This is a genomic window from Arthrobacter sp. Edens01 (genome assembly GCF_001307035.1).
Taxonomy (GTDB): domain Bacteria; phylum Actinomycetota; class Actinomycetes; order Actinomycetales; family Micrococcaceae; genus Arthrobacter_B.
This window is the reverse complement of record NZ_LKIU01000005.1, coordinates 1310206-1367876: the sequence shown is the minus strand read 5'-3', so window position 1 is coordinate 1367876 and position 57671 is coordinate 1310206. Positions and strand designations below refer to the sequence as shown.

The 57671-nt window shown below is 64.5% G+C and carries 53 protein-coding genes (2 of these 53 only partly in view); 31 read left to right on the top strand and 22 right to left on the bottom strand.

The genetic code is table 11. The features are described 5' to 3' along the window. From AO716_RS12525 to secG, 14 genes are all read left to right on the top strand, one after another. A protein-coding gene (locus AO716_RS12525) for an ABC transporter ATP-binding protein (RefSeq protein WP_055241203.1) crosses the window boundary here: on the top strand, positions 1-992 show its 3' portion. It extends 922 nt beyond the left edge of the window; the window shows 992 of its 1914 coding nt (coding positions 923-1914); the start codon falls outside the window, past its left edge; its stop codon occupies positions 990-992. Between the two features lie 94 nt (positions 993-1086). Further along, positions 1087-1464, top strand: a complete 378-nt coding sequence (locus AO716_RS12520) for a GntR family transcriptional regulator (protein WP_055241201.1) — start codon at positions 1087-1089, stop codon at positions 1462-1464. A gap of 54 nt (positions 1465-1518) precedes the next feature. Continuing rightward, positions 1519-4410 carry an excinuclease ABC subunit UvrA gene (uvrA, locus tag AO716_RS12515; protein WP_200907620.1) on the top strand — a complete coding sequence of 964 codons (2892 nt, stop codon included), beginning with the start codon at positions 1519-1521 and terminating at the stop codon, positions 4408-4410. 156 nt (positions 4411-4566) lie between these two features. Beyond that, complete coding sequence (locus tag AO716_RS12510; protein WP_055241199.1) at positions 4567-5262, top strand: HAD hydrolase-like protein; 696 nt, start codon at positions 4567-4569, stop codon at positions 5260-5262. After that, on the top strand, positions 5249-5917 hold the full coding sequence (locus AO716_RS12505; RefSeq protein ID WP_055241197.1) for a lysophospholipid acyltransferase family protein: 669 nt from the start codon (positions 5249-5251) through the stop codon (positions 5915-5917). The genes AO716_RS12510 and AO716_RS12505 overlap by 14 nt, the downstream gene beginning before the upstream one ends. A 67-nt stretch (positions 5918-5984) precedes the next feature. Beyond that, complete coding sequence (gene uvrC / locus AO716_RS12500; RefSeq protein WP_055241195.1) at positions 5985-7985, top strand: excinuclease ABC subunit UvrC; 2001 nt, start codon at positions 5985-5987, stop codon at positions 7983-7985. 83 nt (positions 7986-8068) lie between these two features. After that, the gene (rapZ, locus tag AO716_RS12495) at positions 8069-8968 is read left to right on the top strand and encodes an RNase adapter RapZ (protein ID WP_055241193.1); all 900 of its coding nucleotides are present in this window, start codon (positions 8069-8071) and stop codon (positions 8966-8968) included. Continuing rightward, the gene (locus AO716_RS12490) at positions 8969-9994 is read left to right on the top strand and encodes a gluconeogenesis factor YvcK family protein (RefSeq protein ID WP_055241191.1); all 1026 of its coding nucleotides are present in this window, start codon (positions 8969-8971) and stop codon (positions 9992-9994) included. A 10-nt stretch (positions 9995-10004) separates the two neighbouring features. Next, on the top strand, positions 10005-10985 hold the full coding sequence (gene whiA / locus AO716_RS12485) for a DNA-binding protein WhiA (RefSeq protein ID WP_055241190.1): 981 nt from the start codon (positions 10005-10007) through the stop codon (positions 10983-10985). Between the two features lie 107 nt (positions 10986-11092). Then, entirely contained in the window at positions 11093-11719 is a 627-nt protein-coding gene (locus AO716_RS12480; protein ID WP_055241188.1) for a superoxide dismutase, read from the top strand. Positions 11720-11941: 222 nt separating this feature from the next. Then, entirely contained in the window at positions 11942-12946 is a 1005-nt protein-coding gene (gene gap / locus AO716_RS12475; protein ID WP_055241186.1) for a type I glyceraldehyde-3-phosphate dehydrogenase, read from the top strand. Positions 12947-12982: 36 nt separating this feature from the next. Next, on the top strand, positions 12983-14209 hold the full coding sequence (locus tag AO716_RS12470) for a phosphoglycerate kinase (protein ID WP_055241184.1): 1227 nt from the start codon (positions 12983-12985) through the stop codon (positions 14207-14209). Between the two features lie 90 nt (positions 14210-14299). Continuing rightward, positions 14300-15115, top strand: a complete 816-nt coding sequence (gene tpiA, locus AO716_RS12465) for a triose-phosphate isomerase (RefSeq protein ID WP_055241182.1) — start codon at positions 14300-14302, stop codon at positions 15113-15115. A 53-nt stretch (positions 15116-15168) separates the two neighbouring features. Next, on the top strand, positions 15169-15420 hold the full coding sequence (gene secG / locus AO716_RS12460; protein WP_055241180.1) for a preprotein translocase subunit SecG: 252 nt from the start codon (positions 15169-15171) through the stop codon (positions 15418-15420). A 101-nt stretch (positions 15421-15521) separates the two neighbouring features. On the opposite strand, the gene pgl is transcribed toward secG, so the two are convergent. Genes pgl through tkt form a run of 6 tightly spaced genes read right to left on the bottom strand, consistent with a single transcriptional unit; the run spans position 15522 to position 23761 of the window. Beyond that, complete coding sequence (pgl, locus tag AO716_RS12455; protein ID WP_055241178.1) at positions 15522-16334, bottom strand: 6-phosphogluconolactonase; 813 nt, start codon at positions 16332-16334, stop codon at positions 15522-15524. Next, the gene (locus tag AO716_RS12450; RefSeq protein ID WP_055241176.1) at positions 16331-17266 is read right to left on the bottom strand and encodes a glucose-6-phosphate dehydrogenase assembly protein OpcA; all 936 of its coding nucleotides are present in this window, start codon (positions 17264-17266) and stop codon (positions 16331-16333) included. Before AO716_RS12450 ends, pgl begins: the two co-directional genes overlap by 4 nt. Beyond that, positions 17263-18807, bottom strand: a complete 1545-nt coding sequence (gene zwf / locus AO716_RS12445) for a glucose-6-phosphate dehydrogenase (RefSeq protein WP_055241175.1) — start codon at positions 18805-18807, stop codon at positions 17263-17265. The genes AO716_RS12450 and zwf overlap by 4 nt, the downstream gene beginning before the upstream one ends. Positions 18808-18810: 3 nt before the next feature. Then, on the bottom strand, positions 18811-20427 hold the full coding sequence (locus AO716_RS12440) for a hypothetical protein (protein ID WP_055241173.1): 1617 nt from the start codon (positions 20425-20427) through the stop codon (positions 18811-18813). Positions 20428-20432: 5 nt separating this feature from the next. Beyond that, a complete protein-coding gene (gene tal, locus AO716_RS12435) occupies positions 20433-21548 on the bottom strand; it encodes a transaldolase (protein ID WP_055241171.1) in 1116 nt (371 codons plus the stop codon). A gap of 23 nt (positions 21549-21571) precedes the next feature. Further along, on the bottom strand, positions 21572-23761 hold the full coding sequence (tkt, locus tag AO716_RS12430) for a transketolase (RefSeq protein WP_082413538.1): 2190 nt from the start codon (positions 23759-23761) through the stop codon (positions 21572-21574). Positions 23762-24230: 469 nt separating this feature from the next. Between tkt and AO716_RS12425 the strand changes: the two genes are divergently transcribed. Next, complete coding sequence (locus AO716_RS12425; protein ID WP_055241167.1) at positions 24231-25127, top strand: heme o synthase; 897 nt, start codon at positions 24231-24233, stop codon at positions 25125-25127. A gap of 8 nt (positions 25128-25135) precedes the next feature. Here AO716_RS12425 and AO716_RS12420 read toward each other — a convergent pair whose 3' ends face one another. From AO716_RS12420 to AO716_RS12405, 4 genes are all read right to left on the bottom strand, one after another. Further along, on the bottom strand, positions 25136-26149 hold the full coding sequence (locus AO716_RS12420; protein ID WP_082413537.1) for a S41 family peptidase: 1014 nt from the start codon (positions 26147-26149) through the stop codon (positions 25136-25138). Between the two features lie 108 nt (positions 26150-26257). Next, positions 26258-27235, bottom strand: a complete 978-nt coding sequence (locus tag AO716_RS12415) for a COX15/CtaA family protein (protein WP_055241163.1) — start codon at positions 27233-27235, stop codon at positions 26258-26260. A 5-nt stretch (positions 27236-27240) separates the two neighbouring features. Beyond that, the gene (locus tag AO716_RS12410) at positions 27241-27984 is read right to left on the bottom strand and encodes an ABC transporter permease (protein WP_055241161.1); all 744 of its coding nucleotides are present in this window, start codon (positions 27982-27984) and stop codon (positions 27241-27243) included. Next, entirely contained in the window at positions 27981-28934 is a 954-nt protein-coding gene (locus AO716_RS12405; protein ID WP_055241159.1) for an ABC transporter ATP-binding protein, read from the bottom strand. Before AO716_RS12405 ends, AO716_RS12410 begins: the two co-directional genes overlap by 4 nt. A gap of 168 nt (positions 28935-29102) precedes the next feature. Here AO716_RS12405 and AO716_RS12400 point away from each other — a divergent pair, with 168 nt between their 5' ends. The 5 genes from AO716_RS12400 (at position 29103) to AO716_RS12380 (ending at position 33899) form a co-directional block, all read left to right on the top strand. Next, positions 29103-29867: a helix-turn-helix transcriptional regulator gene (locus AO716_RS12400; protein WP_055241157.1), complete on the top strand. Its 765-nt coding sequence runs from the start codon at positions 29103-29105 to the stop codon at positions 29865-29867. After that, positions 29867-31339, top strand: coding sequence for a Fe-S cluster assembly protein SufB (gene sufB, locus AO716_RS12395; protein ID WP_055241155.1), 1473 nt, complete (start codon positions 29867-29869; stop codon positions 31337-31339). Before AO716_RS12400 ends, sufB begins: the two co-directional genes overlap by 1 nt. Continuing rightward, positions 31339-32694, top strand: a complete 1356-nt coding sequence (sufD, locus tag AO716_RS12390; protein WP_082413533.1) for a Fe-S cluster assembly protein SufD — start codon at positions 31339-31341, stop codon at positions 32692-32694. Before sufB ends, sufD begins: the two co-directional genes overlap by 1 nt. A 66-nt stretch (positions 32695-32760) precedes the next feature. Then, complete coding sequence (gene sufC, locus AO716_RS12385) at positions 32761-33531, top strand: Fe-S cluster assembly ATPase SufC (protein ID WP_055241153.1); 771 nt, start codon at positions 32761-32763, stop codon at positions 33529-33531. Between the two features lie 38 nt (positions 33532-33569). Beyond that, positions 33570-33899 carry a metal-sulfur cluster assembly factor gene (locus AO716_RS12380; RefSeq protein ID WP_055241151.1) on the top strand — a complete coding sequence of 110 codons (330 nt, stop codon included), beginning with the start codon at positions 33570-33572 and terminating at the stop codon, positions 33897-33899. Between the two features lie 70 nt (positions 33900-33969). Here AO716_RS12380 and AO716_RS12375 read toward each other — a convergent pair whose 3' ends face one another. Genes AO716_RS12375 through AO716_RS12365 form a run of 3 tightly spaced genes read right to left on the bottom strand, consistent with a single transcriptional unit; the run spans position 33970 to position 35877 of the window. After that, positions 33970-34599, bottom strand: coding sequence for an energy-coupling factor transporter transmembrane component T (locus tag AO716_RS12375; RefSeq protein ID WP_055241149.1), 630 nt, complete (start codon positions 34597-34599; stop codon positions 33970-33972). Positions 34600-34603: 4 nt separating this feature from the next. Next, positions 34604-35320 (bottom strand): energy-coupling factor ABC transporter ATP-binding protein, encoded by a 717-nt coding sequence (locus AO716_RS12370; protein ID WP_414826586.1) that lies wholly within the window; start codon positions 35318-35320, stop codon positions 34604-34606. Then, positions 35317-35877: a biotin transporter BioY gene (locus AO716_RS12365; protein ID WP_055242239.1), complete on the bottom strand. Its 561-nt coding sequence runs from the start codon at positions 35875-35877 to the stop codon at positions 35317-35319. Before AO716_RS12365 ends, AO716_RS12370 begins: the two co-directional genes overlap by 4 nt. A gap of 329 nt (positions 35878-36206) precedes the next feature. Here AO716_RS12365 and AO716_RS12360 point away from each other — a divergent pair, with 329 nt between their 5' ends. Next, positions 36207-37805 (top strand): ABC-F family ATP-binding cassette domain-containing protein, encoded by a 1599-nt coding sequence (locus AO716_RS12360; protein WP_055241144.1) that lies wholly within the window; start codon positions 36207-36209, stop codon positions 37803-37805. 68 nt (positions 37806-37873) lie between these two features. On the opposite strand, the gene AO716_RS12355 is transcribed toward AO716_RS12360, so the two are convergent. Genes AO716_RS12355 through AO716_RS12345 form a run of 3 tightly spaced genes read right to left on the bottom strand, consistent with a single transcriptional unit; the run spans position 37874 to position 39402 of the window. Continuing rightward, positions 37874-38752, bottom strand: coding sequence for an SURF1 family protein (locus AO716_RS12355; protein WP_055241143.1), 879 nt, complete (start codon positions 38750-38752; stop codon positions 37874-37876). After that, positions 38753-39010, bottom strand: coding sequence for a hypothetical protein (locus tag AO716_RS12350; RefSeq protein WP_055241141.1), 258 nt, complete (start codon positions 39008-39010; stop codon positions 38753-38755). After that, positions 39007-39402, bottom strand: a complete 396-nt coding sequence (locus AO716_RS12345; RefSeq protein WP_055241138.1) for a DUF3099 domain-containing protein — start codon at positions 39400-39402, stop codon at positions 39007-39009. Before AO716_RS12345 ends, AO716_RS12350 begins: the two co-directional genes overlap by 4 nt. A 156-nt stretch (positions 39403-39558) precedes the next feature. Between AO716_RS12345 and AO716_RS12340 the strand changes: the two genes are divergently transcribed. Next, a complete protein-coding gene (locus tag AO716_RS12340; protein ID WP_055241136.1) occupies positions 39559-40287 on the top strand; it encodes a beta-ketoacyl-ACP reductase in 729 nt (242 codons plus the stop codon). A 119-nt stretch (positions 40288-40406) separates the two neighbouring features. Beyond that, positions 40407-41150, top strand: coding sequence for an SDR family oxidoreductase (locus tag AO716_RS12335; protein ID WP_055241133.1), 744 nt, complete (start codon positions 40407-40409; stop codon positions 41148-41150). A gap of 3 nt (positions 41151-41153) precedes the next feature. Here AO716_RS12335 and serB read toward each other — a convergent pair whose 3' ends face one another. Further along, positions 41154-42068 (bottom strand): phosphoserine phosphatase SerB, encoded by a 915-nt coding sequence (gene serB / locus AO716_RS12330; protein WP_055241131.1) that lies wholly within the window; start codon positions 42066-42068, stop codon positions 41154-41156. 114 nt (positions 42069-42182) lie between these two features. On the opposite strand from serB, the gene AO716_RS12325 reads away from it, so the two are divergent. From AO716_RS12325 to AO716_RS12295, 7 genes are all read left to right on the top strand, one after another. Then, complete coding sequence (locus tag AO716_RS12325; protein WP_055241130.1) at positions 42183-42971, top strand: ABC transporter ATP-binding protein; 789 nt, start codon at positions 42183-42185, stop codon at positions 42969-42971. Positions 42972-42985: 14 nt separating this feature from the next. Next, complete coding sequence (locus AO716_RS12320) at positions 42986-43786, top strand: sulfite exporter TauE/SafE family protein (protein WP_055241128.1); 801 nt, start codon at positions 42986-42988, stop codon at positions 43784-43786. Continuing rightward, positions 43787-44593, top strand: coding sequence for a TrmH family RNA methyltransferase (locus AO716_RS12315; protein ID WP_055241125.1), 807 nt, complete (start codon positions 43787-43789; stop codon positions 44591-44593). Between the two features lie 87 nt (positions 44594-44680). Next, entirely contained in the window at positions 44681-45553 is an 873-nt protein-coding gene (locus AO716_RS12310) for a hypothetical protein (RefSeq protein WP_152969958.1), read from the top strand. 136 nt (positions 45554-45689) lie between these two features. Beyond that, positions 45690-45947 carry a type B 50S ribosomal protein L31 gene (locus AO716_RS12305; protein ID WP_055241121.1) on the top strand — a complete coding sequence of 86 codons (258 nt, stop codon included), beginning with the start codon at positions 45690-45692 and terminating at the stop codon, positions 45945-45947. Positions 45948-46071: 124 nt separating this feature from the next. Beyond that, positions 46072-47145 (top strand): biotin/lipoate A/B protein ligase family protein, encoded by a 1074-nt coding sequence (locus tag AO716_RS12300; protein ID WP_055241119.1) that lies wholly within the window; start codon positions 46072-46074, stop codon positions 47143-47145. A gap of 43 nt (positions 47146-47188) precedes the next feature. Further along, the gene (locus AO716_RS12295) at positions 47189-47521 is read left to right on the top strand and encodes a cupin domain-containing protein (RefSeq protein ID WP_055241117.1); all 333 of its coding nucleotides are present in this window, start codon (positions 47189-47191) and stop codon (positions 47519-47521) included. Between the two features lie 69 nt (positions 47522-47590). Here AO716_RS12295 and pepN read toward each other — a convergent pair whose 3' ends face one another. From pepN to AO716_RS12280, 3 genes are read right to left on the bottom strand one after another with little or no spacing between them, the layout of a single operon-like run. Beyond that, complete coding sequence (gene pepN / locus AO716_RS12290; protein WP_055242237.1) at positions 47591-50203, bottom strand: aminopeptidase N; 2613 nt, start codon at positions 50201-50203, stop codon at positions 47591-47593. A gap of 4 nt (positions 50204-50207) precedes the next feature. Further along, on the bottom strand, positions 50208-51902 hold the full coding sequence (locus AO716_RS12285; protein ID WP_152969957.1) for a hypothetical protein: 1695 nt from the start codon (positions 51900-51902) through the stop codon (positions 50208-50210). 51 nt (positions 51903-51953) lie between these two features. Further along, entirely contained in the window at positions 51954-52961 is a 1008-nt protein-coding gene (locus AO716_RS12280) for a YeiH family protein (RefSeq protein WP_055241113.1), read from the bottom strand. Between the two features lie 165 nt (positions 52962-53126). Here AO716_RS12280 and AO716_RS12275 point away from each other — a divergent pair, with 165 nt between their 5' ends. Beyond that, entirely contained in the window at positions 53127-55910 is a 2784-nt protein-coding gene (locus tag AO716_RS12275; RefSeq protein WP_082413531.1) for a cation-translocating P-type ATPase, read from the top strand. On the opposite strand, the gene AO716_RS12270 is transcribed toward AO716_RS12275, so the two are convergent. Both AO716_RS12270 and glgC read right to left on the bottom strand, forming a co-directional pair. After that, positions 55882-57321: an SDR family NAD(P)-dependent oxidoreductase gene (locus tag AO716_RS12270; protein ID WP_055241111.1), complete on the bottom strand. Its 1440-nt coding sequence runs from the start codon at positions 57319-57321 to the stop codon at positions 55882-55884. The two genes, AO716_RS12275 and AO716_RS12270, sit on opposite strands and share 29 nt — an antisense overlap. Before the next feature lie 109 nt (positions 57322-57430). Continuing rightward, a protein-coding gene (gene glgC / locus AO716_RS12265) for a glucose-1-phosphate adenylyltransferase (RefSeq protein ID WP_055241109.1) crosses the window boundary here: on the bottom strand, positions 57431-57671 show its 3' end. 1004 nt of this gene lie beyond the right edge of the window; 241 of the gene's 1245 nt are visible here — the last part of the coding sequence; its start codon lies beyond the right edge, outside the window; it ends in the stop codon at positions 57431-57433.

Below are 57671 nucleotides of genomic sequence, written 5' to 3'. Positions count from 1 at the left end.
ACTATGTGCTGGTAGCGGTGGTCGGCGGCATCCAGGTTGCCGGCGGCACTCTTTCGATTGGCGGAGTGCAGGCATTCGTCCAGTACAGCCGGCAGTTCAGCCAGCCCCTGGGCCAGCTTGGCGGGCTGATCAACATGCTCCAGTCCGGACTCGCTTCGGCGGAACGGGTCTTCGCCCTGCTTGATGCGAAGGAGATCGCGCCCGACCCCAAGGACCCGGTACGGCTTGGCCGGGTCCGCGGCGACGTGGCGTTCCGGCACGTCTCGTTCTCGTACACCCCCGAGGCGCCGCTGATCCGGGACCTCTCATTCGAAGCGAAGCCCGGCCAGACGGTTGCCATCGTGGGCCCAACGGGTGCCGGCAAGACCACACTGGTGAATCTGCTGATGCGCTTCTACGACGTTGATTCCGGCGAAATCACAATCGACGGCGTGAACACCATGTCCATGACGCGCGACGACGTCCGCCGCAGCATCGGCATGGTCCTCCAGGACGCGTGGCTCTTCGAAGGCACGATCCGGGAGAATCTGGCTTACGGGGCGCCGGACGCCACCGAGGAACAGATCATCGACGCCGCCAAGGCAACACACGTGGACCACTTTGTCCGGTCACTGCCGGATGGCTATGACACGGTGCTGGCTTCCGACGGCGGATCGCTGAGCCAGGGCCAGCGCCAGCTCATCACCATCGCCCGTGCCTGGCTTGCCAACCCGGCCATCCTCATCCTGGACGAGGCAACCAGCTCCGTGGACACACGCACTGAAGTCTCCATCCGCCTTGCCCTTGGAGCTCTCCGCGAAGCGCGCACCAGCTTCGTCATTGCCCACCGCCTTTCCACCATCCGGGACGCGGACGTCATCCTGGCGGTCCGGGACGGGCAGATCGTTGAGCAGGGAACCCACACCGCACTCCTGGAGGCAGGCGGGTTCTACGCCCAGCTGTACCAGTCCCAGTTCAGCGAACCTGCTGCCGCCGCGGACGCACCGGAATAGCCCCGCCTCCCGCACCGGCCCTGGAGTGCCATGGCAAGATGGAACCGGACCCGGCCGCAGCGGCGGACGGGCAGGCGGACAAGAAAGCGGTGGCATGAACGACGGCGTGCTCTCCTGGGTGCGGATCGATACCGCGAGTTCGGTGCCCCCGTTTGAACAGATCCGGCTGCAGATCCTCGATGCGGCAAACGACGGCAGCCTTCCGGTAGGGACCCGACTCCCGCCGGTGCGTACCCTGGCCGCCCAGCTTGGCCTGGCGGTCAACACGGTAGCGCGTGCCTACCGGGAACTTGAACACGCCGAGGTGGTCACCACCCGTTCCAGGGCCGGCACTGTTGTGGCAGCGGCGGGGGACAACGGCCGCCGCCGTGTCGCGGAAGCCGCACGGGTTTTCGCCGAAACCGTCAGCGCCAATGGCGTGAGCCACAAGGATGCCCTGGCCTTCGTGGAAGCAGCCCTACGCCAGCGGTGAACACACCGGCTCTCGAATACGTCTTCGAATCCGGATTGATCTAGAGTGGAAAGCGTGTCTACCGCGACTTCACTGACTTCTGGCCACAATCCGCACCACGCCGGCGATCTCTCACGCCTGGTAGTGAAAGGTGCGCGCGAGCACAACCTGCAGAACGTGGACCTTGATCTCCCGCGTGACGCGATGATCGTGTTTACGGGCCTGTCCGGCTCGGGGAAGTCCTCACTTGCCTTCGACACGATCTTTGCCGAGGGCCAGCGCCGCTACGTTGAATCCCTTTCCTCCTATGCCCGGATGTTCCTGGGCCAGGTGGACAAGCCGGACGTGGACTTCATTGAAGGACTGTCTCCGGCGGTCTCGATCGACCAGAAGTCCACGAGCCGCAACCCGCGCTCAACGGTTGGCACCATCACGGAAATCCACGACTACATGCGCCTGCTCTGGGCGCGCGTGGGTACCCCGTTCTGCCCGGTATGCGGCGAGCCCGTCAGCCGGCAGACCCCGCAGCAAATCACTGACCAGCTGCTGGAACTCGAAGAGGGCACCCGCTACCAGATCCTGGCGCCGGTGGTCCGGGGCCGCAAGGGCGAGTTCGTAGACCTGTTCAAGGACCTGGCCGCAAAGGGCTATTCCCGCGCCAAGGTGGACGGCAATCTGGTCCAGCTCTCCGATCCGCCCAAGCTGGGCAAGCAGTACAAGCACACCATTGAGGTGGTCATCGACCGCCTGGTGGCCAAGGAAGGCATCCGCCAGCGCCTCACGGATTCCGTGGAAACCGCACTTTCGCTGGCTGAGGGCAGGGTCCTGGCCGACTTCGTGGACCTGCCGGAGGACAGCCCCGAGCGCACCCGGGCCTTCTCTGAACACCTGGCCTGCCCCAACGAGCATCCGCTGGCCATCGATGAGATCGAGCCGCGTTCCTTCTCCTTCAACAACCCGTTCGGGGCCTGCCCCGTGTGCACCGGCATCGGGTCCCGGCTGGAAGTCGACGAGGAACTCGTAGTCCCCAACCCCAACCTGAGCCTGGCCGCCGGTGCCATCGCCCCGTGGTCCATGGGCACCGCCACCACCGAATACTGGAACCGGCTCCTGGCCGGCCTTGCCAAGGACATGGGATTCTCCATGGACGTGCCGTGGAAGAAACTCCCCGCCAAGGCACGCGAAGCCGTGCTGCACGGCAAGGACCACAAAGTCGTAGTCCAGTACCGCAACCGCTTCGGCCGTGAACGCAAGTACACCACCGGCTTCGAGGGCGTGATTGGGTACATCAAGCGCAAGCACACCGAAACCGAGTCGGAGAGTTCACGCGACCGGTACGAAGAGTACATGCGCGAAATTGCCTGCCCGGAGTGCGGCGGCGCACGGCTCAACCCGGCGTCCCTGTCCGTCCTGATCAACAAGCGCAACATCGCCGAGGCCAGCGCCATGCCGCTGCGCGAGGCGGCTGACTTCTTTGAGCACCTTGAACTCACGGACCGCGAAACCAAGATCGGCGAGCAGGTTCTCAAGGAAATCAATGCACGCCTGACGTTCCTGCTCGACGTGGGACTTGAATACCTCTCGCTGGACCGGCCCGCCGCGACGCTGTCCGGCGGTGAGGCACAGCGCATCCGCCTGGCAACGCAGATCGGTTCCGGCCTGGTCGGTGTCCTCTACGTCCTGGACGAACCGTCGATCGGCCTGCATCAGCGGGACAACCGGCGGCTGATCGAGACGCTGGCCCGGCTCCGGAACCTCGGCAACACCCTGATTGTGGTGGAGCACGACGAAGACACGATCCATGAAGCGGACTGGGTTGTCGACGTCGGACCCGGCGCCGGGGAAAAGGGCGGCGAGATCGTCCACTCCGGACCGCTGTCCGAGCTGCTCACCAACACCCGGTCCATCACCGGCGACTACCTCTCCGGGCGACGGAAGATCGAGATTCCCGCCAAGCGCCGGAAGGTGGACAAGTCCAGGCAGCTCAAGATTGTGGGCGCCCGGGAGAACAACCTGCGCAACATCGACGTGAACGTGCCGCTGGGCGTATTCACCGCAGTCACGGGTGTCTCCGGGTCCGGCAAGTCCACTCTGATCAATGACATCCTCTACCGGGTCCTGGCCAGCAAGCTCAACGGCGCCAAGCATGTTGCCGGCCGGCACACCCGAGTGGACGGACTGGAGCACCTGGACAAGGTAATCCACGTGGACCAGAGCCCGATTGGACGCACCCCGCGCTCCAACGCGGCCACGTACACCGGCGTTTTCGACCACATCCGCAAGCTTTTCGCTGAGACCACCGAGGCCAAGGTACGCGGCTACCTGCCGGGACGGTTCTCCTTCAACGTCAAGGGCGGCCGCTGCGAGGCCTGCCACGGCGACGGCACCCTCAAGATCGAAATGAACTTCCTACCGGACGTCTACGTTCCGTGCGAGGTCTGCCACGGAGCCCGCTTCAACCGCGAAACCCTGGAGGTCCATTACAAGGGCAAGAACATTGCCGAGGTGCTGAACATGCCGATTGCTGAGGCGGCGGAGTTCTTCGCAGCCTTTGCACCCATCGCACGGCACCTCAACACACTCGTTGACGTCGGACTCGGGTACGTACGGCTGGGACAGCCTGCCACCACCCTCTCCGGCGGCGAAGCGCAGCGCGTAAAGCTTGCTGCCGAGCTGCAGAAGCGCTCCAACGGGCGCAGCGTCTATGTGCTGGATGAGCCCACGACCGGACTGCACTTCGAGGACGTGCGCAAGCTGCTCCTCGTGCTGCAGGGACTCGTGGACAAGGGCAATACCGTGATCACGATCGAGCACAATCTTGATGTCATCAAGAGTGCGGACTGGATCATTGACCTGGGACCCGACGGCGGCACGGGCGGCGGCATGGTTGTGGCTTCGGGCACGCCGGAGAAGGTGGCGAAGTCCCCGGACAGCCACACCGGCAGGTTCCTGGCAGAGATCCTCTAGGGCGCCAAATCCGGCATCGGTGCCCTGACCGAACCACGGCAACTGCCCGTCTGGAGAACCAGGCGGGCAGTTGCCGTGCCCGGGAGGATTCAAACATATTCCGAGCCGGTAATACGTTTTTACGCCCGTGCGGCTTCTCTGTGCGAAACTTGGCCGGTGACTGATTCCCGGCTCCTGGTCCTCTTCGATCTCGACGGCACCCTTGTGGATCCTGCAGGCAGCATTACCGGAGGCATAGCCTCGGCGCTGGCAGCCACAGGTCTCCCGGTTCCCGCGGAGGCGGAACTGCAGCGGATGGTCGGGCCGGCACTTAAAGAATCCCTCATATCGATCGCCGGGGTCCCGGAGAACCTGCTCGACGCCGTCATCACCAGGTACCGCGCGGGCTACCGGGAGACCGGCATGGCCGAGAGCCGGCCGTATCCGGGTATTGCAGAGGTTGTCAGCGAACTCAGGGATGCCGGAGCACTGGTGGCTGTAGCCACCCAAAAGCCCGAACCGATCGCGCGGCAGCTCCTGGCTGTCCAGCAGCTGGACAGCCTTTTCGACTCCATCCACGGCTCACCTGCCGACGAGCGGCTGGCTGCCCCGGACGGGAAGGTTTCGATCATCCGCGCTGCCCTTGACGCGCACGCGGGGGAATACTCTGCCGCGGTCATGGTGGGAGACCGTTCCCACGACGTGCATGGAAGCACTGCGAACGGCGTGCCCTGCATCGGTGTGGCCTGGGGCTTCGCACCCGACGGAGAGCTCGAAGCTGCCGGTGCCGCCGCCGTCGTGCATTCGGCGCACGAGCTGCCCCAAGCCGTCTACGCGGCCGCAGACCGGGCAGGTGCCCATGGGACTGTATAACCTCACCCGGTCCAGCACACGCGGACTGATCAAAATGTGCCGGCCGAAGATCACCGGCCTGGAGAACGTTCCCACCACCGGCCCCTTCATTGTCGCCGCAAACCACCTGTCCTTCCTGGACAGTGTCCTCATCCAGGCACTTATGCCGCGCCGGGTTGGGTTCTTTGCCAAGGCAGAGTACTTCACCACGCCGGGGCTCAAAGGCGCCGCCATGCGGAACTTCTTTGAGAGCGTTGGATCAATCCCGGTGGAGCGGGACCAGCAGGCAGCCAGCGTCGCAGCACTGAAGTCCCTCCTGGACGTCCTGGAGTCCGGCGGCGGAATCGGCATCTATCCGGAAGGAACCCGTTCCCGTGACGGTCTGCTCTACCGCGGCCGCACCGGCGTCGGCTGGCTGGCCCTGACCTCAGGTGCGCCGGTGGTCCCGGTGGGACTGATCGGGACGGAACGGCTGCAGCCGGCCGGCAGGAAGTGGGTCAAACCGCATTCCTTCACCATGTCGGTGGGACGTCCGCTCTACTTCTCCAAGACCGGGCCCCGGCATGCCCTCCCCGAACGGCGCCGGGTGACCGACCAGGTCATGGACGCCATCGCTGAACTCTCCGGCCAGGAGCGCGCTTCCAGCTACAACCAAAACAAGCCCGACGGAGCCTAGGCACCGCGTTTGCGCGTGCGGCGAAACTCCGCAGCCTGGTGCAGGGACTGCGCCGTAGGATGGAAAAGTGGCAGATCCAGCAACTTACCGGCCCCGGACGGGGGAGATCCCGACCGAACCCGGGGTGTACCGTTTCCGCGATGAGCACCGCCGGGTCATTTACGTAGGCAAGGCGAAGAACCTCCGGTCCCGGCTGAACTCCTACTTTGCAAGTCCGGGCCAGCTGCTCCCCAAGACCCGGGCCATGGTCTTCACCGCTACCAGCGTTGAATGGACCGTGGTTGGCACTGAACTCGAAGCGCTGCAGCTCGAGTACACCTGGATCAAGGAGTTCAATCCCCGGTTCAACATCATGTTCCGGGATGATAAGAGCTACCCGTATCTGGCGGTCACCATGGGGGAGAAGTACCCGCGCGCCCAGGTGATGCGTGGAGACCGGCGGAAGGACACCCGCTACTTCGGCCCGTTCTATCCCGCCAAGGCCATTCGGGAGACGCTGGATACCCTGCTGCGCGTCTTCCCGGTCCGCACCTGCAGTGCGGGTGTCTTCAAACGCGCTGAACGCACCGGCCGTCCCTGCCTGCTCGGCTACATCGACAAGTGTTCAGCGCCGTGCGTAGGACGGATCAGCGCCGAAGACCACCGTGCGCTGGCGGCAGAGCTGTGTTCCTTTATGTCCGGGGAAGGCAAGCGCTTCATCCATGACCTGGAGAAGCAGATGCAGGCCGCCGTCGCGGAACTGGACTACGAATCCGCTGCCCGGCTGCGCGATGACATTGCCGCACTGAAGAAGGTCTTCGAACGCAACACCGTGGTTCTCTCCGAGGACACCGACGCGGACATCTTCGGCATGGTCCAGGACGAGCTGGAAGCATCGATCCAGGTCTTCCACGTCCGCGGCGGCCGGATCCGGGGACAGCGCGGCTGGGTTGTGGAGAAGGTGGAGGACATGGACACCGGGGAGATCGTGGAGCATCTCCTCCAGCAGGTCTACGGCGAAGCAGCCATGTCCGACCGCATTCCACGCCGGGTCCTGGTGCCCGTCCTGCCGGACAACGCCGAAGAGCTGCAGGTGTGGCTCCGCGGACTGCGCGGATCCAAGGTCAAGATCTCGGTTCCGCAGCGCGGTGACAAGAAATCCCTGCTGGAGACCGTGACCCGCAATGCCGAAGATGCCATGCGGCTGCACAAGAGCCGCCGGGCCGGAGACCTAACCACCCGCTCCGCAGCGCTCTCTGAGCTGCAGGAGGCGCTGGACCTGCCGGTGCCGCTGCTGCGCATCGAGTGCTATGACATCTCCCACGTTCAGGGCACCAACGTGGTGGCGTCCATGGTGGTTGCCGAAGACGGGCTGATGAAGAAGTCCGACTACCGGCGCTTCTCCATCACCGGCGAAGCTGCCCGGGACGACACCGCCTCGATGTACGACGTCATCTCCCGCAGGTTCAAGCACTACCTTGCCGAGAACTTCGATCCTGCCGCCGCGGTTCCCGATGCCGAGCCGAAGACCGAAGCGGACGGCGGGAACCCGGAGAACCCGCTGGCGGACACACTCACGGCACCGCCCAAGGCAAAGTTCGCCTATCCGCCCAATCTCGTAGTGGTCGACGGCGGCAAACCCCAGGTCACCGCGGCGTCCCGCGCACTGGCAGACCTCGGTATCACCGACGTCTACGTTGTGGGCCTGGCCAAACGGCTTGAAGAAGTGTGGGTTCCGGAGAGTGACTTCCCCGTGATCCTGCCGAGGTCCTCCCAGGCCCTGTTCCTGCTGCAGCGGATCCGGGACGAAGCGCACCGGTTCGCCATCACGTTCCACCGGCAGAAGCGCGGCAAATCCATGACGGCGTCCATCCTGGACTCTGTCCCGGGACTGGGCCCCGCCAAGCAGAAGGCGCTTCTGAAGCACTTCGGGTCGGTGCGCAGGCTCAAGCAGGCCGACACGGCGCAGCTGCTTGAAGTCCCCGGTATCGGTCCTTCAATGGCCGCTGCCGTGCAGGCAGCACTGGCCAATGCGGCTGAAGCGGCTCCCGCCGTGAACATGGCCACCGGCGAAATAGTTGAATCTTAGTTAGGCTGGGAAGGCCGGACTCCGGCGGAAGCAGGCGGCCCCCGGCACCGGGAGCCAGGCGAGCGACAGGAACAAACAAAAACATGACTGAAGTGGACGGGCTGCAAAGCGTCAAGCCGGCCGAGTCCGAACTGCTTGTTGTCACCGGTATGTCCGGTGCCGGCCGCAGCACAGCTGCCAACGCGCTGGAGGACCACGGCTGGTATGTGGTGGAGAACCTGCCCCCGCTGATGCTCGGCACACTGACCGAACTCGTGTCCCGCATGCCGCACTCAATTCCGAAGCTCGCCGTCGTCATCGACGTGCGGAGCAAGGGACTGTTCCAGGACATCCGCGAAGCCCTGAACAACCTTCGTGCCGCCGGTGTCTCTTACCGTGTCCTGTTCCTGGAAGCCTCAGACCAGACGCTGGTCCAGCGCTTTGAATCCGGCCGCCGGCCGCACCCGCTTCAGGGGGACGGGCGGATCCTGGACGGCATTGCCGCCGAACGGGACGTGGTCAAGGAGCTGCGCGATGCGTCGGACATCATCATCGACACCTCCAAGCTCAACGTGCATGCTTTGGCCACCACAATCACGGAGCTTTTCACCGAGCAGGGTCCGATTGTGCTGCGAATCAACGTTATGAGCTTCGGTTTCAAGTACGGGCTCCCCGTTGACGCCAACTACGTTGCCGACGTCCGCTTCATTCCCAACCCGCACTGGGTTCCGCAGCTTCGCCCGCACACCGGCCAGGATGCCGATGTCCGTGACTTCGTCCTGGGCGCACACGGTACTTCGGAGTTCCTCGACAGATACGTCGAAGCCCTGGAGCCGGTTATCGACGGATACCGGCGCGAGAACAAGCACTACGCGACGATCGCCGTTGGCTGCACCGGGGGCAAGCACCGTTCGGTAGCCGTTACCGAGGAGCTGGCCAAGCGCCTCGCGAAGCTTCCCCACGTCACCGTCAGCGCACACCACCGAGATCTGGGACGGGAATAGATGGGGTTCCTGACCGGCCCCATCCCGGTCCTTCCGGAAGGAACCACCCTCAAGGCTCCGAACGGCGCCAAGTCACCTGCCGTGGTGGCACTGGGGGGAGGGCACGGGCTTTCCGCTTCGCTGTCTGCCCTGCGGCTGCTCACCACCGACCTGACCGCGGTTGTCACCGTTGCCGACAACGGAGGGTCCTCGGGCAGGCTGCGGAATGAGCTGGATGTGCTGCCGCCGGGCGATCTCCGGATGGCACTGGCTGCGCTCTGTGACGATACCGACTGGGGACGGACCTGGCGTGACGTCATGCAGCACCGCTTCCGTTCCCGCCCCGGCGTGGAAGGCTCCCTGGACAACCACGCCCTGGGAAACCTGCTGATCGTTACCCTGTGGGAACTCCTCGGCGACCCGGTTGCCGGGCTGCAGTGGGCAGGTGCCCTTTTGGGTGCCCGCGGGCAGGTGCTGCCTATGTCCACGCACCCGCTGACAATCCAGGGGGATGTTCTCCACCAGACTGACACTGGCCTGCGCCACGAGACCGTAACGGGGCAGGCGGAACTGGCGGCGGCCGGAACGCACTCGAACGTTCTCAACGTCCGCCTGCTGCCCTCGGACGCGCCCGCGTGCGCCGAAGCCATCAGCGCTATTGAACGGGCAGACTGGGTGATCCTGGGTCCGGGTTCGTGGTACACGTCCGTGCTGCCGCATCTGCTGCTGCCCCAGATGCGTGACGCGCTGTGCGCCACGAAGGCCCGGCGCTGCCTGACCATGAACCTGCGCAACGAGACGAAGGAAACGGCGGGGATGTCCGCCGTCGACCATCTGCAGGCCATCCGGCGCTATGCCCCGGGGTTCAAGGTCGACGCGGTGCTGGCCGATCCTGCGGTCGTCGAAGACCAGGACGCATTCGGCGAGGCGGCAGCGGAGATGGGGGCGAAGGCGGTCTTCGGTAAGGTAGGGGCAGCGGCCCGGCGGCCGATCCATGATCCGCTGAGGCTGGCCGCCGCGTATCACGATATTTTCGGGGAAAACTAGGAGTGTTTTTGTGGCGCTGACTGCTGCAGTCAAAGAGGAACTTTCGCGCCTGAGCGTAAAGAAATCCTCGGTTCGTAAAGCCGAAGTCTCAGCGATGCTGCGCTTTGCAGGAGGCCTGCACATCATCTCGGGCCGGATCGTGATCGAAGCTGAGGTGGATCTTGCCTCCACTGCACGCCGGCTCCGCGCCGCCATCGCCGAGGTCTACGGGCACAGCAGTGACATTGTGGTGGTGTCCGGGACGGGCCTGCGCCGCGGAAACCGCTACATTGTGCGCGTGGTCAAGGACGGGGAGTCACTCGCCCGCCAGACCGGGCTCCTGGATGCACGGGGACGGCCGGTCCGCGGCCTGCCTTCGGTAGTCGTCAACGGTTCGGCAGCTGACGCAGAGGCAGTCTGGCGCGGCGCGTTCCTGGTTCATGGCTCCCTGACCGAGCCCGGGCGTTCCTCCTCGCTGGAGGTTACCTGCCCCGGCCCCGAAGCCGCACTGGCGCTCGTTGGTGCTGCCCGGCGGATCGGAATCCAGGCCAAGGCACGGGAAGTCCGCGGAGTGGACCGCGTGGTCATCCGTGACGGAGACACCATCGCAGCGCTCCTGACCCGGATGGGAGCACACGATGCCCTTATGGTTTGGGAAGAGCGCCGGATGCGCAAGGAAGTCCGTGCCACGGCCAACCGCCTGGCGAACTTCGACGACGCCAACCTCCGCCGTTCCGCACAGGCAGCGGTTGCGGCCGGCGCACGGGTTGAGCGTGCCCTGGAAATCCTGGGGGAAGACGTCCCCGAGCATCTGCGGTATGCCGGGGAACTGCGGGTGGCGCACAAGCAGGCCAGCCTGGATGAGCTGGGCCGCCTCGCCGACCCGCCTATGACCAAGGACGCCATTGCCGGCCGGATCCGGCGCCTGCTGGCCATGGCGGACAAGCGCGCCGTTGAGCTCGGTATCCCCGGCACTGAAGCCAATGTGACCCCTGAAATGCTAGACCAGTAACGTCTTGCATAGGATGGACTAAGTGTGCTGACTTACTCAGCACAAGACAGCTTCCGGATGGACACGCCACCCGGAGTTATGGATCCGACAATCAACGGAGGATTTTCGTGAACGAATACACACTGCCGGAACTGCCGTACGACTACGCAGCCCTCGAGCCCCACATCTCGGCACGCATCATGGAACTCCACCATGACAAGCACCACGCCACCTACGTAGCCGGCGCCAACACCGCACTGGCACAGATGGCCGAAGCCCGGGAAAAGGGCGAGTTCGGGAACATCCCCAAGCTCTCCAAGGACCTCGCGTTCCACCTCGGCGGACACACGAACCACTCCATTTTCTGGAACAACCTCTCTCCTGAGGGCGGCGACAAGCCCGTAGGCGAGCTCGCAGCAGCCATCGACGACTTCTTCGGATCCTTCGATGCCTTCCGCGGCCAGTTCACCGCAGCAGCCAACTCCCTCCAGGGATCGGGCTGGGCAATCCTGGCCTACGAGCCGCTGGGCGGCAACCTTGTCATCGAGCAGCTCTACGATCAGCAGGGCAACATCCCCGTAGGCACCATCCCGCTGCTGATGCTGGACATGTGGGAGCACGCCTTCTACCTGGACTACGTCAACGTGAAGGCTGACTACGTGAAGGCGTTCTGGAACATCGTCAACTGGGCCGACGTCGCGGCCCGCTTCGACGCTGCACGCGCCGGCGCCACGCAGCTGGTGCTGCCCGCCTAACGCGTCTTAATTGCGTCCAGCACAGCAATTATCAGGTGCCGCCGGTCACACTCCGGCGGCACCTGCGCGTAAGATGAAGCAACGGCTCACGCGGTGCCCGACCGGCAATCCGTGCGCTGAAGCAGGTCCGGGACGCGCCGCTCCTGCGAAGTCAACTGAAGTGGCCTTTCCCCACTGAGGTCACTGATTCTCGAACGACCCGCTATCAAGGAGAGAACAAAAGTGACTACTCGTGTTGGAATCAACGGATTCGGGCGTATCGGACGCAACTACTTCCGGGCAGCACTCGAGCAGAACGCGGATTTGGACATTGTTGCGGTTAACGACCTGACAAGCCCTGAGACCCTTGCCCACCTGCTGAAGTATGACTCGGTTACCGGCCGCATCGGCGCCAGCGTGGAGGTCCAGGACGGCAACCTGGTGGTCGGCGGCAAAACGATCCGCGTCCTGGCAGAACGCGATCCGGCCCAGCTTCCCTGGAAGGATCTGGGAGTCGACATTGTTATTGAGTCGACCGGGTTCTTCACCAAGGCCGACGACGCCCGCAAGCACATCGATGCCGGAGCGAAGAAGGTGCTCATCTCGGCACCCGGCAAGGGCGCGGACCGCACGATCGTCATGGGTGTCAACGACAGCGAATACGATCCGGCCAATGACACCATCATTTCGAACGCCTCCTGCACCACCAACTGCCTGGCGCCCCTGGCTAAGGTCATCAACGATGCATTCGGTATCGAACGCGGCCTGATGACTACGGTGCACGCCTACACGGCAGACCAGAACCTGCAGGACGGACCGCACCGCGATTTGCGCCGGGCCCGCGCCGCTGCACTGAACATTGTTCCCACCACCACCGGCGCAGCCAAGGCAATCGGTCTGGTAATCCCCGAACTTGACGGCAAGCTCGACGGGTTCGCCCTCCGCGTCCCGGTACCCACGGGCTCCGTTACCGACCTGACGGTCACCCTCACGAAGGAAGCGAGCGTGGAACAGATCCAGGAAGCCTACAAGGCCGCGGCCGAAGGCAACCTGAACGGTTACCTTCGCTACTCCGACGAACCGATCGTCTCCTCTGACATCGTGACGGACCCCGCATCCTGCATCTTTGATGCCCCGCTGACCAGGGTCATGGGCAACGAGGTCAAGGTAGTCGGCTGGTACGACAACGAATGGGGCTACTCCTGCCGTCTGGTGGACCTCACCTCGCTGGTAGCTTCCAAGCTCTAGGACCCCCGCCCGTACGGCAACGAAACAAAGGTTGACATGACAATTAAGACACTTGACGAACTGATCAGCGACGGCGTTGACAACAGGTACGTTCTGGTCCGCTCCGACCTCAACGTTCCGCTGGACGACGGAAAGGTTGCCGACGACGGCCGGATCCGCGCCTCGATTCCGACGCTGCAGCTGCTGGTGGAGCATGGCGCCAAGGTAATCGTCATGGCACACCTGGGCCGGCCCAAGGGCCAGCCGGACGAGAAGTACAACCTCCGCCCCGCTGCGGACCGGCTGGACGAGCTCGCCCCCTTTGCCGTGGAGTTCGCCGAGGACGTTGTGGGCACCAGCGCCAAGGAACTGGCGGGATCGCTGGCGTCCGGCAGTGTGCTGGTCCTGCAGAACATCCGGTTTGATCCGAGGGAGACGTCCAAGGACGATTCCCAGCGAATGGAACTCGCGCGGGAACTTGCCGGCCTTACCGGCGGCAGCGGCGCGTTCGTTGACGATGCATTCGGCGCAGTGCACCGCAGGCACGCCAGCGTTTACGACATCGCCGAAGTCCTGCCGGCCTACGAAGGCAACCTTGTCCGCAGCGAACTCGAGGTCCTTTCCCGGCTCACAAAGGATCCTGCCAAGCCGTACGTGGTGGTCCTGGGCGGTTCGAAGGTCTCGGACAAGCTGGCAGTAATCGAGAACCTCATGACGCGGGCAGACTACCTCCTGGTCGGCGGCGGGATGGTCTTCACCTTCCTCGCAGCGCAGGGCCACAAGGTGGGTGCTTCCCTGCTTGAGGAAGACCAGATCGACACCGTCAAGGACTACCTGTCCCGGGCCAGGGAAGCCGGCTGCGAGTTCATCCTCCCGACGGACATTGTGGTGGCGGACAAATTCGCGGCCGACGCGGACCATGAAGTGGTTTCGGCGGACGCCATGGAGGACAGCCGGTTTGGTGCCTCAGGCATTGGCCTGGACATTGGTCCGGCCTCGGGGGCAGCTTTTGCGGACCGTATCCGCTCCGGCGCCACGGTCTTCTGGAACGGGCCCATGGGTGTCTTTGAGTTCGATGCCTTTGCCGGCGGCACGCGGGCAGTTGCAGAGGGCCTGAAGGAGTGCTCCGGCCTGACGGTGGTGGGTGGAGGCGACTCTGCTGCAGCCGTACGCAAGCTGGGTTTCTCCGACAGCGACTTCTCGCACATCTCCACGGGCGGCGGGGCCAGCCTGGAGTACCTTGAAGGCAAGGAACTTCCGGGAATCGCCGTCCTCGACAAGTAGGCTGCGCACGGGCCCGCCGGACTACCTCCGGCGGGCCCGTTCCCGTGTCCGCAGCACCGAATACAAAACCACAACGAAACCGGAGCAGAGATGACCAGCTCGACCAACGGCAAGTACGACCGCACACCGCTGATCGCGGGCAACTGGAAAATGAACATGGACCACGTCCAGGGCATCACGCTGCTGCAGAAGCTGGCGTGGACCCTCAGCGACGCCCGGCATGATTACGGCCGTGTCGAGGTTGTCGTGTTCCCGCCGTTCACTGACCTGCGCAGCACCCAGACCCTCGTCCAGGGCGACAAGCTCAAGATCGGCTACGGCGCCCAGGACCTTTCCCCGGAAGACTCCGGAGCGTACACGGGCGACATTTCCGGACAGTTCCTTTCCAAGCTCGGCTGCAGCTATGTCCTGGTTGGGCACAGTGAGCGCCGCAGCGTGCACGGAGAGTCCGACGAACTCCTCAACGCAAAGCTGAAGGCCGCCCTCCGCAACGGTCTTGTGCCGGTTCTCTGCGTGGGCGAGGGCCTGGCTGAACGGCAGGCAGGGAACCACCTGCTTCACACCCTGGAACAGGTCCGGAACGATCTGGTGGGCCTCTCCGCCGAGGAAGTGTCCAAGATCGTGATCGCCTACGAGCCGGTCTGGGCCATCGGCACCGGTGAGGTCGCCGGACCGGAGGATGCACAGGAAATGTGCAGCACCATCAGGGATGAGCTTGCGGATCTTTACGACGACGCCGTGGCGGCGAAGGTGCGCCTGCTGTACGGCGGTTCGGTGAAAGCCGCGAATGCCGCCAGCATCCTCAAGGAGCGGGACGTCGATGGCGTGCTGGTCGGCGGGGCGAGTTTGGATGTAGCCGAATTTGCTAATATTGTCAGGTTTGAAGAACATCTGGTGACCGACTGACCTGCTCAGCGGCAAGGTCTCCAATCTGATGTGTCACCCGTGAAAGGCCGTAAGTGGAAATTCTGAAGATCATCCTGCTTGTCCTGCTTGGGATCAGCAGTCTGCTGCTAACCCTCCTGATTCTCCTGCACAAGGGACGTGGCGGCGGCATGTCAGATATGTTCGGCGGCGGCATGAGCACGAGCATGGGTTCTTCCGGCGTCGCTGAAAAGAACCTCAACCGCTTCACCGTGATCCTCGGCGTCTCCTGGGGCCTGATCATTGTCGCCCTGGGCCTGATCCAGCGTTTCTCCGGCGAATCGTAGGATCCCCGGGCAGACAAAACGCTTACAACATAAAAGGATGGCCCCGGACTTTTGTCCGGGGCCATCCTTTTATGTTGTAAGCCTTGAATTAGACCGCGGTCCTAGGACTCGTGGTCCCCGGCTTCGAGCAGCCGGTCAGGCAGCTGCGAGGCAGCGGCCTGATCGATGAGCCAGCGGGTCTTTTGCTGTCCGCGCGGCCCCGCTGCAGGAACCTGAACGGGACCGGCACCGGCCAGTGCCAGGCCAACAGCGCCGGCCTTGTCTTCCCCGGCAACCGTCAGCCAGACTTCCTCGGCCGAGTTGATGGCTTCGAGCGTCAGCGAGACCCGCTCAGGCGGAGGCTTGGGGGAGTTGCGAACCGCTACCGTTGTCTGTCCCGTAGTGCGGATGCCCGCCATCTCCGGGAAGAGTGAGGCAACATGGGCATCAGGACCGACGCCAAGCAGCAGAACATCAAAGCGGGGCAAACGGGGATCCGCTTCAGTAAATCCGTCGGCCAGTACCTCGCTCTGCGCTGCCCGCTCCAGCTCAGCGGCATAGATTTCAGCAGCCTCTTCGACCGTGGCAGCTTCTGCCGTCGAGGGCACCTCGTGCACACGGTCCTGGTCCGCGCCCAGGGGCAGGAGAAAGGCTTTCTGCGCCGCCAGTGCGTTCCGGTCGGGCGAATCGGGAGCTACGAAACGCTCGTCTCCCCACCAGAAGTTGACTCGCTTCCAGTCAACTGCCGTCCGCGCCGGTGCAGCGGCGACCGATGCAAGGACAGCCTCCCCGGCGCTGCCTCCGGTGAGCACAACCGTTGCCTCGCCCCGACGGCTCTGTACGTCGATGAGTTTCGTGATCAGCCGTCCCGCGGTGGCCGAAACCAGCGCATCAAAATCCGGGTGGATGGTCACGCCTTTGGGGGAGTGCCTCATGCGGTGGTCCCTTCCGGAGCCAGGCACGCGGCCAGCCCCTGGGTTAGTACTTCTCCGAATACTTCGTCAGGGTCCAGCCGCCGCAGCTCTTCTGCAAGGCACTCGTGCAGGCCACGCAGCGGCAGGGCGATCCGCTGTTCAGGCTGGCCCGGCTGGGTCAGGTATGCAGTACTGCCCTCTGGGCGGCGAAGTTCAAGAGCTCCGCCGTCCCGCTCTATGCGGACCCTGCGGATCCCGGCGCCTGCCGGATCTTCAATAATCTCGACGGGCACCTTGAGGGCATGCTTAAGCCACGCAGCGAGCAGGAACGTGCTGGCGGAATCAGAGGCACCCTCCACCACGATCGACTGGATACCGTCTGCACCGTTCTGCTCGAGCACAGCCGCCAGCTGGATTCGCCAGTGTGTCAGCCGGGTCCAGCTGAGGTCCGTGTCTCCATCCGCATAGGTCTTGCTGAGGTCCAGCAGGGCCTGCTTGGGGTCTGGTTCGTTGGCGGCGTCGGTAATCCGGCGGTGGGCAATGCGCCCAAGCGGGGTGGAGGCGGCCGAATGCGGAAGCCCGTGCGGCCACCAGACAACAATCGGTGCGTCGGGCAGGAGCAGCGCCGAAACCAGGGACTCACTTTCGGCAGCCAGCTCGCCGTAGCCGTACAGCAGGATCACATCCGACGCGCCGGCGTCGCCCCCCACGCGGATCTGTGCGTCGAGGCGGGACGGTTCATCCGGGGATCCGGCGGCAAGTACGATCACGCGGCAGGGGTGTTCGCGGCTGGCATCGTTGGCGGCCTCGATGGCTTCTTCGACGTAGTCCGGCTCCGTCACCACGACCAGTGTCAGCACACGGCCCAGGGCAACCACACCGCCCTTGTCCCGCATACCGACGATCTTCTTGGACACCTTCGAGGTGGTGGTGTCCGGCAGGTCAACTATCACGGCCTTCTCCAGGTCCTTCCGTCGCGGGCAAGCAGTTCGTCGGCAGAAGCGGGTCCCCAGCTGCCCGGGGCATAGGGTTCAGGCTGTTCATCGAGGGAGGCCCAATACTCTTCAAAGGGGTCTACGATCTTCCAGGAGAGCTCCACTTCCTGGTGCCGGGGGAACAGCGGCGGCTCACCCAGCAGTACGTCCAGGATCAGGCGTTCGTATGCCTCGGGACTGGATTCGGTGAAGGAATGGCCATAGCCGAAGTCCATCGACACATCCCGCACTTCCATCTGGGTCCCGGGCACCTTTGAACCGAAACGAATCGTTGCGCCCTCATCTGGCTGGACACGGATCACTACGGCGTTCTGGCCGAAGTCGTCCTCCGCGTGGTCGCGGAACAAGAGATTCGGAGCGCGCTTGAAGACGACGGCGATTTCCGTGACCCTGCGGCCCAGACGTTTGCCTGCCCGCAGGTAGAAGGGAACCCCTGCCCACCGGCGCGTATTGATGTCCAGGCGCACGGCAGCGAAGGTCTCAGTCCTGGATTCAGGGTTGAATCCTTCTTCCTCCAGAAACCCGGTGACCTTCTCACCGCCCTGCCATCCGCCGGTGTACTGTCCCCGGGCGGAATGCCGGGAAAGGTCCTGGGGCAGCCGGACCGCGGCCAGGACCTTCTCCTTCTCCGCACGCAAATGCCCGGCGTTGAAGGAGATCGGCTCTTCCATGGCGGTCAGGGCCAGGAGCTGGAGCAGGTGGTTCTGGATGACATCGCGTGCCGCGCCAACGCCGTCGTAATAACCGGCCCTGCCGCCGATGCCGATGTCTTCAGCCATCGTGATCTGGACGTGGTCAACGTAGTTCGCGTTCCAGATGGGTTCGAACAACTGGTTGGCGAAGCGAAGTGCCAGGATGTTCTGGACCGTTTCCTTGCCGAGATAGTGGTCTATCCGGAAGACGGAATCGGCAGGGAACACGGACTCGACAACGTGGTTGAGGTCGCGGGCCGACTGCAGGTCGTGGCCGAACGGTTTCTCGATGACCACCCGCCGCCAGCTGCCGCCGGACGAATCCGCGAGGCCGTGGCTTGAAAGCTGCTGGCAGACCTGTTCGAAGCTCTTGGGCGGTACCGAAAGGTAGAACGCCACGTTGCCGCGCGTACCGCGCTTTTCATCCAGGTCCTGAAGCGTGCTGCGCAGTGCGTCGAATGCCTTGTGGTCGTCGAAACCGCCCTGGACAAAGCGGATGCCTTCAACCAGCTGTTCCCAGACGTTTTCGCTGAAGTCCGTGCGGGACCCCTCCTGCACGGCTTCCTTGACGTAGCCGGCGAAGTCCGAGTCGCTCCATTCCCGGCGCCCAAAACCAACGAGCGAAAAACTGGGCGGAAGCAGTCCCCGGTTGGCGAGGTCGTACACGGCAGGAATGAGTTTCTTGCGGGCCAGGTCACCGGTCACGCCGAAGATAACCAGCGAGGACGGCCCTGCGATCCGGCTGAGGCGCCGGTCGCGGGGGTCCCTTAACGGAGAAGCGGAACCGGTCTCTTCCTTATGGAACATCGGCTACTTACCACCCAGATCCTGGATTGCAGCGGCCAGCTGTGCCACTCCGGCGTCCCGGTTGAGCAGGTTCAGCCGGAGGACAGGCCGGCCGTGATCCGCCAGAACCTGTGCGTCGCCTGCTGCCTGCGCCGCGATGAGCTCGCCAAAGGTAAACGGACGGCCGGGGATGGCCTGGTCTCCGGCGGGGGTGCCGGTGATCTGAAGGTACACGCCCTGGGCTGGACCGCCCTTGTGGAACTGTCCGGTGGAGTGCAGGAACCGCGGCCCCCAGCCGAAAGTGACGGGGCGGCCAGTTGCCTGGGCCAGTTCGGGACGGATCTTCTCCAGTTCCGTCTGCTTGGCCCGGTCCAGGTAAGCCTGCACGCTGAGGTAGCCGTCCCCGCCAAGCTGGCCAAGGAGTGCCTGCAGCGCAGCAGTCAGGGTGTGGCTATCGCCCAGCAGTGCTTCCTCGCCGCGGACCTCGACAGATCCGTCAACGAAGGACGCCGCTACCGGCTCCGGCTGGGCGTCAAGGAGGCCGCGGGCTGCCTTTTTGGCTGCTTCGACGTCGGGCTGGTCGAAGGGGTTGATGCCCAGGAGCCGGCCAGCAACTGCGGTCGCGTACTCCCAAAGCATCATCTGGGCGCCAAGGCTGCCGGAAACGACCACCTGGTCACCTTCCGGGAGTGCTTCGGAGTCGGGTGAAACAATCCGTACCACCAGGACGTCAGGTGCGCCGCTCAGGGTTTCCGGCGCACCGGGTTCGGCTACGACCGGCAGGATGCCCGTCTGCAGCTTGCCGGTGGACTCCGCAATGAGCTGCTCGGCCCAGTCAGGGAAACCCGCAAGTCCGGATTCCTCATCGACGATCACGATCTTGTTCCGCAGCGGATTGGTTCCGCCCAGGGCAGCACCCAGGGCGAGTCCGATGTTGTCCTCCGCGTTGTCGCTGAGGATTTCGGCCGTGTCTTCGGCTGCATCAAGCAGCCCTTCAATGTCCGCCCCGGCGAGGCCGGAGGGAACCAGGCCAAAGGCCGTGAGTGCCGAATAGCGGCCGCCCACGTTCGGGTCTGCATTGAACACGGCACGGTAGCCGGCCTCCCGGGCTGCCGCATCAAGCGGCGATCCGGGGTCGGTGACGACGACGATGCGCGACTTCGCGTCGATCCCCGCCGTCGTGAAAGCGTCCTCAAAGGCACGCCGCTGCGAGTCTGTTTCCACTGTGGACCCCGACTTGGAAGAGACCACCAGCACGGTGGACGCGAGGTCCTCCGCGAGGGCGGCAGCAACCGAGTCGGGGTCAGTGGAATCAAGAACCGTCAGGCTCACGCCTGCAGTTCGGGTGATGACCTCCGGGGCAAGCGAGGAACCGCCCATGCCGGCCAGGACCACGCGGTCCACGCCTTCGGCGGCGAGTTCCTCACGGAGTTCCCGGATCTGTCCCAGAAGCGGCCGGGAGCTTGGCGCCGGATTCAGCCAGCCGAGCCGGATCGAAGCTTCAGCTTCAGCGTCCGGCCCCCACAGCGTGGGGTCCTGGGCGAGGAGCCTGGTGGCTACCTCGTCCCGGACCAGCGCAGGGACGTGGGCCTCCACGGCTTCGCGGGCGGCTCCGGCTGCTTCAAAGGACAGGGTCGTCATGGGTGCTAGGCCTTCCGTGCGTTTTCCAGTGCGGCGGTTACGGTTTCCAGCAGTTCGCCCCAGGAAACCACGAACTTATCCAAGCCCTCGGTTTCGAGGACGGCTACGACGTCGTTGTAGTCAACGCCGGCTGCGTCCAGGTCATCGAGGACGGCAGCGGATTCGGCGTATGTCCCGGTGATGGTGTCTCCGGTGATCCTGCCGTGGTCCGCAGTGGCTTCCAGGGTCTTCTCCGGCATGGTGTTCACAACGCCGGCTGCCACCAGCTCGGTGACGTAGAGGGTGTCCGGCAGCGCCGGATCCTTGACGCCGGTGGAGGCCCAGAGCGGACGCTGCGCATTAGCTCCGGCCGCAGCCAGGACCTGCCAGCGTTCGGTTGCGAAGGACTCCTCAAAGACCTGGTAGGCAAGACGGGCGTTGGCCAGGCCGGCCTTGCCCTTCAGTGCCTTCGCGGCGTCCGTCCCGACGGCGTCGAGGCGCTTGTCGATCTCAGAGTCGACACGGGAGACGAAGAAGGAGGCAACGGAGTGGATCTTGGAGAGATCGTGGCCGTTCTCGCGGGCCTGCTCGATGCCGGCCATGAACGCGTTGATGACCTCGCGGTAGCGCTGGAGCGAGAAGATCAGGGTGACGTTGACGCTGATGCCTTCGGCCAGGACTGCGGTGATGGCCGGGAGGCCCTCCTCAGTTGCCGGGATCTTGATCAGGACATTGCTGCGGCCAACTTTGTCGAAGAGTTCCTTGGCCTCGTTGATGGTGCCCTGGGTGTCGCGGGACAGGCGGGGGTCAACTTCGATTGAAACCCGGCCGTCGACGCCGCCGGTAGCTTCCGCCACGGGGGCGAAGACATCGCAGGCCTGGATGACGTCGTCGGTGGTGATCTCGAAGACGGCCTTGTCCACGTCGGCTCCGCTGGCAGCGAGCTGCTCAACCTGGGTCGCGTAGGACTCGCCGTTGGCCAGGGCAGCCGCGAAGATGCTCGGATTGGTGGTGACGCCGACGACGTTGCGGGCGGTGATGAGGTCCTTTAGGGAACCGGAGGTGATGCGTTCACGGGACAGGTCGTCGAGCCAGATGGATACGCCGGCTTCGGAAAGGGCGGCGGTGGGGGTGGAAGACATTGGTGTTCTCCTTGCTTTCGCGGTTACTTCTGGTCGCCGGTCTCGGTGGAGGCGGCGCCGGAAGGTGCTGCAGGCGTGCCTGCGGGGGCTGCGTCATGGCCGTGCACGGCTGCCAGGGAGTCCCGGGCTGCCTGGGCAACGGCGTCGGCAGTGATGCCGAACTCATTGAACAGAGTCTTGTAGTCGGCTGAAGCGCCGAAGTGTTCCAGGGAAACCATGCGGCCGTCGTCACCGACGAATTCGCGCCAGCCCTGGGCGATACCGGCTTCCACCGACACCCGGGCCTTGACCGAACGCGGCAGGACGGACTCGCGGTACTCAGCGTCCTGGCGGTTGAACCACTCGACGCTGGGCATGGAAACGACGCGGGCGGCAATGCCTTCGGCCGCCAGTGCTTCGCGGGCCTGGACGGCCAGCTGTACCTCGGAGCCGGTTCCAATCAGGATGACGTCCGGGGTCACGGTCTCGCCGCCGCGCACGGCTTCGGCCAGTACGTACCCGCCGCGGGCTGCGCCGTCGGCTGCACCGAAGGAACCGGCGTCTGCCGCTCCGGTGCCGCGCTCCCAGGTGGGAACATTCTGCCGGGTCAGCACAATGCCTGCCGGGTTTTCAGTGTTCTCCAGGATGGTGCGCCAGGCAACGGCCACCTCGTTTGCATCCGCAGGACGGACGACGTCGAGCCCCGGGATGGCGCGGAGGGACGCGAGCTGCTCCACCGGCTGGTGGGTCGGTCCGTCTTCGCCAAGGCCAATCGAGTCGTGCGTCCACACGTAGATGGAGGGCACACCCATCAGCGCGCCGAGGCGGACCGCGGGGCGCTGGTAGTCGCTGAAGATCAGGAACGTGCCAGAGAAGGCGCGGGTGTTGCTGGACATGGTGATGCCGTTGACGATCGCAGCTGCGGCGTGTTCACGGATACCGAAGTGCAGGACCCGGCCGTACGGACCGCCGGACCATGCAGCGGTCTGCCGTCCGGCAGGTACGAATGACTCCGCACCCTCAATGGTGGTGTTGTTGGACTCGGCAAGGTCTGCCGATCCGCCCCACAGCTCCGGAAGAACCGGGCCGATGGCGCTGAGCACCTTGCCGGAGGCGGCTCGGGTGGAAACGTCCTTGCCGGCTTCGAAGGCAGGCAGGGATTCTTCCCAGCCTGCGGGCAGCTTGCCTGCCTGGATGCGCTCCAGCAGGGCGGCGCCTTCCGGGTTCGACTCCTGCCAGGCGGCGAAGGAATCATTCCAGAGCGCGTGCTCTTCTGCGCCGCGAGAACGGACCTCACGGGCGTGGGCCAGTACGTCGGGATCGACGTCGAAGGTCTTTTCCGGATCAAAGCCCAGGGTTTCCTTCAGCGCAGCGACCTCGTCCCGGCCGAGTGCCGAACCGTGGATCTTGCCGGTGTTCTGCTTGTTCGGGGCAGGCCAGCCGATGATGGTGCGCAGGGAGATGATCGAGGGCCGGTTCGTCTCGGCCTTGGCCGCGGCAAGAGCGTCGTAGAGGCCGTTGACGTCTTCGCGGTATTCCCCGCCTGCAGTCCAGTCAACGCGCTGGGTGTGCCAGCCGTAGGCTTCGTATCGCTTGAGGACGTCCTCGGTGAAGGCGATGTCCGTGTCGTCCTCAATGGAGATGTGGTTCTCGTCGTAGATCACCACAAGGTTGCCCAGTTCCTGGTGCCCGGCCAGCGAGGAAGCCTCAGCCGTCACGCCTTCCTGCAGGTCACCGTCGGAGGCAATGACCCAGATGGTGTGGTCGAAGGGGCTGGAGCCTGCGGGGGCATCGGCGTCGAACATTCCGCGGAGGCGGCGCTGCGCGAACGCGAAGCCAACTGCGGAGGCCAGCCCCTGGCCCAGCGGCCCGGTGGTGATTTCAACGCCGTCGGTGTGGCGGTACTCGGGGTGGCCCGGAGTCTTGGAGCCCCAGGTACGCAGGGCCTTCAGGTCATCGAGCTCAAGTCCGTAACCGGACAGGAAGAGCTGGATGTAAAGGGTCAGCGACGTGTGTCCGGGGGAGAGGACGAAACGGTCGCGTCCAAGCCAGTGCGGATCCGCGGGATCGTGGCGCATGACTTTCTGGAACAGCAGATAAGCTGCCGGAGCCAGGCTCATGGCGGTTCCGGGATGCCCGTTGCCGACCTTCTCAACGGCGTCGGCGGCCAGGACGCGGACAGTGTCTACTGCCTTGCTGTCCGTCTCGCTCCAGGTCAGGTTCTGCTCTTCCAAATGTGGCACGTTTACCGGGCCCCTCTCTCTACGGATCACCGGTGCATTAGGCACCGGAAGCGGCTTCTGCCGCTCCAACCGGATCTTGCGGTGTTTCTAACGGAACACAGGCGAGGCCCTGCTTGTTCCAGCGGGCCGTCGGCCCCCGGCAAACCGGCAGGTCAGCCAGCCTCCCACGGCAATGTTTGCGCACGGGGGCAATGTCCGCTTCAACCTTATCCCGAAGGCCCCGCCAATTGGCGTATCGTGTCCCGCATTCACTGGGGAAAAAGGGGTGCGCGGGGGCCACAGCATCCCAATGCCCGTGCAGAACGCCTCCGGGGCGGGTACCTGCTTCGTTTTCTACAGGGGATAGAGGTTATGATGAGCGTGGACTTTTACGGCCCAGACAGGATTCCAGACAGGACTGAGTGATCGTTTCGTGAGTACGCAGCATGCCCCCGCCGAGGTTCCGGTATACACCGGAAAAATGAGCGTGGGACGTAAGCTTCGGGCCTATGTGGCCCTCACGAAGCCGCGCGTGATCGAACTTCTTCTGGTCACCACCCTTCCCACCATGTTCTTTGCGCAGGGCGGAGTTCCCTCGGTCTGGCTCATGGTGTCGACCATGGTCGGCGGCGCACTGGCAGCAGCCAGTGCCGGTGTTTTTAACTGCTACATCGACAGGGACATGGACCGGCTGATGCGCCGGACCGAAAAGCGCCCGCTGGTTACGGGTGAGGTCAGCCCGCGCGAAGCCCTGGTATTCGGCTGGGCGCTTGGAATCGTCTCGATTGCCCTGCTCTGGTTCGGTGCCAATCCGCTCACCGGCCTCCTGGGTCTCGGCGCAATCCTGCTCTACGTGGTGTTCTACACTCTGATCCTCAAGCGCCGAACCACCCAGAACATTGTCTGGGGCGGAGCAGCCGGCTGCATGCCTGTGCTGATCGCCTGGGCCGCCGTGACGAACACCGTCGAGTGGCCTGCCGTGATCCTCTTTATGGTGATCTTCCTCTGGACGCCTCCGCACTACTGGCCGCTGTCCATGAAGTATGGCGAGGACTACCGCAACGCCTCGGTTCCCATGCTCGGAGCCGTTGCCGGTGCGAAGGTGGTCTCCGTGCAGGTTGTCCTGTACGCCTACGCCACGGTCGTCTGCTCGCTGCTCCTGATTCCGGTTGGCGGTGCCGGCTGGGTCTACACCGCCGGAGCCGTCCTCAGCGGCGCATGGTTCCTTGCAGAAACCCATCGCCTCCACGCCCGGGCCCAGCGGGGCGAGGTCACGGACAAGACGGCCATGAAGGTCTTCCACGGTTCGATCAGCTACCTCACCATCCTCTTCGTGGCGCTGGCCGTCGATCCCTTCGTCGGCGGACCGCTTCTCTAGCAGCTCTGCTAGCGCGAACCCATCTCACAGGTTTCCCTGAGCCACTCGGTGGCCGCGGACAGCGGGTCATCGGAGGCTGTATGTACCGGAAGAGCACCGTCTGCGGGTACCCCGGAGCTGTTGGCCATGTAGGCGCGGGTGACCCGGAGAACCGCACCGTCAGGCATAGTCTTCGTCACGTTTCCGGTTGACAGTCCTGCTGTATCCGCTCCGAACGTTCTGACTCCGTCTCGGGACATGAAAGTGATAACGACAGCCTCTGCCGAACTTGCTGTCGAACCTGACTGAAGGACGGCGACCGGCAGGTGGCTCATATCTGCGGCCCGGCTGGAGGCGCCCGCCTGGTATTCACCATTCTGAAAAATCCCCCCGTCCCTGGCTGCGACCGCCGAACTGTTTCCGTCCCGATCAATAAACTGCATCAGTGTGCCTTCGGGGAGAAGCGGTGTGACGGCGCTAATCATGGGCAGCATATTTCCGCCGTAGTTCTCCCTCACATCGACGATCCAGCCGCATTGCGTTTCGGCGGAGAGCCTTGCTATCTCATCCCACCCCGCTTCGGCATACTCTTCAATGTGTTCCGGCCGGGGTGATCTGAACGCCGGTATGTTGAGGACCGCCACACCGTCACCGAGCAGTTCGGCTTCAGGAGTGTGAATGAAGCTGTACCCCGGGGGATTCGGGTTCGGCTCCCTCAGTGCGCTGTGCCTGCCTCCTGCCAGATCAATAACTTCCTTTAGCGCCGGGTAGGTTTCATCCGGAGATTTGGCGCCGGCGGTCTGTTCAAGAGCCCGCTCCCTGACCGCAGGCCAATCGATGTCTTCGAGATAGAGCCCATTGGCCTCGATAAAATCGAGTGCTTCAGAGACGTATGCGTTTGGCTCAAACTCCCACAGCGCTGCAGCCGTCTCGACGGGCGGTGACAGGTCATCTCCGGTCGAATCCAGGTTTGCCGTACAGGCGGTTTGTGCCAGCAGCGCGATAAGCATCGCGCCGGCAATGCCCGCAGATCTTGTATTCATGGGTGACCCTCCGGAGTTTTCCAGACAATCTACCCGGGCCGAGGGACACCTTAACGAGCGAATCCCGCGAAACCAGGGGTTTCGTGGGATTCGGCGGCGACTGCGTAACTAGTCCCTTGCCTCCGAAGACGCATCGACCGCACCCGGCACCTTGTGCGAGAGCGCCGTGTACACAACGTAGGCCGCAGCACCGGTGAGCAGCGAGGCTCCCAGCATGTGCAGTGCCACCAGGACGATCGGCAGGTGGAGAAAATGCTGTACATAGCCGATCACTGCCTGGGCCAGAACAACGACGGCGAAGACCACCAGGGAACGCCGCAGCCGGACATCCGCGGTACGTCGGTAAACCAGGTACAGCGCCACGGCCGTGGCGAAGACCAGCAGGTAGACCGGGACAACGTGGAGACGGGTAATGAAGTCCGGATCCAGGCCGTTGCGGGCAGCACCGTGGTCACCGGCATGCGGGCCGGAACCGGTCACCATGACCCCGAGCACGACGGTAATCGCCGTCAGCACGCCGATCGCCCAGACCAGCGGACGCAGGGGGCGGTCAGCCAGTGGTGCGTTGCCCTCGGCAAGCTGTCCGCTTGTCAGCCACGCCCGGTTCACCAGCACTACAGCCACGCTGATAATGACCATCGAAACAATGAAGTGCAGGCCGACCACCCAGGGGTTCAGGTCGGTCCACACCGTAATGCCGCCAATGAAGGCCTGGGCCGGGATGCCGGCCAGGGCCGCCGCGGAAAGCCACAGCAGGTCCGGGCGCGTGGACCGCGCCTTCCACACTGAAGCAAGCATGCCAAATGCAATCGCGGCCAGGACAAACGTCAGCAGCCGGTTGCCGAACTCGATGATGCCGTGAACGCCCATTTCCGGCGTCGTGACCAGCGAATCCGCCGTGCACAGCGGCCATTCGGGGCAGCCCAGCCCTGAAGCGGTCAGCCGCACGGCGCCGCCGGTGACCACAATGGCAATGTTGGCCACCAGGGTAGCCACCGCGAGGGTGCGGACCAGCTTGCCTGTGGCGGGCCCAGCGGAAAGCTCGGCCTTCCGTGCTGCGGGAGCGGGAGCGGGGGTATTGGACACGGGAACTAACTCCATTTGAACCAGCGGACAGCAGCGAGGCCGCCCAGGATTGTCCACGCCAGCAGGATGAGCGTGGCGGAAAGGTTGAACTGCGTATCTATCAGGGCTGATCTCAGTACATCACCCAGCGCCGCCGAGGGCAGCAGCTGGACGAACGGTTCCATGTCTGAGGGCAGGCTGGCAGCCGGAAGGATTATGCCTCCGATGCCCGCCAGAAGGATCCAGAGCAGGTTGGTGATGGCCAGTGTGGCCTCGGGCCGGACCGTTCCGGCGACCAGCAGGCCAAGCGAGGTAAAGGCCACTGCCCCAAGGACAAGCAGCAGGAGCGCCAGCGGGATTCCGGGCAGCGACGGACGCCAGCCGATGAAGAGGGCGACGACGCTGACAAGCACCACCTGGATCGCCAGTACGGACAGCACGGCGATCACCTTGCCGGCAATGAGTCCGGCCCGGCCAAGGGGAGTGGTGGAGAGGAACCGGAGAACACCGTAGCGCCGGTCGAAGCCGGTTGCGATGCCCTGGCCGGTGAAAGCAGTTGACAGGGCACACAGGGCAAGGATGCCGGGCGTGGCTGTGTCTATCCGGGAGGGCCCAAAGTCATCCAGGACCGGAGTCACGCTCAATGCAATGAGGCCAAGGAGCGGAAGCACGACGGCGAGAATGAGCTGTTCACCGTTGCGCAGCATGGTCTCGGCCTCGTATTTGCCCTGGTTCAGGACCCTGACTGGCAGGGAAGCCGGCGCGCTCATCGGATCTCCTTTCCGGAGAGTTCGAGGAACACGTCCTCCAAAGTGCGGGATGCCATGTGGATGCTGTCCGGGAGGATGCCTGCATCCTGCCACCAGCCAGCCAGTCCGGCGAGGTCTGCGGGGGAGAACTCGCCCCGGAGAGCGTACCGGCCCGGAGTATCTTCGGTGAACGCCAGGTGTTCCAGCCCGGCAAGCGCGGGCTTGAGCCCGGGGGGTGCCTCGAAAGTGAGTTCGCGTCCGCTGGCGTGGGCAGCGGTCCGTGCCGTGAGCTCCGCCACAGTTCCCGAAGCCACGGTGCGCCCGGCATCGATGATGTAGACATAGTCGGCGAGCCGCTGGGCGTCGTCGAGGAGGTGGGTGGTCAGGATGATGCCCAGTCCTTCTGCCCTAAGCTCCTGGATCAGGTCGAACACTATCTGGCGGGACTGCGGGTCCAGCCCGGCGCTCGGCTCATCAAGGAAGAGCACTTCCGGGTTGCCCACGAGGGCTGCTGCCAGCGCAACCCGCTGGCGCTGCCCGCCGGAGAGGCGGCGGATGCCTGTCCTGGCAAAGCTGTTGATTCCCAGACGCTCCACCAGCGAATCGACGTCGCGCGGATCCCTGTACATGGAAGCTATATGCCGCAGCAGGGCTACGGGACGGGCAGCCGGCGGCAGTCCGCCGTCCTGGAGCATGACCCCTACGCGCGCGCGCAGCTCTGCGCCCGCTCCATAGGGTGCTTCGCCGAGAAGGCGCACTTCGCCGCCGTCGATGGGCTGAAGCCCCTGCGCGCATTCGAGCGTGGTTGTCTTGCCGGCACCGTTTGCGCCGAGGAGTGCGGTGACCTCCCCCCGCCTCGCGGTCAGGTCGACCCCGGCCAGCACCCGGATCATTTTCCCGTCCAAACCGGGAACAGGGCCCAGATCCCGGATCAGACCGGAGATAGACAGGCAGGGTTCATTGTTAGGCACCCCAGTATTCTACGTTAGGTAGTAGTCCATTCCCGCCCTCCCCGCACCCCGTGCGGGCGGGTGGGAAGCATGTCCTTAGTAGCCTTGAGGAATGGATTAGGTCATGATTGTGTTGTGTATTCTGTGAAGAGCTCAGAGACGGAGACCCCTCCGGCGGAGACTGGGGCGGTGAAACCCGCAACCCAGGCAGCAGCCCGGGAGTCGGAAGAACGTACCAGGGACCGCGTACTCGGTGCCGTGCTTGAGCACGGTCCCGTGAGTGCGGCCGAGCTCGGCGAGCGGCTTGGCTTCACGCCGGCAGCGGTGCGCAGGCACCTGGACGCACTGGAGCGGCAGGGCCTGATTGAGGTCAAGCGGGTTTCCAGCCCCGGGGCAGGTGCAGGCCGTCCGGCGCGGCGCTACGTTGTCAGCCAGCAGGGCCAGTCCTATCTGGGCAATGACTACCTGACCATTGCCACCGAGGCCCTTCGGGCACTTGGAGCTGCAGCCGGTCCGGAAGCCATTGAAGCATTCGCGGCAGAGCGGTTCCGGAAGATGGAAGAACGTTACCGTCCGGTGCTCGACGCCGCTGGTCCTGCCCTGGAGGACAGGGCCCGGGCGCTCTCCGCAGAACTGACCAGGGACGGCTTCGTTGCCTCTACGACCATGATCGGCACGAGCCGGACACCCAGCACCCTGCTGAGCATCCAGCTTTGCCAGGGGCACTGCCCCATCCAGGCGCTGGCCAGCGCCTACCCCGTCTTCTGTGACAAGGAGACCGAAGTTTTCTCCCGGCTGCTGGGTGTGGACGTGCGCAGGCTGTCCACGCTCTCCCGCGGGGGGCACGTTTGTACGACCCACATCCCCGTGGGCCGTTCGAAGTCTGCGCCTCACCAGACGGTGGGCTCCGCAACCAACCAGTCCACATCCACTCATCAGCAAGAAAGGCCGTGATGACGGATCAAGTAACCCGGAAGGTTGAGGCACCAGCGGTGCCCGACTCCGTGATTTCAGACATCCTGGAAAAGAACCCCGAACTCGAGGGCATTGGTACCTACGAGTACGGCTGGGCCGACTCAGATGTCGCCGGGTCCAACGCCCGCCGCGGCCTCTCCGAGGAGGTTGTCCGTGACATTTCGGCGAAGAAGAACGAACCGGAATGGATGCTGGACCTGCGCCTGAAGGGCCTGAAGTACTTCGACCGCAAGCCCATGCCCACCTGGGGTGCAGACCTCTCCGGCATCGATTTCGACAACATCAAGTACTTCGTGCGCTCCACCGAGAAGCAGGCGAACACCTGGGAAGATCTCCCCGAGGACATTCGCAACACGTACGAGAAGCTCGGCATCCCCGAAGCTGAGCGCGGCCGCCTGGTTTCCGGCGTCGCTGCCCAGTACGAGTCCGAGGTCGTGTACCACCAGCTCCGTGAAGACCTGGAGCGCCAGGGCGTCATCTTCCTGGACACCGACACCGCGCTGAAGGAACACCCGGAGATCTTCCAGGAGTACTTCGGCACGGTTATCCCGGTAGGCGACAACAAGTTCGGTTCGCTGAATACTGCCGTGTGGTCCGGCGGTTCCTTCGTATACGTCCCGAAGGGCGTCCACGTGGAGATCCCGCTGCAGGCCTACTTCCGCATCAACACGGAAAACATGGGCCAGTTCGAGCGCACGCTGATCATCGCGGACGAGGACTCCTACGTCCACTACATCGAAGGCTGCACCGCTCCGATCTACACCTCGGACTCACTGCACTCCGCCGTCGTCGAGATCATCGTCAAGAAGAACGCCCGCGTCCGCTACACCACGATCCAGAACTGGTCGAACAACGTGTACAACCTGGTGACCAAGCGTGCCATTGCGCACGAAGGCGCCACCATGGAGTGGATCGACGGCAACATCGGTTCCAAGGTCACCATGAAGTACCCGGCTGTCTACCTGGTCGGCGAGCACGCCAAGGGCGAGACCCTGTCCATCGCCTTCGCCGGCGAAGGCCAGCACCAGGACACCGGCTCGAAGATGGTGCACATTGCCCCTAACACCAAGAGCTCCATCATCTCCAAGTCCGTTGCCCGCGGCGGCGGCCGTGCTGCCTACCGCGGCCTGGTCCAGGTCCGTGAAGGCGCGAAGAACTCCGCCAACACCGTTCGCTGCGACGCCCTGCTGGTGGACACCATTTCCCGTTCGGACACCTACCCCTACGTGGATATCCGCGAGGATGACGTGACCATGGGCCACGAAGCCACCGTCTCGCGGGTCAGCGAGGAGCAGCTGTTCTACCTGATGTCCCGCGGCCTTCCCGAGGACGAGGCAATGGCAATGATCGTGCGCGGCTTCATCGAGCCGATCGCACGCGAACTGCCGATGGAATACGCCCTCGAACTCAACCGCCTCATCGAACTCCAGATGGAAGGAGCCGTCGGTTAATGTCGAAGCTAAACGACGCCGTAGTAAACACAGCCGAGAACGTCGCTGAAACCGTAGCCGAGAAGGTCAGCAACGCAGTGGAAGGCGTCAAGGCGCGCATCGGGGCCCCCTCTGGGGACCGCCGGGTCCGCATTGACGGTTTCACCGAGGAAGGCGAAAACCTCTCCCCGCTGAACGATTCTTCCCCCGTTCTGGGCGGTGACAGCAGCAAGTCCCACAGCCACGGTGCCGGGGCAGGCATTCCTGACAGCTCGCGCGCCGGGCGCCTCACCTCCTTCAACCGGGCGGATTTTGGCAAGCTCACCGGCCGTGAAGAGGACTGGCGGTTTACTCCGCTGAAGCGCCTGCGCGGCCTGCACACCCAGGATCTGACCGGGACCGCCCCCGAGGTGGCCGTGGTAGCTCCCGAAGGCATCACCGTAGCCGGAATCGGCCGCGACGATGCCCGGATCGGCACCGCAGGCATCCCCGAAGACCTGGTTGCTGCAGCAGCCTGGGAAGCCTTCACCGAAGCCACCCTGGTCAGCATTCCGAAGGACATGCAGGCTGAAGGCACGGTCACGCTGAGCATCACAGGTGCCGGCACTGATCCTGCCGCCCAGCACGTGGTCATCGAGGCCGGCGCCTTCTCCAAGGCAGTTGTGGTCCTGGACCACAAGGGTTCAGCCACGCTGTCCCAGAACGTGGAGATCATCGTCGGCGACGGCGCGGAACTGACCGTCATCTCCGTACAGGACTGGGACGACGACGCCGTTCACGCGTCCGCCCAGTACGCCAAGGTTGGCCGCGACGCACGCTTCAAGCACGTAGTCGTCAGCCTCGGCGGCGACCTGGTGCGCGTGACACCGTCCTCGAAGTTCACCGCCACCGGCGGCGATGTGCAGATGTTTGGCCTGTACTACGCCGACGCCGGCCAGCACCTGGAGCAGCGCCTGTTCGTCGACCACGCGGTGCCGAACTGCAAGTCCCGCGTTATGTACAAGGGCGCACTGCAGGGCAAGGACGCACACACCGTTTGGGTTGGCGACGTGCTGATCCGCAAGGAAGCCGAAGGTACCGACACCTACGAGGTGAACCGCAACCTGCTGCTTACCGACGGCGGCCGTGCCGACTCCGTGCCGAACCTGGAAATCGAGACCGGTCTCATTGAAGGTGCCGGCCACGCCAGCGCCACCGGCCGGTTCGACGACGAGCACCTGTTCTACCTGATGGCCCGGGGCATCCCCGAGGACATCGCACGCCGCCTTGTGGTGCGCGGCTTCCTGAACGAAATCATCCAGCAGATCCGGGTTCCGGAACTGGAAGAGCGCCTCACCGCCGCCGTCGAGCGTGAGCTCGCACAGGTCGAGAACTAAGACCTCTTCCTCCACCAAGAACCTGCAGACCGCACCGCACGCGTGCAAAGAGAAAGCGAACAACGCATGTCCACTCTTGAAATCAAGGACCTTCACGTCAGCATTGAGACCGAACAGGGTGTCAAGAAGCAGATCCTGAAGGGCGTCAGCCTCACCATCAACACCGGGGAAACCCACGCCATCATGGGCCCGAACGGCTCCGGCAAGTCCACCCTCGCCTCCACCATTGCCGGCCACCCGCGCTACACGGTGGACAGCGGTTCCATCACCCTGGACGGCGAAGACGTCCTGGCAATGAGCGTTGACGAGCGCGCCCGCGCCGGCCTCTTCCTGGCCATGCAGTACCCGGTTGAGGTTCCGGGCGTCACCATGACGAACTTCCTGCGCACCGCCAAGACCGCACTGGACGGCGAAGCACCGTCCCTGCGCCACTGGACCAAGGACGTCAAGGGCGCCATGTCGCAGCTTCGCATCGATGCCGACTTCGCCCAGCGAAACGTCAACGAAGGCTTCTCCGGCGGCGAGAAGAAGCGCGTGGAGATCCTCCAGCTTGAGCTCTTCCACCCGAAGTTCGCCATCCTGGATGAGACCGACTCCGGTCTTGACGTGGACGCCCTGAAGGTTGTCTCCGAAGGCGTAAACCGTGAACACGCCAACGGAAACATGGGTACGCTGCTGATTACGCACTACACGCGGATCCTGCGCTACATCAAGCCGGACTACGTGCACGTATTCGTCGACGGACGGATCGCCGAGCAGGGCGGCCCCGAGCTTGCCGACCGCCTTGAAGAAGAGGGCTACGACCGGTTCACCAACGCCGGCGCAGCCAGCGCCTGATCCGGCACCGCAGAACGCCGGAAGACGAGGAGCAGAACATGACTGACGCCAACCTGGCCCAGACATCCCTTGAGGATGTCGAAGAGGCCCTCAAGGACGTCATCGACCCCGAGCTGGGGGTGAACGTCGTCGACCTGGGCCTGCTGTACGGGCTGAAATACGCTGAAGACGGTGCCCTGCTCATTGACATGACCCTGACCACTGCCGCCTGCCCGCTGACCGATGTCATCGAGGAGCAGACAGGCAAGGCGCTGGAAGGCATCGTCGACGAGTTCCGGCTGAACTGGGTGTGGATGCCGCCGTGGGGACCTGAGAAGATCACGGACGACGGCCGCGATCAGATGCGGGCCCTGGGCTTCAACATCTAGGCAGGCTCCGCCGTACAAGACAAAAGGGCGGGCATCTCTTCGGAGGTGCCCGCCCTTTTGCGTGCCGCCTTTAGTCTTTTAGGCCGCGCTCCGGTTCGCCGATTCCCCTTGCGGCCAATGCTTCGCCTGTCTGCTGTGCGTACGCCACAGCCCGGATCACCACCGGGACCGCGAGAGCGCGCGGATTCCGTTCGAGTCCCCGGGCCCTGGCAGAATCCCGGACATCGGAAGCTGAGCCCAGCAGGTACGGAATGCTGCGCAGCATCAGGGCCAGTGCCAGCCCAAAGCGCTCCGGGTCCGCCCCAAGCACCCGCAGGGGCCGCACCAGGGCCACTGCCCCGTCCAGCAGCTGCGGTACCGGCACGGTGAGTATCACCAGGCGGGCGGCCGCAACGCAGACCATAATGTTCCCGGCCACGGTCACGGCGGACGCAGCACCAGCGTGCCACAGCTGGAAGCCGGCGATGAGTACCAGGACCGGCCACATTAGCCTGAGCGGCCGCGGCAGCTCGCGCAGCAGTCCTGCGGCAGCGTAGACAGCCGCAACCAGGGCCGCAGCCGCTGCCGTGGCAAGCGGCCGGGCAGCGAACAGCGTGCCCCCGGATACCACCACAACAACTGCTGCCTTAAGCCACAGCGGGGCCCTGTGCACCATAGAGTTCCCGGCCCGGTACTCGCCCAGATGCCTGGTGCTCCTCATCAGGTCACTCCGCCCACTGGCCTGCGCGGGCCGCCAGCTGCCGGTAGGCTGCAATGCCTTCCGCAGCCGGGCCGTCGAACACCACGGAGCCTTCGTCCACTACCAGCACCCGTTCAGCGTCGGCTGCAAACTCAAGGTCATGGGTGGTGAAGATGACCTGCTGGGGGAGTGCGGCAAGGATGGCCCGCAGCCGGGCAGTGTTACGCAGATCCAGGAGGGTGCTCGGTTCATCTGCCACCAGCACGGCAGGATCCGTGGCCAGCACGGCAGCCAGCGCCATCAGCTGGCGTTCACCGCCTGAGAGGTCATAGATGCTGCGGTCCGCCAGCTGCAGCAGGCCAAAACGGTCCAGCACCTTCTCCGCGGCCACCCGGCGTTCGCGTGCATTCCGCACGCTGCGCCGCAGTGAAAGCTCGACGTCGTTCCGCCCGGTAGGCATCACCAGCTGCGAGAGCGGATCCGTGAAGACAAAACCCACACGGCCCCGCACCTCGCTTCCGCTGCGGACTGTATCAGCGCCGTCGACGCTCACGCTGCCGCTGGAGGGCAGCAGCAGACCGTTGATCAGGCGCAGAAGCGTTGATTTCCCCGAGCCGTTCGCACCAATGACCGCAATCCGCTGCTCAGCAAGGGTCAGGGAGACCGGATGCAGGATGGTTTGGGGACCCGATTCTGCGTCCTGCACCTCGACTGCAGCCTCCTCAAAGCGGACAACCATCAGCGGCGGACCTGCCTGGTACCCGGAACCATCCGGGGAAAGGCTGCGAAGACACTGACTGCAACCGCGGCTGCCAGGAGATTCTTGACCACGTCTCCGGGCCAGAAGGCCATATCAGCAGCAACAGCGGCAGGAAAACTGAGCTTTGCATTGAGCATCATGCCTGCGATGCCCAGGGGATGAACCACCGAAAAGCTGGTGAGCAGCCCGGCGGCGAAGAGCACAGCGAAGCGGGCGCGACGGATCCGGCCCATCAGGGCGCGGGTCAGCAGGCCCACCACCAGGGCCGCCAGGGGGAACGCGAGCAGGTACCCGGCGGATGGTCCCGCCAGGACGCCAATGCCGGAGCGGAAGCCGCTGAAGACCGGCAGGCCGGCCAGGCCGGCAACCAGATAAAGCCCCACGGCTGCGGTGCCCCGGCCCGGACCGAGGACCATTCCGGTGAGAATTACCGCGAGGGTCTGCAGGGTGATCGGCACGCCTACGGGGAGCGGAATCCCGGGCAGCAGCGAAAATGCGGCGACCAGGGCGGCAAAGACTGCGATGTAGGACAGGTCCACGGCGCCCCACCGCGGCCGTGATGATGGAAACTGCCGTCCGGAAGGCCCAGTCGAGCCGTTTCCGCCCTCCCGGGAAGGGGAGGCCGGGGCGGCAGGCGCAGTGGGTTCAGGAACAGCGGTCATTTGGGCTCATTTCGTCGGTGTCCTACAACATTCGCCTCAGGGCGCCGGGAGAATCACCCCGGTGAATCCGAGACTAGACCGGGGACTGCCCGTCCACCGTTGTCGGGTTCCTACAAATCGTCCCGAACCGGTAGACTTGAAAGGCTGCCTTCGCGGCATCCGCGTACAACCTGCGTAGAACCCACCCTTCGAAAGGTCCCTCCTTAGTGATTGCCGTATCTGAACTCGAGCTTCGTGCCGGTGCACGCCTGCTCATGGAAGCGGTCTCATTCCGTGTGGACAAAGGGGACAAGATTGGATTGGTGGGACGCAACGGCGCCGGTAAGACCACGCTGACCAAGGTGCTGGCAGGCGAAACGCTTCCGGCCGCCGGACATATCAAGCGCACCGGGGATATCGGCTACCTGCCGCAGGACCCGCGCACACCGGACATGGAACAGCTGGGCCGGGACCGCATTCTCTCCGCCCGCGGCCTGGACAAGGTCCTCACGGAGCTGAAGAAGTGCCAGGACGAAATGGCCAGCGACGATTCGAAGGTCTCTGACAAGGCCATGAAGCGCTACGACCGGCTCGAAGCGGAGTTCCTCTCCGCCGGCGGATATGCCGCAGAGTCCGAGGCCGCGACCATCTGCGCGAACCTGGCCCTGCCGGACCGGCTGCTGAACCAGCCGCTGAAGACACTCTCCGGCGGCCAGCGCCGCCGTGTTGAGCTGGCCCGGATCCTGTACTCCGACGCCGAGACCATGCTCCTCGATGAGCCCACCAACCACCTCGACGCCGATTCAATCGCCTGGCTGCGCGAGTTCCTCAAGAACCACACCGGCGGCCTGATCGTGATCAGCCACGACACCGGCCTGCTGGAAGCAACGGTCAACAAGGTCTTCAGCCTGGACGCCAACCGCGCCACGATCGACATCTACAACATGGACTGGAAGCGTTACAAGGTCCAGCGTGAGACGGACGAACGCGCCCGTAAGCGTGAGCGCGCCAACACGGAGAAGAAGGCCGGTGCCCTGCTGGCCCAGGCCAACAAGATGAAGGCCCGTGCGTCGGGTGCGTCCGCCGCCCAGAGCATGCTCAAGCGCGTGGACCGGCTGATGAGCGGCCTCGACGCTGTCCGCGCCACGGACCGGGTTGCCGCCCTCCGCTTCCCGGATCCCGCCCCCTGCGGGAAGACCCCCATGATGGCTGAAGGCCTCAGCAAGAGCTACGGCTCGCTGGAGATCTTCACGGACGTGGACCTGGCGATTGACCGTGGTTCGAAGGTAGTCATCCTTGGCCTGAACGGCGCCGGCAAGACCACCCTGCTGCGCATGCTGGCCGGTGTGGACATCCCCGATACCGGACGCATCATTCCCGGCCACGGACTGAAAATCGGCTACTACGCCCAGGAACACGAAACCCTGGATACCGACCGCACCGTGCTGGAGAACATGCGCTCCGCCGCACCGGATATGGACGATGCGGAGGTCCGCAGCGTCCTGGGTTCCTTTATGTTCAGCGGCGACGACGTTGATAAGCCTGCCGGAGTCCTCTCCGGCGGTGAGAAGACGCGCCTGGCGCTGGCCACCATTGTGGCTTCCTCAGCGAATGTGCTGCTCCTGGACGAACCAACGAACAACCTGGACCCTGCTTCCCGTGAGGAAATCCTGGGCGCCCTGAGCAACTATTCCGGCGCCGTCGTTATGGTGAGCCACGATGAGGGTGCCGTTGCCGCGCTGAACCCGGAACGGGTTGTCCTGCTTCCCGACGGCGACGAGGACCACTGGAACGAAGGTTACCTGGAGCTCGTCACGCTGGCTTAGTGTCCGCAGACGCGAAAGTGGCCGCGGCCCCTCATGGGGTGCGCGGCCACTTTTATGCCTGTTGAACGCTAGTATCCCTGGGCGTCGAGGATCGCGTCCTCTTCTTCTTCACCTGTGGTTCCACGCCGTTTGCGGACCGGCCGTGTGCGGCGGGGGAGAGGCGCTGCTGAGTGGACTTCATCGTCGTCGTCCCAGTCCTCGTCATCCTCTTCGCCGGCCTCAATGATGTTCCAGGCCTCCTGGCGGGCGGCGTAGCCGAAGCCTACAAAGAACAGCAGTCCGAAGGCGTACCACTGGAGCGCATACGAAAGATGCGGGCCTTCGTCCAGGTCCGGCTTTGGCGCAGCTTCGGGACGCGTGGCAGGAGCCGGATCTTCCGTGTCCATCAGCACGTAGGCGGCCTGTTCAAGCGGGTAACCGATCTGGTCCTGGTACTCAGCGAGATCGATCGAGGCAAGCTGTCCTTCGGGAGCGCCGCGAAGCAGGGCGGGTTCGGCAGGCTTCAGGCGGGCCGTGACGGTGACTTCGCCCTCCGGAGCCGGAGGCACCTCGTCCGGCCATCCTGCCTCGTTGTTGCCGATCGCGAGCCAGCCGCGGTTCACGGCGACGGCAGTACCGTCAGCGAGTCTCAGCGGCACCAGCACTTCGTAGCCGGGACGTCCGTTGAGCGGACGGTTACGCACAATCCGCTGGTTTGCCGTGTCATACGAGCCGGTCAGTTCTACCGGGAGCCATTCGGCCGACGGGTCAAACTCCTTGAAATAACCGGCAGCTTCCTGGAAGGAAACCGGTTCCGCCGAGTAGTTCGTTTCCACCCAGCCAATGTCCTCACGGACAGCGTCGCGGCGTTCGAGCTGCCAAGTGCCAAGAAAGGCGCAGACTGCTGCCAGCGCACACACCAGGACAAACCATCCAAGCCAGCGGCTGGACAGGAGGAACTTGTACATCTACGGTGTGTCGCTTTCGGTTCCGGCGTCCCCGGCAAGGGGGAGCGTCTCTTTCCACAGGGAGCGGGCCTGCAGGTACTCTTCGAGCCAGCTGCGGTGTTCGCCGCATGCAAGCCATATTTTACGTCGTTCAGGGGTGTGAATCCTGGGGTTGTTCCAGAGCAGCTGCCAGTCTGCGTCTGCACGGCAGCCCTTCCGGGAACAGCGGGCACGGTCTTCGCCCGGCGTGCCGCCGGACAGTGAGTCAAGCAGGTTCATGCTCCCGGCGCCGCCGTACCCCGGCCCGCGGGGCCGTGATCTTCGACAATCTCGCCACTCAGAACGGTGGTTCCGGGATTCTCGGGAGCGTCGGAAACCCGTGCCTCGAGCTGCTGCGGAGCGGCAGCCTCGTAGGGGGAGTCTCCGCCAAGGTTGCTGCTGTCACTGCCTCCGTTGGCAATGACGACGGCGAACCACGGGAGCACGACTGCGCCCGCCACTACCACCCACAGCATCCAGCCGTGGACGAAGAAAAGCAGGAACAAGCAGACCATGCGGATGCTCATGGAAATCGTGTATTTGACCATGCGCGCATGCATCTCATCGGTGTGCGCCGAGCGGGCGTCCGTAATCCGCGGAACGTGGACGCTGCGGCGGGATAGCTTGCTCATCCCTTGGTCATTTCTGAACCATCTCCGGACATCACTGGGTCTTCACTCTCCAAACAGATTTCCCCATTGTCTCACTGCCGCTGGCGAACTTGTAGTTGCCTCCGGCGCCGATAGGATCGGATTCTCACGCCCCGACCCTAAACGTAAGGATTTTTTGTGCAGAACGATTCCCAGACCCAGGCCGGCCGCAGCGTCCTCGTTACCGGCGGCAACCGGGGCATAGGCCTGGCTATCGCCAAAGCGTTCGTCGAAGCCGGAGACAAAGTCGCCATTACTTACCGCAGCGGAGACGTCCCGGAGGGCATGCTCGGAGTGAAGGCCGATGTGACGGACATGGCGTCCGTTGATGCCGCCTTCACCGAGGTCGAAGCAGCCCACGGCCCCGTTGAGGTGCTGGTCGCCAACGCGGGAATCACCAGGGACACCCTGCTGCTGCGCATGAGCGAGGATGACTTTACCGACGTCATAGACACAAACCTGACCGGCGCCTTCCGGGTGGTAAAGCGTGCGTCCAAGGGGATGCTGAAGCTGCGCCGCGGCCGCGTGGTCCTCATCTCCTCTGTAGTGGGACTGTACGGCTCGCCGGGCCAGGTCAACTACGCCGCCTCCAAGGCTGGACTGGTGGGAATTGCCCGGTCGCTGACCCGGGAACTGGGCTCCCGCAACATCACCGCCAATGTTGTGGCTCCCGGCTTCATCGACACGGACATGACCCGCTCCCTGCCGGAGGACACCCAGAAGAACTACCTGTCCTCCATCCCCGCCGGCCGCTTTGCCGCGCCTGAGGAGGTCGCCGCCGTCGTGCGCTGGATTGCCGGTCCGGAAGCGGGCTACATCTCCGGCGCTGTCATCCCCGTGGACGGCGGACTAGGAATGGGCCACTAGCCTGCGCGCACCCGGGCAGGGTATTCCTTGGAGGTTTCCACCAACGCACGGGCACGCACCGGCTGGCAGGATGGGAACCAGTGAGCACGTCTTTAGCCAATTTCCACAAAGGAGTTTTTATGGGCCAGCTTGAGCACAAGGGCGCAATCGTCACCGGTTCTTCCCGCGGCATCGGAGCGGAGGTCGCCAAACTGGTGGCCGCTGAAGGTGCCGGGGTAGTGGTCAATTACCGCCAGAAGGCGCCCCGGGCCAACAAGGTGGTTGCCGGGATTGAAGCGGCAGGGGGCCGCGCTGTTGCCGTGGGTGCCGACCTGACGTCCCCCGAAGGTCCGGCAGCACTGGTCGAAGCGGCACTAAACTCCTTTGGGAGCCTGGACCTGCTGGTCCTGAACGCCTCCGGCGGAATGGAGACCGGAGTGGAGGATAACTACGCGCTCAAGCTCAACCGCGATGCCCAGGTGAACATGCTCACCGCTGCAGCCGCGCAGATGAAGCCCGGTTCCCGGGTGGTTTTCGTTACCAGCCACCAGGCCCACTTCATCAACACGGTTCCCACCATGCCCGAGTACGAGCCGGTGGCCCGCAGCAAGCGCGCAGGCGAGGATGCCCTGCGCGCCATGATCGGCGAGCTGGAGGAGAAGGGCATTTCCCTGGTGGTTGTTTCCGGCGACATGATCGAAGGAACCGTCACGGCAACCCTGCTCGACCGTGCCAACCCCGGAGCGATTGAAGCACGCCGGGAAGAAGCCGGCCGGCTCTATTCCGTCGAGGAATTCGCCGCCGAGGTAGCCCGCATGGCTCTTGCCGATGTACCCACCGGCCACACCGAGTATGTGGGCGGAGCGGACTACCTCAGCGCCTAGGCGCTACAGCTTCACGAAGTGCTGCACCACGTCCAGGCTGGGCAGGTTCAGCACGGCATCTGCGGCGGCCTGCACAGCCGGCTTGGCATTGAACGCCACGCCCAGTGCGGCCGCCGCAAGCATGTCCAGGTCGTTCGCGCCGTCACCCACAGCGATCGTCTGGTCTTCCCGGACGCCCAGTTCCGCGGCCCATTGCCGAAGTGAGTGAGCCTTCACCGCCCGGTCCACCACCTGACCGGCAACTTTGCCGGTCAGGACGCCGTTTTCGACTCCCAGTTCATTGGCCCGGGCACAAGTCAGTTCCAGCCGCTGCGCAAGCGGGGCAAGGACCTGGTTGAATCCTCCGGAAACAACGGCCACGGCATGCCCGGCGGACAGGAAGGCCTTCACCAGGGCCTCCGCGCCGTCGGAGAGTTCAATCCTGGTCCCCACTTCAGCGATCACAGACTCCGGCAGCCCGGCCAGTGTCTTCACCCTGGCGTGGAGGCTCTGTGCGAAGTCGAGCTCACCGCGCATGGCGGCTTCGGTCACGGCAGCAACTTCTTCTTCCTTGCCTGCATGTGCTGCGAGCAGTTCAATGACCTCCTGTTTGATCAGCGTGGAGTCAACATCCATAACGAGGAGTTTGCGGCCCGGCTGGATCAGCGAAGCGGGGACGACGGCGCTTGACGCCTGCGCTGCACCGCCGTCGAGCGCTGCGGCGGCAGCTGACGCGACCGCGAGGCGCAGCGCTTCCAGGCCGCCGTCGTAGGTTACAAACAGTTTCGAGGCCACATAGCCGTCCCCCTCCGCGTTCTCCAGTTCAACGATCCGTGCACCGGCAGCAACAACGGCCTGCTGGACACTGCCGAGGTAGGCGTCAGCCAATTCGCGTCCGTAGCTGACAACGCTGTACTCCGGAGAGGCATTCGGGGACATGCGGGTTCCATTCTGCGTGCGGGAAAGAGCGGCCGGTGGTAGACACGGCCGTGCGGACATGCGGCGGCGTCGCGTTTCGCCAACGCGCCTTTCTTTAGCCTAGTGTCTACTGCTATGAGTGATGTTCTTGAATTTGCCGGAGTAAGTGTCGTCCGGGGCGGAAAGACCCTGTTGGACGGCGTTGACTGGCAGGTGAGGGAAGGCGAACGCTGGGTCATCATGGGACCCAACGGAGCCGGCAAGACTACACTGCTGCAGATCGCCGGCGGCCGGATGCATCCCACCCGCGGCATGGCCGGGATCCTTGAGGAAGTCCTTGGCGCTGTGGATGTCTTTGAGCTGCGTCCCCGCATTGGGCTGGCCTCCGCGGCACTGGCGAACCAGATTCCCGAGCACGAAACCGTCCTCAACGTGGTGCTGACTGCTGCCTACGGCATGACCGGACGCTGGCGTGAAAAGTACGAAAAGCTCGATGAGCGGCGCGCTTTCCACCTCCTGCACGACTGGGGGATGTCCACCTACATCAACCGCCGCTTCTCCTCGCTCAGCGAAGGCGAACGCAAGCGCGTCCAGATCGCCCGGGCACTGATGACCGATCCTGAGCTGCTGCTGCTGGATGAACCGGCTGCAGGCCTGGACCTGGCCGGCCGCGAAGACCTTGTGCAGCGCCTGGCGAATCTGGCAGCCGATGAAGAGGCACCCGCGATCGTCCTGGTCACCCACCACCTCGAAGAAGTACCGCCGGGATTCACCCACGCACTGCTCATGCGGGACGGCGCCGTTGTGGCAGCCGGTGAGATCGACACCGTCTTCACCGAGGAACACCTGAGCACCGCGTTTGACCTGCCGCTCACCGTGCAGCGCGACGCAGCAGGACGCTACAGCGCAACCGCGCGCCGGTAAGCAGCTGCTCCTCCATGCTCCTGTCTTCCGCAGGGTGGCTTCATGACGCCCTGGTACTTTTCGCCGGCCTCTGGGCCGGAACCATCAACGCAATCGTTGGCTCCGGAACACTTGTGACGTTCCCGGTGCTGGTGGCCCTCGGCTACGCGCCGGTCGCCGCCACCATCAGCAACGCCATGGGCCTGGTAGCCGGCAACATCGCCGGGTCCTGGGGCTACCGCAGGGAACTTGCGGGACTTGGCGGCACGCTTCTCCGCCTGCTGCCCGCCTCGATTCTCGGCGGCATCACCGGAGCCTGGCTGCTGCTGCACCTGCCAGAGGACGTGTTCGGAACCGTCGCCCCGTTCCTGATCGTCGTGGCACTGCTGTTCGTCGTCTTCCAGCCCAAGCTGCAGTCCTGGGTGCGCGAGCGGGCAGCCCGGAGCGCCGAACCCGGAACAGTGCTGCAGGGGCCCGCCAGACCGTCCTGGACGCTGACAGTGCTGATCTACCTGGCAGGCGTCTACGGCGGCTACTTCGTGGCGGCGCAGGGCATCCTGCTGGTGGGTATCCTCGGCATCTTCCTGCACGGGACGCTCCAGAACGCCAATGCCGTCAAGAACATCCTGGTTCTGGGAGTGAACCTGGTGGCAGCGGCGTCGTACATGCTGTTTGCCTTCGACCGGATCGTCTGGCCGGTCGTGGCGCTGATCGCCGTCGGCTCACTGATCGGCGGCTTCATCGGTGCCGCCGTCGGGCGCCGGCTGCACCCCGTTGTGCTGCGTACGGTGATCGTGCTGCTGGGCCTCGGGGCACTGTGGATTATGGTTTTCTAAGTGAGCCTCATCCACCTTGAATCAGCCGGTGACCCGCGCGTCTCCGACTACACCCGACTGACAGACACTTCCCTTCGCAGGCTTCGCGAGCCGGCCGAAGGCATGTACATCGCCGAATCCTCGAAGGTCCTGCGGCGGGCCATCGACGCCGGCCACATTCCCAGGTCCTTCTTCCTGGCCGAAAAGTGGCTTCCCGACCTGCAGGACATCCTGGACCGGTTTCCGGGTACGCCTGCCTACGTGGGAACACCCGAGGTGCTCGAAGCAATTACGGGGTTCCATCTGCACCGCGGTGCCCTGGCTGCCATGCAGCGTCCAGCCCCGCTGGAGCTGGCGCCGCTGCTGGCTTCTTCACGGCGGATTGCCATCCTCGAAGACATTGTGGACCATACGAACATCGGTGCGATCTTCCGTTCCGCTGCGGCCCTGGGCGTTGACGCCGTCCTCGTCAGCCCCAGGTGCGCGGACCCGCTCTACCGCAGGGCCATTCGAGTCAGCATGGGCACAGTGTTCCAGGTGCCGTGGCACCGGCTCGAATCCTGGCCGGGCGCCCTGACCGAACTCCGTGAAGCCGGTTTCGTGACGGCCGCGCTGGCTCTCCGGGACGACTCGCTCACGCTTCAGCAGCTTGGCGCCCAGCGCCACGAGAAACTCGCGCTCGTCCTTGGCACCGAGGGGGACGGCCTCTCGGCGGGGACAATCTCGGCAGTGGACGTCAGCGTCCGCATACCCATGCAGCGCGGAGTGGACTCGCTGAATGTCGCCGCCGCAAGTGCCGTTGCCTTTTGGGAGTGCAGGGTTTTGTAGGAACGCCCACCCTTATATCCAGCGGATATTGGTGTAACACTTGGGCCTGCACGAAGCATCACACTCTGAAGCGTCCGGGGGCAGGGAATGACAGGTCGCAAGCGCCGCCCGGGGCGGTACAGAATCGCTGCGCTGTGCCTGGCCGCGGGCATGGTCCCGGCGGTTGCAGCCTGCGGCCCAACAGCAGATCAGATTGCGTCAAGGGAAACCACGCAGACCACCGTGCCCCCGGCCCCCGCTCCGGTTCCCCCGCAGGCGAAAGTACGGACGGCCGAGCCGGAACCCGAGCCTGCGCCCGAGCCGGAGCCCATGCAGGTGAGCGTTAGCGGCGCACAGGCCGGCATGGCAGAGGAAGTCCAGGCTGCCTGCCAGTGGCTCCTTCGTGAGGAAGCCCGGCCTTTCCCCAGCGCCGACGCGGCCGAGTGCGTGGCCTCGGCGATGAGGGCCGGAAACGGCGCCCAGCAGACCGTGGCCACCACGGCCAGCTGGCTGCCCCCGGGCAGCTACACAATGGATTTCCGTACCGGCAGCGATTTCGGGATGATGCTGCGCAGCACGGACGGTGAGCTGGAGATTTCCGTGGAAAGCGGGATGCGCACGCTGCGCACGGGAGATTCATCGGTTCGGGCCGATGCGTCGGGCGGGGCAGAAGAGTCCTACGCTGCCGTATTAGTTGATGCAGCCGAACTCACTGCCAACCCGGACAGGCTGGCCGGGCTGATCAAATCCGGCAATCCGGCCTCCGTCGAGTACGCGGTTGATTACATGGGAGTTTCCGCCACCCGGCTTACCGCAGTCGTAGAGCCGGAAAACCCGGGGGATTTCTCCGGTGCCCTCACCCTGACCCTGGACGAGCTCTACCGTCCGCTCCTGATTGAGCATGCGGGACGAACCCGGGGGATTGCCACCTCAATCCGCGCGGAGATTACCGGCTGGGGGAGCACCGGGCCGCTGCGCTAGCCTCGGAAGGCACGGTGTACCGCTTTTGCGCATATCCGTGCACCTTGCGCTAAGATTGATTGTTGGCCAATTGGCCTGAAGAGCTTTGAACCCCATTGTGCCTGGCAAAATCCAGTCACCTAGAGAAGGTATTACTGTGAAGTCTGACATCCACCCCACATACGCGCCGGTAGTCTTCCGTGACCTTGCGTCCGACACCGCGTTCCTGACCAACTCCACCGCAACGTCCTCCAAGACGATCGAGTGGGAAGACGGCAACACCTACCCGCTGATCGAGGTGGAAATCTCCTCCGCATCGCACCCGTTCTACACGGGCAAGCAGCGCATCATGGACTCCGCCGGCCGCGTGGAGCGCTTTAACGCACGCTTCAAGGGCTTCGGCGGCAAGAAGTAGCCTTACCGCTACCAGCCAGCAGCCTAGAATTGAAAGGTCCGTCCGGAATGATCCGGACGGACCTTTCGTTTACGTCATACCTGCGCCGTCGGAACGGCCGGGATTTTCTTCCAGGAGGAACACCATGAGTGAAGCACACGACGGCAGCCGGCACGGGGAGTACAAGGTTCCCGGAGGCAAACTTGTCGTGGTGGATCTCCAGGTGAAGGACGGAGAGCTGGACTCAGTTTCGCTCAGTGGAGATTTCTTTCTTGAACCGGACGACGCGCTCGGAGAAATCAACTCGGCCCTGAACGGACTCTCTGCCGAGAGTACGGCAGAGCAGATCGCAGAGGCTGTACGCGCCCGCCTGCGTCCCGACGCCGTTCTGTTCGGGTTCTCGCCCGAAGCGGTGGCCATCACGGTGCGCCGCGCCCTGGCCAAGGCCACAAGCTGGGGAGACCACGAATGGGAGATCATTCCGCCCACTCCGCTGTCCACCCACATGCACGTTGCCATGGATGAGGTCCTTGCCGAAGAGGTCGGAGCGGGCAGGCGCAACCCAACCCTGCGCTTCTGGGAGTGGGAATCGCCGTCCGTGGTGATCGGCAGCTTCCAGTCACTGCGCAATGAGGTGGATCCGGAAGGCGCGGAGCGCCACGGCGTGACGGTGGTGCGCCGGATCAGCGGCGGTGGAGCGATGTTCATGGAGCACGGCAACGCGATCACGTATTCCCTGTATGTTCCGCAGTCCCTGGTGGACGGCCTGAGTTTCGCTGATTCCTATCCGTTCCTGGATGCGTGGGTCATGGAGTCCCTGGAACGTCTGGGCATCAAGGCGTGGTACCAGCCGCTCAATGACATAGCCACTGACGAGGGCAAGATTGGCGGAGCGGCACAGAAGCGCCTGAGCTCCGGCGGCATGCTGCACCATGTGACCATGTCCTACGACATTGACGCTGACAAGATGGTGGAAGTCCTGCGTATCGGCAAGGAGAAGCTCTCCGATAAGGGGACACGCAGTGCCAAGAAGCGCGTGGACCCGCTCCGGAGGCAGACCGGTTTGAGCCGCGAGGAGATCCTGGACACCATGATGCAGACCTTCGCGGAGCGCTACGGGGCCAAGACGACGGGCCTCTCCGAACACGAAATGGAACGTGCCAGAGAAAAGGTCGCCGAAAAGTTCGACACCTCGGAGTGGATCAACCGCGTCCCGTAGGTCCGGCTATCTAACCTTTGACCGGGCATCTAGACTTCCCGGCATGGAGAAGAAGTCGCTAACGGCCCTCGTTCGGAACAATCTGGAAACGGCGCGGCAGGCGTCGTCCGGCAGAAGCGCAGCCACTGTATACGGAGGGCATGAACACGTTCTGCGCCAGACGGTGATCGCACTGGCCGCCGGTTTCGCTTTGGATGAGCATGAGAATCCCGGAGAGGCCACCATTACCGTGCTCAAGGGACGGATTACCCTCAACTCGGAGGGGGAGAGCTGGGAAGGCTCGGCCGGCGATCTGCTGATTGTTCCGCAGGCACGCCATGCCGTGACTGCGGTCGAAGACTCCGCGTTCCTGCTCAGCGTGGCAATGCACCGGTAGCCGTACCGCGGTTGCTGCTGAATGCCCCCCTGCTGCCGGCCGACCGGCAGCAGGGGGAATGTATTCTGGCTAGCGCGCAGCAGCCTGGGCCCGCAGCGCCCTCAGCAGCTGGTCCTGCGCCTCGATGATGATCCTACGAAGGGCTCCCGGGGCCCGGGGGTTTGTTTCCAGCCATTCCTGGCCAAGCAGCAGCACCGGGTGGTCTGCGGGCACCGTATGCAGCGGCAGGTCCTGGGCAGACGGATACAGCCCCGCTACGACCCTCGAGGCGAGCTCGATGCTGCGGCTGGCCCAGACATCGGTAAGGGAAGCGAAGTAGTCGGGTATGAACGGATCAAGGAGTTCATGCCCGCCTATGCTGAACCCTTCGATCGTCGCTGAAAGGAGTTCGTTGGAGAGATCCTCGGTGTGCACTGCCGCAGTCCAGGCAGCGGCCTTGACCTCAGGGTCGGGGAGCGCCGCCGCAGCAACGGTATAACCCACCCGGCCCGCAGCGGTGTTGTCTGATGCCAGCTCCGTCTTGAGCTCCTCCGGTCCGGCAGATCCCGTACCCGCCAGCCCCTGCCACAGCCTCCACCTCAGGTCTGTGTCCACGCCCAGCCCGGGATAGGAGACTTCTCCGGACAGGAGTCCACGCAGAAGTGCGTTATGGCTCGTGCTGTAGCGTGCGAGGGCTGCTGCGGTCCTGGCCAGGATGAGCTGGCTGTCGCTGCCTGCCGGAGCATCGGCGAGCTGCTGGGCAACGGCCGTGAACAGCTGTTCGCGGAGTTCACTGCGTATCTCCGCCGGGGCATAACGCTCGACGGCGGCGCGGGCGTTGTCCAGAAGGACCTGCTTCACCCCGGCACCGGATTCAGAGGGAGCGGTGCGGATTACCAGCCGCACGTAGTCCCGGGCCGAAAGCACGCCGTCACGAACGCTGTTCCAGAGAGCCGAGAGGCTGATCGCGCGGGACAGCGGATCCCGCAGCCGCTCCATGGATTCGAGCAGGGTAGCCAGCGACTCCGGATCAAACCGGATCTTGGCGTAGGTCAGATCGCCGTCGTTCGGAATCAGGAGCGCCGGGCGCTGCGCTCCCACCAGCTCGGGCACCTCGGTGCGCCGGCCTGCGACGTCGATCTCCACAGTGCCGGTACGCTCCAGCCAACCGTCCGCCGCGAAATCGTAGGAGCCCAGGCGGATGCGGTGCGGGCGGGGCATCTGCTCGCCGCTGGCAGGATCCGGCGCGTCCTGGCGCACAGCGACAGACGTATACGTCCCGTCCGGCGCTGTCTCAGCCTCGACGGCCAGGACCGGTACGCCTGCGGTCTGCAGCCACATCCTGGACCATTCGCTCATGTCCCGGCCGGAAGCATCCCCGAGGACGTCAAGCAGGTCCGCCAGGGTGGTGTTGCCCCAGGCATGCCGGGAGAAGTACGTGCGCGATGCCTCGATGAAGGCTTCAAACCCCACGTAGGCCACCAGCTGCTTGAGCACTGAGGCGCCCTTGGCGTAGGTGATTCCGTCGAAGTTCTGTTTGGCAGCTTCGAGGTTGGGGATGTCCGCGACGATGGGGTGCGTGGTGGGTAGCTGGTCCTGTACGTAGGCCCAGGCTTTGCGCCGGTTCGCAAAGCTAACCCAGGAGTTCGTCCAGTCAGTGGCTTCGTCCACAGCGAGGGCGCCCATGTAGTCCGCGAAGGATTCTTTCAGCCAGAGGTCGTCCCACCACTGCATGGTCACCAGGTCGCCGAACCACATGTGCGCCATCTCATGCATGATGGTGTTGGCCCTGGCCTCGTACTGCGCCTCTGTGGCTTTGGTCCGGAAGACGTAGGCTTCCGTGAAGGTCACCAGGCCTGGGTTCTCCATGGCACCGAGGTTGTACTCAGGAACAAACGCCTGGTCGTACTTTCCGAAGGGGTAGGGGTAGGCGAAGAGCCCGTGGAAGTAGTCCAGGCCGCGCTTGGTGGTGTCAAAAATGTTTTCGGCATCGAAGTGCTCGGCGAGGGAAGCCCTGCAGTACGCCCCGAGGGGAACCATGAGATCCGTACCGTCCGGGAGGGTCGTGCTCCACATGTCCTGTGCCTTGAAGTACGGACCCGCGAGGATACAGGTGATGTAGGTGGAGATCCGCTGCGTGGCGGAGAAATCCCAGCGGCTCAGGCTTCCGTCCCCAAGCGGAGTGCGTGCAGCTTCGACTCCGTTGGAGACGACTTCCCAGTCCGAGCGGGCAATCACGTGGAAGGTGAAGGAAGCCTTGAGGTCCGGCTGTTCAAAGTTCGCAAAAACCCGCCGTGAATCCGCCGGTTCATACTGCGTGTAGAGGTAGGTCCTGCCGTCAGCGGGATCCGTGAAGCGGTGCAGGCCTTCCCCGCTGCGGCTGTAGAGCGCTGTTCCCTCGACACTGACCTTGTTGGTTCCGACCTGGAGGTTGCGCAGAAGCACCCTTGAGCCGTCCACCGTCTCCACGGGATCGTAGGCCCGGCCGTTGACAACGACGGCGTCAATGCCGCCGTGGATGAAGTCCAGAAAGGTGGAGGCGCCTTCTTCGGAACAGTCGAAAGTGATGGTGCTGCGCGACCGAAACCCGGCGGCAGCCGGGTCGGCGGCGTTGCCGAGATCCAGCTCGACATCGTAGGAATCGACTCTCAGCAGGGCGGAGCGGGCGGCAGCTTCATCGCGGCTCAGGTTTTCGTTAGACACCAGTTCATTCAACCACTTCGGCCGCTGATGAGGGAGCTTGTCCTCTCCGACGCTCACGGTGCCTGGCCGGATGCCCGCGAACGAGCTGCTGCAGGCGAAGCAGGGACAGGCTGCCGAGGACGATGAAAAAGGGTACGTACAGGTACAGGAAGCGGGCCCTTCCCTCAGAGAACATCAGGAATACGAACAGGCATGCCAGGCTGATCCGGGCTATCGCCGCAGGCTGGGAAACCAGCGCCGGGCTCCGAAGGAACAACCCTGCGCCGCAGAGGGCGAGGACGATGAACCAGGTTCCCTGCCAGACGCTGCGCAGGAAATCAAAGCCCGGACGGCCCGGTCCATAGAAATCCTGGATAGTGCGGCTCAGGGGATCATCGGCGAGAAAGTTCTCCGCCTTCATCTGTCCTTCACCCCAGCTGAAGAACGAACCGTCACCCGTGATCCAGCGGAGTTTCGCGTTCAGGAATCCCGCGTAGCCGGCCGGTCCCATGGCGGTGACCCGGTCCCGGTAGGCTTCCAGCCCTGCGTTGAACCGTTCCTGGCCGGGGGCTGACTCCAGCGTGCCGGAAAGGTCCGCCTGGTTGAAGGCTCCATAAAACTCCCCGTACGGTCCCGGATAATGCTGGGCTCCAACCTTGAGGAAATGCGTCGGTGGAAGAGCAGCTTCGGCAGTACCTCCGGCTCCGTAAATGCCGGAAGACTGCTCCCACGAGTGGACCGCCTGGCGCATGCCGCCGAATGCCGCGGCGGCGACCGCGGCGGTGAGCAGTGTGCCCAAAAGCTGGCGTTTCCACGTCGGCCCGCGCAGGGAAAACAAGCCCACCAGCACTGCCGCGGCCAGGACTGCCAGCACCGTGGGTTTGATTCCGTAGCCGGCTGCAGACAGCGCACCTGCCAGTGCCCACAGCACCAGACGGAGCCAAAGCACTGACTTTCCTGCCAGCAGCAGAAGGCAGAGGATCAGCACTGGAAACACCAGACCTGCGGTGTCCGAGTAGAGCACAGGCAACCATGGCGAGGCCCCGGTCAACGCCAGCGACGGAACCAAGGTCAGCCGCGCGGCCTGACGGCCGGCGATCATGGCGGCGGCCGCATAGGTGAGGATCATCCCGCAAAAGAGGACTCCGGCGCTCAGGTACGCTGCCGACTGCCGCAGGTCCACCGAGCCCAGGTCCTCAGCGGCGGCCAGATACCGGCTGAGCAGGAGCGTCAGCAGGACGTTATTGGGATTGACCCGGAAATAGCTGTGATTCGCTTCGTCCGTATTCTCTGCGGCCAGGGCGGCGGCAGAGTTAAAGACTGGATAGGCGTCCCAGTCCGGAGGAAGACGGACAGCATCAGCCAGCCGGGCGATAGCAGCGAAAACTGCTCCCCAGCCGGCAACAGACCCGATGACCAGCACCCAGCTGTGACGCCTGAACACCATATCCAGCCTGGCCAGCAGCCACGGCACACCGAGCGTGAGCAACAGGATCGCGGCAGCCGCAAGCAGCGCAGCCAGGGTCTGGTAACGCGTTGAACCGAACGAAGGCGCCACAATGTTGGAGCCGAGGAGCCAGAGAATCGCTGCGCACCAAACGTATCCCGCCACCCGCGGCAGAACACCCGCGCTCACTTGTTCCTGCCCGCCGCTTCCGGCGTGGGCCGGTGCACGGCGGGCGGTGACCGCCTGGCCCATAACGCCCCCTGCTGTCGGCAAGAAAGTGGATTGAAGCCTGAGCCTAGGCCCGCGATCGCAGGACCAACAAGATCAGGCAGCAGGAACCAGCAGCACCGCGAGCAACAGGGCCGCGCCCACCAGCACCGCCCACGAGATAAGTCCGGCAGCTGCGGCGGGCGCGCCGGTCCGCGCGAGCCGGCGGAAGTCCACTGAAGCGCCCAGGCCAAACAGGGCTGCGGCAAACAGCAGTTCCTGGATCAAGGCAGCGGCCTCCAGGACGGACACCGGCAGGAGGCCTGTTGACCGCAGCAGCACAGCCGCCAGGAATCCGGCCACGAAGAGCGGAATCAGCGGAGGCATTTTCCCTTCTCCGCCGGAACGCCGCCGGTGCTGGAGACCCGCGAGTGCGCTGACAGGGGCGAGCATCAGGACCCGCACCAGTTTCACGACCACGGCCAGCGCGAGTGCGGCTGCACCCCCGGTTTGGGCTGTGGCAACTACCTGGCCGACGTCATGGACGGAAGCACCGGCCAGGAAGCCGAAGACCTCCGGTGTAAGGCCGAGCACCGCTCCCAAAACGGGCAGCACGGCAATCGCCAGAGTTCCGCAGAGGGTCACCATGGCCGCGGGAACAGCGGTTTGTTCCTGGCGCACCTGCCGAACTGCGGCCACGGCTCCGACGGCGGAAACTCCGCAGATGGAGAAACCCGCCGCCATGAGCACTGGTTGTTCCCCGGGGAGCCGGAAGGCCCGGCAGATCCAGTACGTGACCGCGAAGGCGAAGCCAACCAGGCCTACCAGAAGCAGGACTGTCAGCCAGCCAAGTCCTGCGATGTCCATCAGGGAGACCTTGAGTCCAAGGAGCACAATGCCCAGGCGCAGTAACTTCTTGGCGGAGAGCGCCAGCCCCGGGCGCCACGGTCCCGCGGACAGGGCAGCCGCGCCGGGCAGATTCCCTGCGAGCAGTCCAAGCACAACGGCGGCTGTCAGCACCGGAATGGCGGGGAGCAGCCGGTGCAGCACCAGGCAGACAGCTACGGCAGCAGCAGCGGCGGCGAGGCCTGGCAGTTTCGCGCGGAGCGCGGCGGGTTCGGGCATCCTCCAACCATCCCCGAGAAGCGGGTTCAATTCCACTTCACTCCTAGGGGCAGCAGCTGTATGTCAGGTACCCGCCCTCCGAAAGCACCGGGGCACTGCAGGGAACCACAGCCCCGTTGCTAAACTGATCCGGACCAGTTCGCCCTCCGAGCACAGGGGCAGCCCATGCAGAAGTTCAGCACTTCCGGGGCCGGCGAGCCGGTAACCGGCGCAGCCGACCCTCCCGTCCCCGAGCCGTGGACCGCCCCCGCCGCCGAGGTTGCCGCGGCGCTGGGGACCGACACGGCCACGGGGCTCACCGAGCAGCAGGTTGCCCGGCGGAGCGCGGAATACGGGGCCAACCAACTTGCCGGACGGCCGCCGGTCCCGGCCTGGCGGAAGATCCTGGCACTGCTGTCAGACCGCCTGATCCTGGTGCTGCTGGCAGCGGCTGTACTCAGCGCCGTCGTGTCCCGTGACCTCGAGACGCCAGTGGTGATCCTCGCCGTCGTTATCCTCAACACCTGCCTCAATTACGTCCAGGAACGCCGCGCCGAGAACAGCCTCGAAGCCCTGCGGCGCACTGATGTTGGCACCACACGCGTCCGTCGCGGCGGCAGCACCGCCACCATCCCGCGCACAGACCTGGTCCCGGGGGACATCGTGCTGCTGGAGGCCGGCGACTCCGTTCCCGCTGACGGCAGGCTTCTGGAGGCCGTGCGGCTGCAGGCCGCGGAGGCAGCCCTCACAGGGGAGTCCCAGCCCGTCAACAAGGACGCGGCGTCCGTACAGCCCGCGGATTCACCGGTGGCAGACCGGCACGGCATGCTCTACATGGGCACGGACATTAGCCGCGGCAGGGCCGTGCTGGTCGTGACGTCTACCGGGATGGGCACCCAGATGGGCAGAATCGCCCATCTGCTGGGAAGCACCGCCAATGAGAAAACCACACTCCAGCGAAGCATTGACCAGCTGGCAGCCCTGCTGACCTGGATTGCGCTGGGCGTGGTTGGACTGGTCTTTGTCCTTGGGCTGCTCCGCGGTGAAGACCTGAATACACTGCTGCTGACATCGGTGTCCCTGGCCGTGGCCACCATCCCGGAGGGCCTGACGGCCGTGGTTGCTTTCACCCTGGCCATGGGTGCCTCCCGGCTGGCGGCCCGCGGCGCGATTATCAAGCAGCTCTCCGCCGTCGAGACGCTGGGCGGGACCTCCCAGATCTGCACCGACAAGACCGGCACACTGACCCTGAACGAGATGACTGCGCGCCGGATCATTTCCGCAACCGGGCGGCGGTTCCGCGTCACCGGTACCGGCTACAGCGCGGAAGGCAAAATCCTCAGTCCCGACGGCGGGGAAGTGCCGGCGCTGACAGAAGCCTATCTGGCCATGGTCCTGTGCAATGACGCTTCGGTCACGGACGGTGTGCTTTCCGGAGACCCCACGGAAGGGGCGCTGGTGGTACTTGCCGAGAAAGGCGGTATTGACCCGGTCGGTGCCCGGGCGGAGCACCCCCGGATCGCTGAAGTCCCGTTCGACTCCGAGTACAAGTACATGGCCACCTTCAACACCAGTGAGCGCACTCCGGGGGACATCGTCTGCCATGTGAAGGGGGCACCCGGCGTCGTCCTCGACCTGTGTACGCAGGTGGCCGCACCGGAGGGCCTGGAACCCCTCACGCAGGAACGCCGCGATCTGCTTCTCGCGGAGGTGGAGGCAATCGCGGACTCGGGGCTGCGGACCCTGGCTGTGGCCGGACGGCAGCTCGCGCAGGCCCCTCCCGAAGACCCGGCAGAGCTGCGCAAAAGCGTTTCCGGGCTGGTGCTATTCGCCGTGGTGGGCATTATGGATCCGCCCCGCCGGGAGGCCCGGGACGCCATTGAGGAGGCCCGGTCCGCGGGCATTAAGGTCCACATGATTACCGGAGACCATCTGGTCACCGCTTCGGCGATCGCCAAGGACCTGGGCATACCGGGGGAGACCGTGTCGGGTTCCGCGCTGGATACGCTCAGCGACGAGGAGCTCCAGGAACTTGCCCCCAAGGTGGGGGTGCTGGCCCGAGTCTCACCGGAGCACAAGCTGCGGGTAGTGGAGGCGCTGCAGGCGGACGGGAGCGTCGTGGCAATGACGGGCGACGGCGTCAACGACGCCCCTGCGCTGAAACGGGCCGACATCGGCATTGCGATGGGCATCACTGGTACCGATGTTTCCAAGGGCGCTGCCCGGATGATCCTCACGGATGACAACTTCGCCACCATAGTTGCCGCGGTCCGTGAGGGACGGGGAATCTACGCGAACATCCTCAAGTTCGTCCGTTTCCAGCTCACGACGGCGTGGGGATTCGTACTCATTTTCCTTGCCGCCGCGACCTTTGGATTCGCCGGGGGAGCTCCTTTTACGGCCATCCAGATTCTGTGGGTGAACATCATCATGGATGGACCGCCGGCGCTTGCCCTTGGTGTGGACTCCACGGACCCGAAGGTGATGCGCAGCCCGCCGCGCAGGCCCCGGGAGCCGCTGCTGACCGGACAGCGACTGTTCGGGCTGCTGGTTTCCGGCGCGGTCATGGCAGCGGGAACCTGCTGGGTGCTGGTCGCTGCGCCGGACATTTTCCCCGACGGTGCGGCTGCCGGGCCGGACTTCGCCACCACCATGGCGTTCACGACGTTTGTATTCTTCCAGGTGTTCAACCTGCTCAACGTCCGCAGCGAAACGTCATCACTGTTCTCCCTGCAGACGTTCACCAACCGGACCATCTGGTTCGCCCTCGGTGCCGTTGTGCTGCTTCAGATCCTGGTGGTGCAGCTGGGCGTGCTGGAAGAACTCTTTGACACCGTGCCCCTGACAAGTGACCAGTGGCTGTTCTGCATTGGTGTGGCCGCCGTGATCGTGGTGGTCTCCGAGCTCAGCAAGGGCATTGGCGCGCTGCGGCGCCGCCGCGCTACCAGGCAGACGGGCGGTAATCCTTGAGGAAAACGCCGTGGATGTCCTCGCCGGCCTCTCCCATAACGATCGGGTCATAGACACGGGCGGCACCGTCTACCAGGTCCAGGGGCGCGTGGAAGCCTTCTTCCGCAAGCCTTACCTTGGTCGGGTGGGGACGTTCGTCAGTGATCCATCCGGTGTCCACGGCCGTCATCAGGATTCCGTCCGTTTCAAGCATCTCTCCGGCGCTGGTGCGGGTGAGCATGTTCAGCGAAGCCTTGGCCATGTTCGTGTGCGGGTGTCCGGGCCCCTTGTAGCGTCGGGAGAACTGTCCCTCCATGGCGGAAACATTCACGATGTATTTCCGCCGCGCCGGCGCGGCGGCCATCGCAGGGCGGAGCCGGTTGACCAGCAGGAAGGGCGCCGTCACGTTGCACAGCTGCACCTCCAGCATTTCCAGCGGCTCAACCTGGTCCACTACCTGCGTCCAGGAATTGATCGGAGCCGTGTCCGGTACCAGGCCGCCGGCGTCGATGGCTGTTCCAGCCTCCAGCCGGGACAACGATGAGGATCCGGCGGTCAGTGCCAGGGAGGTGACGGCGTCCCCGGCCAGAACCGGGTGTGAAGCTACCGATCCGGCCAGCGCCGTGGGATGGGCGTTGTAGGTGTTGCCGAAGGTCACGAGTTCCGGCATGGCCGCGTTGGAGGGAAGTTCTTCGAGCTCGGCGTCCATGAGCGGCTGATAGGCGTTGGAGCTGCGCCGCACTGTCTGCGCGGCGTTGTTGATGAGGATGTCCAGCGGGCCCGCTGCGGCCACGGCATCAGCCAGGGAAATCACCTGGGCGGGATCGCGCAGGTCGATTCCCACAATCTTCAGCCGGTGCAGCCAGTCGGCAGAGTCCTCCATCGCGGCGAAACGGCGGGCGGCATCCTTCGGGAAGCGGGTGGTGATCGTGGTGTGCGCGCCGTCGCGCAGCAGCCGGAGGGCAATGTACATGCCGATCTTTGCCCGCCCGCCCGTCAGGAGTGCCCGGCGTCCGGTGAGATCAGTCCGGGCATCCCGCTTGGCGTGGCTGAACGCCGCGCATTCGGGGCAGAGCTGGTGGTAGAACGCATCCACCAGGGTGTAGGGCTGCTTGCAGATGTAGCAGTTCCGCGGCTTCAGCAGGGTACCGGCAGACGGACCGTGTGCGGAGCTGCGCAGCTGCGCACCCCTGGTCTCGTCGTCAATGCGGTCGGGGGCACCGGTAGCCGTGCGTGCCACGACGGCGCGGTCTGCCTCAGCGACTGCGTCCCGCTTGGCCACCTTCCGGTGCTTCTTGACGGCCTTGAACATTTTGGCTGTGGCCCGGCGTACGGCCACATGGTCCGGATGGTCCTCATCCAGGGCATGGATGGTGGAGAGGACCCGAAGGCAGGTGCTGAGGTCTTCGGGGCTGAGGTCTGTGCTGCTCATGGATCACGTTTCTGCGGTGGGTCCGCCGGGGGGCGCACGGCGGAGGGCAAACTGGTGCACCTCGACCTTACCGCTAACGGGACTGCGACCTGCTATCGGGCGGTCCGGGTCACTCCACGCGTACGGTCTGTCCTTTGCTGATGACCGTCAGTCCGGACGCCGTGACCGTGTAGCCGCGGGCCAGGTCCAGTTCGCGGTCCACACCGATAGTCCCGCCGGGCGGGATCTGGACAAACTTGTCTACGATGGCACGGCGGACGACCGCTCCCGCGCCAACCCGCACGCCGTCCATGATTACACTGTCACTGACGGTGGCACCCGCATCCACGTAAACGTCATGGCCCAGCACG

Bases quoted from the DNA above. Each gene is read 5' to 3' on its own strand.
- AO716_RS12520 (WP_055241201.1), top strand. From the start codon at position 1,087: ATGAACGACGGCGTGCTCTCCTGGGTGCGGATCGATACCGCGAGTTCG.
- AO716_RS12505 (WP_055241197.1), top strand. From the start codon at position 5,249: ATGGGACTGTATAACCTCACCCGGTCCAGCACACGCGGACTGATCAAA.
- rapZ (WP_055241193.1), top strand. From the start codon at position 8,069: ATGACTGAAGTGGACGGGCTGCAAAGCGTCAAGCCGGCCGAGTCCGAA.
- AO716_RS12490 (WP_055241191.1), top strand. From the start codon at position 8,969: ATGGGGTTCCTGACCGGCCCCATCCCGGTCCTTCCGGAAGGAACCACC.
- AO716_RS12470 (WP_055241184.1), top strand. From the start codon at position 12,983: ATGACAATTAAGACACTTGACGAACTGATCAGCGACGGCGTTGACAAC.
- tpiA (WP_055241182.1), top strand. From the start codon at position 14,300: ATGACCAGCTCGACCAACGGCAAGTACGACCGCACACCGCTGATCGCG.
- pgl (WP_055241178.1), bottom strand. From the start codon at position 16,334: ATGAGGCACTCCCCCAAAGGCGTGACCATCCACCCGGATTTTGATGCG.
- zwf (WP_055241175.1), bottom strand. From the start codon at position 18,807: ATGTTCCATAAGGAAGAGACCGGTTCCGCTTCTCCGTTAAGGGACCCC.
- AO716_RS12440 (WP_055241173.1), bottom strand. From the start codon at position 20,427: ATGACGACCCTGTCCTTTGAAGCAGCCGGAGCCGCCCGCGAAGCCGTG.
- tal (WP_055241171.1), bottom strand. From the start codon at position 21,548: ATGTCTTCCACCCCCACCGCCGCCCTTTCCGAAGCCGGCGTATCCATC.
- AO716_RS12425 (WP_055241167.1), top strand. From the start codon at position 24,231: ATGAGCGTGGGACGTAAGCTTCGGGCCTATGTGGCCCTCACGAAGCCG.
- AO716_RS12420 (WP_082413537.1), bottom strand. From the start codon at position 26,149: ATGAATACAAGATCTGCGGGCATTGCCGGCGCGATGCTTATCGCGCTG.
- AO716_RS12410 (WP_055241161.1), bottom strand. From the start codon at position 27,984: ATGAGCGCGCCGGCTTCCCTGCCAGTCAGGGTCCTGAACCAGGGCAAA.
- sufB (WP_055241155.1), top strand. From the start codon at position 29,867: ATGACGGATCAAGTAACCCGGAAGGTTGAGGCACCAGCGGTGCCCGAC.
- sufD (WP_082413533.1), top strand. From the start codon at position 31,339: ATGTCGAAGCTAAACGACGCCGTAGTAAACACAGCCGAGAACGTCGCT.
- sufC (WP_055241153.1), top strand. From the start codon at position 32,761: ATGTCCACTCTTGAAATCAAGGACCTTCACGTCAGCATTGAGACCGAA.
- AO716_RS12380 (WP_055241151.1), top strand. From the start codon at position 33,570: ATGACTGACGCCAACCTGGCCCAGACATCCCTTGAGGATGTCGAAGAG.
- AO716_RS12375 (WP_055241149.1), bottom strand. From the start codon at position 34,599: ATGAGGAGCACCAGGCATCTGGGCGAGTACCGGGCCGGGAACTCTATG.
- AO716_RS12355 (WP_055241143.1), bottom strand. From the start codon at position 38,752: ATGTACAAGTTCCTCCTGTCCAGCCGCTGGCTTGGATGGTTTGTCCTG.
- AO716_RS12350 (WP_055241141.1), bottom strand. From the start codon at position 39,010: ATGAACCTGCTTGACTCACTGTCCGGCGGCACGCCGGGCGAAGACCGT.
- AO716_RS12345 (WP_055241138.1), bottom strand. From the start codon at position 39,402: ATGAGCAAGCTATCCCGCCGCAGCGTCCACGTTCCGCGGATTACGGAC.
- AO716_RS12335 (WP_055241133.1), top strand. From the start codon at position 40,407: ATGGGCCAGCTTGAGCACAAGGGCGCAATCGTCACCGGTTCTTCCCGC.
- serB (WP_055241131.1), bottom strand. From the start codon at position 42,068: ATGTCCCCGAATGCCTCTCCGGAGTACAGCGTTGTCAGCTACGGACGC.
- AO716_RS12325 (WP_055241130.1), top strand. From the start codon at position 42,183: ATGAGTGATGTTCTTGAATTTGCCGGAGTAAGTGTCGTCCGGGGCGGA.
- AO716_RS12320 (WP_055241128.1), top strand. From the start codon at position 42,986: ATGCTCCTGTCTTCCGCAGGGTGGCTTCATGACGCCCTGGTACTTTTC.
- AO716_RS12310 (WP_152969958.1), top strand. From the start codon at position 44,681: ATGACAGGTCGCAAGCGCCGCCCGGGGCGGTACAGAATCGCTGCGCTG.
- AO716_RS12300 (WP_055241119.1), top strand. From the start codon at position 46,072: ATGAGTGAAGCACACGACGGCAGCCGGCACGGGGAGTACAAGGTTCCC.
- AO716_RS12295 (WP_055241117.1), top strand. From the start codon at position 47,189: ATGGAGAAGAAGTCGCTAACGGCCCTCGTTCGGAACAATCTGGAAACG.
- AO716_RS12280 (WP_055241113.1), bottom strand. From the start codon at position 52,961: ATGCCCGAACCCGCCGCGCTCCGCGCGAAACTGCCAGGCCTCGCCGCC.
- AO716_RS12275 (WP_082413531.1), top strand. From the start codon at position 53,127: ATGCAGAAGTTCAGCACTTCCGGGGCCGGCGAGCCGGTAACCGGCGCA.
- AO716_RS12270 (WP_055241111.1), bottom strand. From the start codon at position 57,321: ATGAGCAGCACAGACCTCAGCCCCGAAGACCTCAGCACCTGCCTTCGG.